Here is a 55,297-nt window from a genome sequence, read left to right as displayed (position 1 = left end):
GGCAAACGCCTGCTTATCCTTCTCCCCATGGGGCGGTGGTCCGCCGCCCATCTGGCCCTGTTCACGCAAGTCGGTGAACAGGTTGCGCACCGCCAACCGCTCGCTCATGTTCGCCGGGCTGAACTCCTTGCCTCGCGGGTCCAGCGCGGTGACACCCTTTTTCACCAAGCGATCGGCCAGTGGCACGTCGCTGCAGATCACCAACTCGCCGGGCACCGCGTGCTCAACCAGGTAGTCATCGGCGGCGTCCGGGCCGCTGGGTACCACGATCAGCTTCACGCAGGCAAAAGCCGGTTTGATCTGGCTCTGCCCGGCCACCAGCACCACCTCGAACTGGCGCTTGAGGGCGAACTTCACCACCAGGTCCTTGGCCGCGCGCGGGCAGGCGTCGGCATCGATCCAGACGCGCACGGTTATACCGCCACTCGGCGCTTCTCGGCCAAACGACTGCGGCCGTACAGCACCACAATCGCCAGGATCGCCACCACCTGCGCACTCAGCGAGTAAGCGTCGGCGTGGATGCCCAGCCAGTCGAAGTCAAAGAACGCCACCGGCCGTGTACCGAATACACCCGCCTCCTGCAATGCCTTGACACCATGCCCAGCGAACACCACCGACAGCGCGCACAGCAGCGCCGCGTTAATACCGAAGAACAGCGCCAGCGGCAGCTTCGCCGAGCCGCGCAGGATCACCCAGGCCAGCCCCACCAGCAGCACCAGCGCGGTGGCGCCCCCCGCCAACACTGCGTTATGCCCAGCCGGGCCGGCTTGCAGCCACAAGGTTTCGTAGAACAGGATCACTTCGAACAGCTCGCGGTATACCGAGAAAAACGCCAGCACCGCGAAACCGAAGCGTCCACCGCCGCCCACCAGGCTGCTCTTGATGTAGTCCTGCCAGGCCGCCGCGTGGCGCCGGTCGTGCATCCACACTCCCAGCCACAGCACCATCACGCTGGCGAACAACGCCGTGCACCCTTCCAGCAATTCACGCTGGGCACCGCTGACATCAATCACATACGCCGCCAACGCCCAGGTAGCCAGGCCGGCCAACAGCGCCAAACCCCAGCCGGCGTTGACGCTACGCACCGCCGATTGCTGGCCGGTGTTACGCAGGAACGCCAGGATCGCCGCCAGCACCAGGATCGCTTCCAGGCCCTCACGCAGCAGGATCAGCAAACCGGAGATGTAACTCAACGACCAGCTCAGGCCATCGCCACCGAGCAAACCGGCCGATGCGGCGAGCTTGGCTTTGGCCACGTCCAGGCGTTGTTGCACCTGCTTGATCGGCAACCCGTCCTGCAACGACTGCCGATAGGCCATCAGGGCCTTTTCGGTGTCTTTGCGCACGTTGGCGTCGACGTTGTCCAGGGAGCTTTCCACCAGCTCGAAGCCTTCCAGGTACGCCGCTACCGACAGGTCATAGGCTTGTTCGTGATCGCCATTGCGGTACGCAGCCAGGCTCTTGTCCAAGGTGCTCGCGGTGTAGTCGAGCAACTGTGCCGGGCCGCGCTTGACCTGCGGCGGCTGCGCGCGCTGGGCGCGGAAGGCCGCGGCAGCTGCGGCGCCGTCAGCGGCCAGCACTTCATTGGGGGTACGACGGGCCAGGTCGGCGAGGTTGAACGGCTGCTCGCTCTTGGCGGCCGCCGGGTCGGCGGTAAATTCGGCGATGTAGGTGGCCAGGTCCCAACGCTGGCGGTCATCCAATTGATCGGCGAACGCCGGCATGTCGGTGCCTTCGACGCCCAGGCCCAAAGTGTTGTAGATCGCGTAGAGACTCAGGCGATCCAGCCGCGCGGCGTCCCGCAGATTCGCCGGCGGCGGCGTAAGGCCCACACCCGCCGGGCCATCGCCAGCGCCGGCTGTGCCGTGACATACCGAGCAATGCTGGGCGTAGAGGGGTGCGCCGCGCGTTGGGTCGGGCGTGATGGCCGGGGCCTGGCTCACTTCATAAGCCACCGCCAACTTGGCGCCCAACTGCCGAGCCTGGCGGGCAACGGTGGCACCGTCCTGACGAGCGGTCACCGCTGTGCGCAGTTCTTCGACGCCTGTTACCAGTTCGTCGCGTTCCGGCTTGGCCGGCAAGTCCGCTACCAAACCTTGCAACACCCCAAGGAACTCAACTTGTTCACGGTATTCCGAAGGGTCCACCACCTTGCCCGCGTCTACCGTCGGCGGGTAATCAGCACCGATGTAATCCAGTAAATGCAGGGCTTGGGGCGCGCCCTCGGCCGTCGCGGCCAACAGGTTGAAGCTGCACGACATCAACGCCGGCAACACCAGCCAGGCGAGAAAACGGTGGGGGGCAGTCATGAATGAATCTCAAAGGGAAATACGAAGTAACACATTGTTTAACGTTAAAGGCTTTGACTCAAGCCGTTCGTGATTTAGCACACCTGAGCGCAACCGTTTAATCCGTCAGTAGTGGCATTTTTGTTAATCGCATCACAGCAAAAAGCCATTGTTTTGCCAGTTATGGCGCCTATAATGCCGCGCCCTGTTAGTGCGAAAGGGAATGTCATTCCGGATTTTTATGCGAAATGACCACATTGGCTGACAACTTTCAGGGAAGAAATCTGCATGGCATTTCGCGCTTTAACCCCGCTCACGCTCGCGGCGGTAACCTTGCTGTCCGGTTGTTCGATGTTCCGCAGCTACGACACCGAGCTGCAAGCCACTAACCAGCAACTGGCCACCGGCAACGTCGATGCCGCCCTGACCCTGCTGGAAAAGAACAACACCGGCGAAGACAAAGACCTGCTCTATTTCTTCGAAAAAGGTGAATTGCTGCGCGCCAAAGGCGACCTCACCGGCAGCCAGACCGCCTGGCGCAGCGCGGACCTGCAAGTCTTCAAGTGGGAAGAATCGGTCAAGTTCGATAGCGCGAAGTACCTCGCCCAGTTCGGCAGCTTCGTGGCCAACGACAAGGTTCGGCGCTACGAAGGCTACGACTACGAAAAAGTCATGCTGACCACCCAGATGGCCCTGAACCTGCTGGCCGTGAACGACTTCGACGGCGCCCGCACCGAGATCAAGAAAACCCACGAACGCGAAGCGGTGATCGCCGAGCTGCGCGATAAGGAATACCTCAAGCGCGAGGGCGAAGCCGAGCGAGAAGGCGTGACCACCCAGTTGAAAGACCTCAACGGTTACCCGGTGGAAGCCCTGAACGCCCCGGAGGTGGTCGGCCTGAAAAACAGTTACCAGAGCGCGTTCAGCCATTATCTTGCCGGCTTCGTCTATGAAGCCCTGGGCGAAAAAGACCTGGCCGCCCCTGGCTATCGCAAGGCAGCCGAATTGCGCCCTAACACTCCGCTGCTGGAACAGGCCTTGCGGGACCTGGACAAGTCCAAGGTCGGCGCCAATGAAACCGACGTGCTGATTGTGGTGCAGAGCGGCCTTGCGCCGGCCCGCGACTCGATCCGCCTGCCGTTGCCGATCCCCATCAACGGCAACCTGGTGATTACCCCGCTGTCGTTCCCGGTGATCAAAGCCGACACCTCCACCGCCACCTTCGCCCAGATCGGGGTGGACGGTCAGCAACAGAACCTCACCGCGCTCAACAGCACCACTGCCATGTCCCGCCGCGCCCTGCGTGACGACATGCCGGGGATCATCCTGCGCACTACCGTACGCGCAGTCAGCCGTGGTGTGGCGCAGAACAACCTGAACAAGACCAACCCCATGGCCGGCCTGGTGCTGGGCATCGCCTCGGCCGTGACCGAAGGCGCCGACACACGCACTTGGCGCACCTTGCCGGACATGACCCAAGTGACGCGCCTGCGCCTCAAGCACGGCGAGCACCAGGTCAGCCTGCCCAACGCATTGGGCGGCACGCTGGTGACGGTCAAGGCCGATCAGCGCTACCAGGTGATCACCCTGCGCGTGGTGGGCAATCAGGTGTTCGCCGGCGGCCTCGCGGCCCATGTGGTGCCGAGCAGCACGCCCCAGGCGATCGCCACCCTCAAACAACCTTAAGGAGCACGCTATGCGTCATTTCATCCTCGGCGCTTTGGCGCTGGTCCTGCTCGCCGGCTGCGCCACCCCGCCGCCACCGGCACCCGGCAGCGCCGCCAGCAAAATCGTAGTGATGGGCAAATTCAAGGGCATCGCCGTCGGCGCTATCCGCGTCGCGCGGGAGAACGGCTTCCTGACCGCCAAAGTGCAACTGAGCAACATCACCAGCAGCAACCAGACGATGTATTACCGCTTCGCCTGGCTGGGCGCCGACGGCTTCCCGGTAGGCGACGAAGAGACTTGGAAAGTGCTCAACCTGTATGCCAACCAGGCCACTTTCCTGCCGGCCATCGCCAACCTGCCCCAGGCGGCGGATTTCCGTCTTGAAGTGAAAACCCCTTGAGCCGCTCATCCTTTCTGAGAGATTTCCCCATGTTTGCACGCTTCTCGATGCTCGCCGTGGTCGCCGTTCTGGCCAGCGGTTGCGCCAATACCTCGCCAGTACTCGGCAGCAAGAACATCAACTACGGCGATACCAAGGCCGTGGAAACAGTCACCAACGAGTTCGGCTCCACCGACTTGCAGATGATCGCCGAAAGCATGACCCGCTCCCTGGCCCAGTCCGGCGTGCTGCGAGGCCGCCCGGTGGTGCAGGTGTATGACGTGAAGAACAAGACCAGCGAGTACATCGATACCCGCGAGATCACCACGTCGATCAAGACTCAGTTGATGAAGACTGGCACCGCGCGCTTCGCCAGCGACAACACCGACATGCAGAGCCAGGTCGACCAGCTCAAGCTGCAAAACCAGAGCGGCCTGTACAAGAAGTCCACGGTCAGCAAGACCGGCAACATGATCGCCGCGCAGTACCGTCTGGAAGGCTCCATCAGCTCCATTGTCAAACGCAGCGCGGACTACAAGGACGTGTTTTACAAGTTCAGCCTGCAACTGATCGACGTCGAAAGCGGCGTGGCCGAATGGATGGACGAAAAAGAAATCCGCAAAACCACGGAGCGCTAAGCAATGCGTGTATGGATCGGCATGATCGGCCTGCTGTGCGCCTTTGGCGCCTCGGCCGCGCCTAAGATCGCGGTGACCGACCTGGCCTACGAGGCACGGGTCGAGGAATACATCCACCAGGTCTCGGCCAGCGACACCTTCCAGGCCAGCGCTTATCACGCCAGTGGCGCCTCCAATTACAGCGAGTACGAAAGCCGTACCAGCTATATCGAGCAGACCGAGCTGCGTAAATTCAGCGGTGATATCAAGGGCGAGATCCTCAAGTCACGGCAGTTCCAGCTGGTGCAGGGCACGCCCTACACCGCCGATGCTAAGGGTGACGTCTACGACGTGATCAAACGCATCAAGGCCGGCCACTTCAAGGGTGCCGATTATGTGCTGTTCGGCACGTTGTCGGACATCGACTTCACCCAGGACATCAACGCCCTGGACAACACCAACAGTTACTCCGCGGTGCTGGGCCTGACATTGGTGGCGGACTTCAGCCTGATCAACACCCGTACCTACGAGATCACCTCGGCGTTTACCGCCATGGGCGAAGGCCAGGACACCAAACTGGTCAACAGCCGTGACATCCGCGTGAGCTTGAACCGGCCACGGGTGGTGAAGGAAGTGTCGAAAGCGCTGGGTGAGGATGTGGCCAGGCAGTTGGCAGAGCAGTTGGGCGGTGGCTATCAGGAACCTGGCCAACCGGCACCGCGTAACAACCTGCCAAGGGATGAAGCGCCGAAGATTCTGCGCTGAGCGGTAATCCCCCAGGCAACACAAAACCAATGTGGGAGGGGGCTTGCCCCCGATGGCGGTGCCTCAGCTACAGCTAAGCTGACTGACACGCTGCTATCGGGGGCAAGCCCCCTCTCACACGTTTAGCGACCGAGCTTTACGCCGTTGCGCGATGCAAGCTGGCCAGGAAACCCGCTGCCCCCACGAACAATCCGGCAAACGTTCGGTTTACCCGCTTTTGCTGCGTGGGCGTGCGCAACAGGCGTAGGACTTTGGACGCCAACCCCGTATAGCCCGCCATCACGATCATATCGACGCTGATCATCGTCGCGCCGATGATCAAATACTGAGCCAGCAACGGCGCCTGCGGGTTCACGAATTGCGGCAACACCGCGAGCATGAACACCAAGGCCTTGGGGTTGCTGGCGTTGACCAGGAAGCCACGGAACATCATCGCCATCGGCTTGCCGATGGGGCGTACGGCCGCGTCATCGGTCATGTCCAGCGGCAAGGCACGCCATTGCTTGATGGCCAGGTACACGAGGTACGCCACACCAAACCATTTGATCGCATAGAACGCGGTGGACGACGCAGCCAGGATGGCACCCAGGCCACCCGCCACCACGGCAATCTGCATCGCCAGGCCCAGTTGCAGGCCGATGGCGTTCCAGTAACCGCGTAAAAAACCGTATTGCAGGCCGCTGGACATCGACGCAATGGCGCCGGCGCCCGGGGAAAGGGAGATGATCCAACTGGCCAGGAAAAAGGCCAGCCATGTATCGAGAGCCATGACATACCTCGCGTGAGAATAAGCGGTGGAGCCTTAAGCTAACTCCGCCGACCAGAGGCTGGCTATCGGTTTTTATCACCGTGCAGGCTAGCGATCGCCCGGAAACACGTGGGTACCTGGCCAACGCCGTACCGAACGCTGGAAAAACAGACTGTTAGGCACCTGCACGATCGCGCTGTCGGTACCGGCGGCCTCCACTTCAACCAGTGTGGTGTAGAGCAAATTGATTGCCACCACCCGCCCCTTGACGCCCGGTTTGTCGACGGTATCCACCAACTCAACAATGTCGCCGAGGCGAAATGGGCCGACGGTAAAGATCAGAACCGCGCAAAGCAGGTTGGACAATACCGACCACATGGCGAAGAACGCCACGGCGGCGACCGCCACGAAGCCCGACAGTGCCGTCCACAACACGGTGGCGGACACACCCAGGCGCTCCAGAACAAAAATCAGCGCACTCCCCATGATCAGCCAGCGCAGGCCGCCGCGTAGTGGCATCAGCAGCTGCGGTGGGAATGGGTAGCGCTCGCCCAGGCGCGTAAGGACTTTGCTCACAAAGCGCTGCGCCAGGTAACCGGCCAGCAGGATCAACAGGATCTGCACGCCAATCCACACGGGCTCGATCCACTGTGCCGGCAACTGCAACGCTTCCATCAGGACAGCGCCTCCAGCTCCGCTTGCAGGGTTTCGAGCAGTTCGAGGGCTTCCATCCAGGCTTCCTCCAATTGCCCTTCGCGCACCTTGAGCTTGGCCTGTTCGGCGAGCAGGTCACGCAGTTCGTCCTTGCGCGCGGCTTCGTACACGGCGCTGTCGCCGAGGCTGGCTTCGATCTTGGCCAAGCGCTCATGCACCTTGCCCAGCTCAGCTTCCAGCTTGTCGGCTTCGCGCTTGTGCGGCGCCAGCTGCTGACGCAATGCAGCGGCGGCCTGGCGCTGGGCCTTCTTATCGGTTTTGTCCGGATTCACCGGGGTGTTGCTCACCGGCGCATTGCGCAGGCGGTAATCGGTCAGCCAACGGGCGTAGTCGTCGAGGTCGCCGTCGAACTCTTCGACTTTGCCATCGGCCACCAGCAGGAAGTTATCCGTGGTGCTCTTGAGCAAGTGCCGATCGTGGGACACCACCAATACCGCACCACTGAACTCTTGCAACGCCATGGTCAGCGCCAGGCGCATTTCCAGATCCAGGTGGTTGGTCGGTTCGTCGAGCAGCAACAGGTTCGGACGATCCCAGGCGATCAGGGCCAAGGCCAGACGGGCTTTCTCGCCGCCGGAAAAATTCAGCACCGGCTCATCGATGCGCGCGCCACGGAAGTCGAAGCCACCGAGGAAGTCACGCAGGGTCTGCTCGCGCTCGGTCGGCGCCAGGCGTTGCAGGTGCAGCAATGGGCTGGCCTTGGCGTCTAGGGAGTCCAACTGATGCTGGGCGAAGTAACCCACCACGGTGTTCTCGCCACGGGTCAAGCGACCGGCCAGAGGTTCCAGCTCACCCGAGAGGTTCTTGATCAGGGTCGATTTACCCGCGCCGTTAGGCCCCAGCAAACCGATACGCGCCCCCGGCGTGAGTTGCAGCTTGACCTTCTCCAGGATGGTTTTGTCGCCATAACCCAGGCGCGCATCCGAAAGATCCAGCAGTGGGCTCGAAATCTTCACCGACTCGCGGAACACGAAGTCGAACGGCGAATCGACGTGAGCTGCCGACAATTCTTCCATGCGCTCCAGCGCCTTGATCCGGCTCTGGGCCTGGCGGGCCTTGGTGGCCTGAGCCTTGAACCGGGCAATGTAACTTTCCATATGCGCACGTTGCGCCTGCTGCTTCTCGTAAGCCTGTTGTTGCTGGGCCAGGCGTTCGGCACGCGCACGCTCGAACGCGGTGTAGCCGCCGCGGTAGAGGGTGATTTTTTTCTGCTCGACATGGGCGATGTTATCGACCACGGCGTCGAGGAAATCCCGGTCGTGAGAGATCAGCAGCAAAGTGCCCTGATAGCTCTTGAGGAAGTCTTCCAGCCACAGGATCGCATCGAGGTCCAAGTGGTTGGTCGGTTCGTCGAGCAGCAACAGGTCCGAGGGGCACATCAGCGCCTGGGCCAAGTTCAGGCGCATCCGCCAGCCGCCGGAGAAGTCGGCGACCGGGCGGTCCATCTGTTCGTTGGTAAACCCAAGGCCGGCGAGCATCTTGCGAGCGCGGGCGTCGGCGGTGTAGCCGTCGGCGCTGTCGAGCTCCGAGTGCAGGCGCGCCAGAGCTGCGCCATCCTGGGCCTTCTCGGCTTCGGCCAGGTCGTATTGCACCTGGCGCAAGCGCAGGTCGCCATCGAGCACGTAGTCGATCGCGATGCGGTCCAGGGTGTCGATCTCCTGGCGCATATGAGCGATGCGCCAGTCGGCCGGCAGCAGGCAGTCGCCGGAGTCCGGGGTCAGTTCACCCAGCAACAGGGCGAACAGCGTGGATTTGCCGGCGCCGTTGGCACCGATCAGGCCGGCTTTGTGACCGGCGTGCAGGGTCAGCTCGGCGTCTTCGAGAAGACGTTGCGGGCCACGCTGTAATGTTAGGCTTTGAAGTCGGATCATAATGGCGGCGGAGTCTACCAGCTTCGTTGGCCGCTGGCTTGGGTGTGACTATGTGCGCTGACCTGTGGAGCTTTGCTCTCTCGATTTACGCCCGTCCGGGTATGGAAGCCGCCTGCCTGCGGTTGCAGGCGCAAGGGGCCGATGTGTGCCTGATGCTGTGCGGCGTCTGGCTGGAACAGCGCGGCGTTATTCTGACCGACGAGCGAGTGCAGGCACTCAAGCACATCGCCGGGCCTTGGCAGACGCAGGTGATCGAGCCGTTGCGCCAATTGCGCGTGCAATGGCGAGCGAGCGCGCAGCACGACCAGCCGCTGGCGGCCTTAAGGGAACGGATCAAGTCGATGGAGCTGGAAGCCGAACGGCACTTGTTGATGCGTCTTGAAGGGCTGGCCGAGACATGGCCATCGGGCAAGCGGGCAGATCAACAACGATGGTTGGAAAGACTGGCGGCCGAGGATGCCGCCAACCTTGACCACGACGCGCTGCAGCAGCTGCGCGTCGCGGCCACCGGCGCTTAGGAAGCGCTGGTTGGGGTAGTGCTTGGCGCTGCCGGTGCAGGGGTGCTGCTTGCCGGTGCGGTTGGAGCGGTGGCGGCTGCCGGGGTCGCTGCCGGAGTGGCCGGCGTAGGCTTCGCAGCGGCCGGCTTGGCGGCAGCAGGTTTGGCTACTGGCTTAGCGGCGGCGGGCTTAGCTGCTGGTTTGGCTGCTGGCTTAGCGGCAGCGGTTTTAGCCACTGGCTTGGCTGCTGGCTTAGCGGCGGCGGCTTTAGCTGCTGGTTTGGCTGCTGGCTTGGCGGCAACGGTTTTAGCTGCTGGCTTGGCGGCTGGCTTAGCGGCGGCGGTTTTAGCTGCTGGTTTGGCTGCTGGCTTGGCGGCAACGGTTTTAGCTGCTGGCTTGGCGGCTGGCTTGGCGGCAGCGGTTTTAGCTGCTGGTTTGGCGGCTGGCTTAGCGGCAGCGGTTTTAGCTGCTGGCTTGGCGGCTGGCTTAGCGGCAGCGGTTTTAGCTGCTGGCTTGACTGCTGGCTTAGCGGCAGCGGTTTTAGCTGCTGGTTTGGCGGCTGGCTTAGCGGCAGCGGTTTTAGCTGCTGGTTTGGCTGCTGGCTTAGCGGCAGCGGTTTTAGCTGCTGGTTTGGCTGCTGGTTTAGCGGCAGCAGTTTTAGCTGCTGGTTTGGCCGCTGGTTGAGCGGCAGCGGTTTTAGCTGCTGACTTGGCTGCTGGCTTAACGGCAGCGGTTTTAGCCGCTGGTTTGGCCGAAGGCTTCTTCGCCGCGCTTGCTGCAACAGCTTTTACCGGTGTACGAGCACCCAGCACTTTAGCCACGGCTTCTTTTACACGCCCAACGCCCTGGGCCAGTTTCAGGCTTTCCTGAGCATCTTTTTTGAGTTGAGAAATGTAGGCGCGGGTTTCAGCTTGGCGATCCTTGAGAGCGTCCAGCAAGTCCTCAAGTTCTTTAACAGCGTCTTTGGCTTTGGCTTGTGCCTTGGCCTTGCCGGCGGTGGCGGCATCTTGCAATTTGGTGCGGGATTTGTGCAGCTTTTCTTGCGCCTTACCGCGCTGTTTTTCCAACTTGGCGAGCAGTTTTTCTGCATCGGCCAACGCTTGGGAACAGGCGCTTTCCAGATGTTCGAGCAAGCTGCCCGACAGTTGTTGGAGTAAGTGCAACGGGGTATTAACAGGCTTCTGTTTGGCCGACATGGTTTACCTCCTGGCTGACGTGGGTGCGGCTCATACTAGCCCTCTGCTCTTACCGCCGCTAGCGCATGTTGACAGTATCGATTGCCTCGCGTTGCACCGTACGAAAATTCTTATCGTGAGAACGAAAATGGGCGGCACTTTTTACGTTTCCACACTGGCATAATCCATCGCACTTTCGGCCGGAGAATGTCCATGTCGCGTTACCTTTTTCTTGTGCTTGGCCTGGCGATTTCGGTAGCCAATGCGAGCGCGCCGTCGCCGTCTAAAACCATCGAGCCGGATCGGCATGACCTCGCCTACAGCCTGGGCGCCAGCCTCGGTGAGCGCCTGCGCCAGGAGGTTCCAGACCTGCAGATCCAGGCCCTGATCGACGGCCTCAAACAAGCCTATCAAGGCAAGCCACTGGCCTTGGATAACGCGCGTATCGAGCAGATCCTCGCGCAGCACGAAGCGCAGAGCGAAGCGGACGCCCAAGCGCCCCTGAGTGAAAAAGCACTCGCTGCCGAACAACAATTCCTGACCCAGGAAAAAACCATGAAAGGCGTTCGTGAATTGGCGGATGGAATTCTGCTCACGGAACTCACGCCAGGTACCGGCCCCACGCCGAAAGCCAATGGTCAGGTTCAAGTGAAATATGTCGGTCGGCTGCCCGACGGAACGGTTTTCGACAAGAGCACACAGCCTCAGTGGTTTCGCCTGGACAGCGTGATCAGCGGCTGGAGCAGTGCTCTACAACAGATGCCCGTGGGTGCGAAGTGGCGCCTGGTGATTCCATCGGCGCAGGCTTATGGCGCCGACGGTGCCGGCGAATTGATCCCGCCGTACACGCCCTTGGTTTTCGAGATCGAATTGCTCGATACCCGTTCTTGACCCAATAAAAAACGGTGCGACCTGCGCACCTTTTTTTTTATCGCGTATCCCGAAGTCAGGCCTGAGCGACAGTGTTTTCTTTGTGAGCGTTGTGCAGCACTTCAATCAGGCAGTCTTCCAGCTCGAAACGCTCGTGGAGCAGCGCACCCAATTCTTTGAATTTCTCGGCGACACACTTGCCTTGATCGCACAGATCGGTGAATGCCAGCAGCTTCTCGGTGATCACATCGATGCGTGGGTAAAGGGTCTTGGCAAAATCCAGACCGCGCTGGTCTTTGAAGGCTTCCGCCTCCTTGGTGAGCTGGGTGTAGATGCTCAAATGCCCTGCGGACACGTAATCCACCAACACCACGCAGAAATCCTGCAACGGTTCACGCTTCTCGGCCAACGCCTCGGGCTCGGCACCGAGCGCATCAAAAGCCCGAATCAATTCGTGACGTGCCTTCAACCAGCTGTCGATCAGCTTGTGCACCCCGCCCCAGCGTTCGCGAGCATTCTTGCAACGTTCCAACATGATGATCTCTCTTCCCTATTAGGGGCGCTGCCGCCTGATGCCCGCGCAACACTTCAAGGATAAAGCAGCAGCGGGACAGGGCTGCATCAGACAACTGGTTTGAATAACGCGTGCGGGCCAGATTATGCCCGCATGACTATGGCTTCAAGGTACGCAGGACAGAAAGTTCATACAAGTGTTTAATCCCGTCCTACAAACCTCAGCCTGCTTTTATGGCCTCGTCGGGTACAGGCGACGGCGAAGTAACGGTCGTGAAAACTGCGTGATGCCCAGAATCAGCATCCCCACGAAAAACAGCAGACTCCACTCCGGCAGGCTTAAATCGAACAACGTCCAGTTGATTTCCACGCAGTCGACAGTGCCTTCGACGGCCTGTTGCAGCGCCTGCCAAAGCGAAAGATTTTCGAGCATATGGTTGAGGCTGGGCCAGCAATCGGCGGTTTGGTCGGGTGCGGCATTTTGCAGCAGTATCTGGCGTACCGCCGTGATAGCGCCCAGCGTTGCGCACGCCACGCTGGCCAGCCCATATAGCGAGATGACGGGACGTTTGGGGTTATGGAGGGCAGCGATCAAATTGATCAGCGTGAAAGCAGCCAGAAAAACCCGCTGCAGTTGGCATAAGAAACACGGGCGTAACGAGACGCCGAACTCAAGGTAATAGGATGCGCCCAACGTCAGCGCACCGGCCAGGAACGCCAGAAAAAACAAGGAGCGAGAAGGGGCCAAAGACATGCTTTATCCGCATCGCGAAAAGTAGATCGCTACGGTAGAGGAAAGGCCTGAACGCTTTCAATATACGTTAGACCAGACGATTCCGTGAGAGCCTGCAGACATCCCGCCAGAGGATGGAAGACTTCAGGCGACGGCGCGTAGGAGTTTGCTGCCAGACACTGACCCTCCCTTTTCGCGTGCATCAAAGGGGTGAGGGTTTGACATATCTGAGTCAACCCTCCGCTCCTTCCTACATCAAACCCGGGCAGGGACTGGCAAAGGTGACGCCAATAAACGGCTATCCAACAACCCCAGGCCTTCCTGGAACAACTGGTTGCTGCGTTCGGTATCTCCCAACTGCGCCAACAGACGCGCCAGCTCGGCGCAAGCCTCAGGGTTGCGCTGCACCTGCAGGCTACTTTCCAGATAGTCGCGCGCCTTTCCCCACAAGCTGTTTTGCAGGCACAAGCGCCCCAAGGTCAGTAACAGGCTGGCATCACCGGGATGATCCTTGAGCCAACCTTCGGCGAACTTCAACTGCCGAGCCGAGTCGCTGCCGCGTAAAAGACCGTAGAGGCGAATGAGATGGCTGTCGTAACCGCGCTTGATCGCACCACGCAAGACCTCTTCGGCCTTGGCGTCGGCACCCAATTGGCGCAGTTGCTCGGCGTAAGCCAGCACTAACTGCGGCTCCTGACGTTGGGCAGAGGTAAGCTGCTGCCAAGCCCGCTCAAGGGACTGCTGGCCAGCTTCGTCCTGCTCCTCACGCTGAGCCGCAAGGCTGAGGTTTTCACCCCATGCGCGACGTTCCAGCTCGGCCAGTTCGCCGGCGGGCAGCACCTTGTCCTTACGCAGCTGCGGCAAAAGGTGAATCACCGACGACCAGTCACCGCGCTGTTGATGCAAACGCTGCAACTGACGTAGCACCTGCGCGTTATGCGGATGACGCTCGTGCATTGCCTGTAGCGTGACCAGCGCACCGTCCGTATCGCCACGGTCCAGTTGCAGTTGCGCATGACTCAAGGCGACCGCCAGCTCAGCCTGGGGCTGGCGCTCCAAAGCGCGCTCAAGCAAAGCATCGCACTCTTCGTAACGCCCCTGTTCATTGGCGGCTCGCGCCGCGCCCAGGTAGTACAACAACGGTTGGCGTTCGGCTTCGGCGGCACGCCGCAAATGGCGTTCGGCACTGGCCCAGCGCCCTTCGGCGAGGTCCATCTGGCCCTGTTCGATAGCGATCTGTGTACGGCGGCTGCGATTACGCCGCGACCAAGGGTTGACCACGCCGCCCGACGTGGTAACCAGGCTCAGCAAGACGCGGACCAGGTAGATCGCCAGAATGATGGCAAACACGGCGAACAGGGTCGCCCACAGGCTCGACTCGTAATGCAGCACATGTGGATAAGTAATCAGCACGTAGCCGGTGTGTTTCGAGATGCCCACAGCCAGTGCCAGGGCGATCGCGATCGCCAGCACCAGGATCACATAGAAACGCTTCATCGGCTCTACTCCTGGGACGCCGGCTTGGCAGCCGCCTTGGCTTCATCGGCAGACAGGTGGCGACGATCAAGATACGCCTGCACCGCGGCGAGGCTCGCGGCCAGGTCCGGTGTCACCACCGACACGGCTTTGGGCTCAAGCTCGGCAATGCGCGCCAGCATCGCTTTGCTCTGCGGGTTGTCCTGATTGAAGTTGTCCTGCAGCACGCTGCGCGCCTCACCCAGTGAGCGGCTATACACCGCCGACTCACCATTGAGCGCCGCCCATTGCGCCTGTTCGAGCGCCAGGCTCAGGGCCAGACGCACTTGGTTCAGCCCCTGACCGGCAAGCAACGGACGGATGTTGTCGTCTGGGTTGAAATCAATGCGGAAGTAGCGAGAAATCTGCTCCCACCACTGGCTCCAACGTCCCTCGGTATCGGTGGTGGGACGACCTTCAGCGGCAGGTTCAGTCAGTTGATACTCCGGCGCAATCGCCGCCAGCTGCACCACTTGATCGCGCAGGGCGGCCAATTGCAGGTACAGCCCGGTGCGGTCCGGCTGTTCGGTACTGCGCAGAGCGACCAGGCTCTTGGCCAATTGCTCACGGGCCGCATAGGCGCCCGGATCGCTTTGCTCGCGCAGAATCTCGTCAGCGCCCTGCACCAGCGCCTGGGCGCTATTGATGTCCTGCAAGGCCGACAGGCGCAGGCTCGCCAGGCGGATCAAATGCTCGGCCTCGGCCAGACGCCAGTCCTGACGGCTGGCACCCAGAACGGTTTCCAAGCGCTGGCTCAGGTGTTGCTGATCACCCTGCAATTGGGCCACCAGACGGCGACGCTCCTCCAGCTCATCCGCACCCGGCAGTTGAGCCAGTCGCGCGGCCAGTTGTTGCTGGGTTTGCTTGAGAGTTTGGGATTGCTCATCCAGGGTCTGCACCTGGCCCAGTTGCTGCTGGTGACTGGCTTGCAGGGCACGGACCTGCCAGATCCCCCAACCGCCGGCGGCCACTCCGGCAGCGCCGAGCAGCAAGGCGACGACCGCCAGGCCATTGCCACGGCGCGGCGCGGTGACCGGTGTCTCGACCGGCGCATCAAGTGCGGGTTGAGCTTCATCTTTAGGCAAGGCTGTTTCGCTCACGTATCCGTCCTTTGCGTATCAGAGAGTGGGGGCGGGATGTTTTTATAAGACATAGCCGCCTAACGCCACTAACAAAGCCGCGGCACTCGCGCCGCGACAATCCACCACTTTTTCTGCACCGGCAGCCCGCGCCATTTCCTGGACTCTTGGGCTGGGCACGAACAACGGCAGCTGTGCCACCTCCGGCCAATCGGCGCCGGCCAGGGCTTGCAGGTGCAAGAAACCCTGCCCACTGCTGACCACCACGCCGTTCAAGCGTTCCAACTGGATGCGCTGCATCAACTCACCGGCGTCGTAGGTCGGAAGGAACCGCCGGTACAACTCCAGATAGTCGACACTAGCACCTCTCTCGCGCAAACGCTCTGCCAGCAATTCGCGGCCGCCCTCACCCCGCAGGATCAGCACCCGTGCATCGGGGCGCGCAATAGCCTCGCGTAATGCCGGCAGTTCAAGCAAGGCCTCGCTGTCATCGCCGGTGTGCGGATAGTGAACCGTGTAGCCTTGATCGGCCAGCACCTGCGCAGTAGCTGCCCCCACACTGAACCAGGGCATCTCGGACCATTGGCGATCCAGCTGTTGCAAGGCCAGGCGCGCGGCGGGTTTGCTGACGACAATCACGGCACAGTAGCGGCCGAGGTCACGCAACAGCGCTTGCTGGTCAGGGGTGATCGGCAAAGGCTCGATATCCAGCAAGGGCAGGCTGCTGCTGTAGATCCCGACGTCAGACAACACCGTCGCCAGCGCCGCCGATTCCTCGGCGGGCCGCGTCAGCAGCACACGCCAGCCGGTCACTGCGGGCCGGCCTCGCCGTAGACTTTTTGCAGGATGGCGCCGGCGCCTTTCTCCAGCAGCTCTTGCGCCACTTGGATGCCCAAAGCCGTCGCTTCGCATTGCGGGCCACGCACCTCGGCGGTCAGCAAGGTGCCGCCTTCCGGATCGCCCACCAGACCGCGCAGCCACAAGTTATCGCCTTCAAGTACGGCGTAGCAGGCAATCGGCACTTGGCAGCCGCCATTGAGGTGCTTGTTCAAGGCACGCTCGGCGGTGACGCGAACTTCGGTATCACGATGGTCGAGTGGCTTGAGCAGAGTATGGATTTCACTGTCGGCGCTGCGACATTCGATACCCACGGCGCCCTGCCCACCGGCGGGCAGGCTATCTTCGACACTGATGGCCGAGGTGATGCGGTCTTCGAAGCCAAGGCGGATCAAACCGGCGGCGGCGAGGATGATCGCGTCATACTCACCGGCATCCAGCTTGGCCAAGCGCGTATTGACGTTGCCGCGCAGAAAGCGAATCTGCAGATCCGGACGGCGCGTCAACAGCTGGGCCTGACGGCGCAGGCTGGAGGTACCGACGATGCTGCCCAGGGGCAACTCGTCCAGTGAAGCGTAGGTATTGGAAACGAAAGCGTCGCGGGGGTCTTCGCGCTCGCAGATGCAAAACAGGCCCAGACCTTCAGGGAAGTCCATGGGCACGTCTTTCATCGAGTGCACGGCGATGTCGGCTTCGTTCTCCAGCAGCGCGGTTTCCAGTTCTTTGACGAACAGGCCCTTGCCGCCGATCTTCGACAACGGTGAGTCGAGCAGCTTGTCGCCGCGACTGACCATGGGCACCAGGGACACCTTGAGGCCGGGGTGGGCCAGCTCAAGGCGAGCTTTGACGTATTCGGCCTGCCATAGGGCCAAGGCGCTTTTACGGGTGGCGATGCGGATTTCGCGAGGGGACATGGATCAATCCGTACTGAATAGATACGGCAGATAATAACAGCTCAGGCAAATACGCCTTGATTTGAATCAGCAAGTGCGGGGCCTCCCTGGCCTCGTCGCACCGGGATAAGGAATGCAGTCCCGCTACAGCCCTCGGGCTAAAGCTGCTGCATCATTTTGCGCACGCCGGCGACATGCCGACGACTGACAATCAAGGCATCGCCGTTGAGCCCTTTGAGGAACAACTGAAAGTGCCCCAGCGGCGTACGTTGCAGACGCTCGATACGCTCACGGGCCACCAACGCATTGCGGTGGATACGCACGAAGCGGTCGCCGAACTCATCTTCAAGGGCCTTGAGCGGTTCATCCAACAAGACTTCACCCGCTTCGTGACGCAGCGTGACGTACTTGTGATCGGCGATGAAGTAGACCACTTGATTCAGAGGGATCAACTCGATGCCTTTGCGGGTACGTGCACTGATATGGCTGCGGGGGCCGTTGCCACTTTGGGCGGCGGGCTGGGTCAACGCGGCGAGCTGGGCGCGGCTGGGGCGCTCGGCCTTTTTCAGGGCTTTGAGCAACGCTTCGGCCGTCACCGGTTTGGTCACGAAGCTCACGCCACTGTCTTCCAGCGTCTGCGCGGGAAACTCGTCCTGAGCCGCACACAATACCAAGGCCGGTGGCGATTCGCGCTCACTCAGGCGGGCAGCAACCTGCAGACCATCCAGGCCCGGCATACGGATATCGAGCAACAGCACATCGGGCTTGAGGCTGTCGATCAGCGTCAACGCCTCCTCACCGGTGGTGGCGCTCGGTTCAAGAACGGTATAACCCTCGAGTTCACTGATTAAACGACTCAGTCGCTCGCGGGCTTGGGGTTCGTCATCAACGATCAGGACATTCATATTGCGCTGGATTCCTGCGTGAGTCTCGCACAAGGATAACGTAGACAGGTGCGGTGACTTGCGTCACAGCGATCCACGCTAAGACTCGTGCGAGCGGCAAAAAGTGCCCCGAAGGTGGCACCCATATTTACCCGGACCTGTTCATTAGCGCCCAAGACCCGCTGCCTTCGGGCATCGTCGTAGGGTTTGCTGATACACAATCCGAATACCCCCCTTGTTTAATGGTTAGTCTGGGCTCTGACCGCATTACCCGACTTTGGTGCATTCACACACTATCAGTCCAACTGTAGACGCTTGCCGAGACGACATTGCTCAATCGTCAAATATCGTTTCAATAAGTCTCTTTTTCCAGTCTCGTCCCGGACGCGATCGACGGCAAGGCACTTAGCCATCCTTTGCACAAATAAAAATGCCGACGACCCGCGCCACCGCCTCCGCGAGCAACCCTGTTATGATCGGCGCCACACTTCCACGCCTTTTTATTAAAGCAACTCACGAGCGAATCCATGAGCACCGACAAGACCAACCAGTCCTGGGGCGGCCGCTTCAGTGAACCCGTCGACGCCTTCGTCGCGCGCTTCACCGCCTCCGTCACCTTCGACCAGCGCCTGTACCGCCACGACATCATGGGCTCCATCGCCCACGCCACCATGCTGGCCAAGGTCGGCGTGCTGACCGAGGCCGAGCGCGACAGCATCATCGACGGCCTGACCACCATCCGCGGTGAGATCGAAGCCGGTACGTTCGACTGGCGCGTCGACCTGGAAGACGTGCACATGAATATCGAGGCCCGCCTCACCGATCGTATCGGTGTGACTGGCAAGAAATTGCACACTGGACGCAGCCGTAACGACCAAGTCGCTACCGATATTCGCCTATGGCTGCGTGACGAAATCGACCTGATCCTGTCCGAAATCACCCGCCTGCAAAAAGGCCTGCTTGAGCAAGCCGAGCGTGAATCGGACACCATCATGCCCGGCTTCACCCATCTGCAGACCGCACAGCCCGTGACCTTCGGCCACCACCTGTTGGCCTGGTTCGAAATGCTCAGCCGCGACTACGAGCGCCTGGTGGACTGCCGCAAGCGCGCCAATCGCATGCCTTTGGGCAGCGCCGCGCTGGCCGGTACGACCTACCCGATCGACCGCGAATACACCGCGCAACTGCTGGGTTTCGACGCCGTGGGCGGCAACTCTCTGGATGGCGTTTCGGACCGTGACTTCGCCATCGAATTCTGCGCCGCCGCCAGCATCGCGATGATGCACTTGTCGCGGTTCTCCGAAGAGCTGGTGCTGTGGACCAGTGCACAATTCCAGTTCATCGATTTGCCGGACCGTTTCTGCACCGGCAGCTCGATCATGCCGCAAAAGAAAAACCCCGACGTGCCAGAGCTGGTACGTGGCAAGAGCGGCCGTGTATTCGGCGCGCTGATGGGCCTGCTGACCTTGATGAAGGGCCAGCCATTGGCCTACAACAAGGACAATCAGGAAGACAAGGAACCGCTGTTCGACGCCGCCGACACCTTGCGCGATTCGTTGCGCGCGTTTGCCGACATGATCCCAGCGATCAAGCCCAAGCACGCCATCATGCGCGAAGCGGCTTTGCGCGGGTTCTCCACGGCGACTGACCTGGCGGACTACCTGGTGCGTCGTGGCCTGCCGTTCCGCGACTGCCACGAAATCGTCGGCCACGCCGTGAAATACGGCGTGGACACCGGCAAGGACCTGGCGGAAATGAGCCTGGAAGAACTGCGTCAGTTCAGCGATCAGATCGAGCAAGACGTGTTTGCCGTGCTGACCCTGGAAGGTTCGGTCAACGCCCGTAACCATGTGGGCGGCACCGCGCCGGCGCAGGTCAAGGCAGCGGTCGCGCGCGGCCAGGCCCTGCTCGCCAACCGCTGAGTACAGTAGTGGGAGGGGCTTGCCCCCTCCCACACTTGATCACTTTTTCGCCGCCACCATGGCCAGGAACGCCGGCATCGCGGCTTGCCTGTCCGCCTCCACTTTTTGCGCGTTGGGCATTGCGTTAAGGCGATCCAGCAACGCTTTGGCCGCCGGCAACTGCGCCAGCAAGTCCAGCCCGAACAACTTCTCGCCGACCCCGCAGGCCAGGTTCAAGCTGTACATGAAGTACAGATCCGCAATGGTGAAGCTCTCCCCCGCTACAAACGGCGCAAACTTGCCATGCCGCCCCAGCGAAGCGATGCCCAAGAGCAATTCCGCCTTGGATTTTTCCTTGATCGCCTCCGCAACCACTACGCCAAAAAATGCTTCGCCAAAGCAGGCGCGCGCGGGCAGTTCGATATAGAGCTCGATTTCCCGGCACAAGGCCAACACCTGGGCGCGCTCGAACGGGTCGGCCGGGAGCAGTGACGGCCCTTCCTGGGTTTGTTCGATATATTCCAAGATCACGCTGGTTTCATTGATAAAGCCCTGCTTCACCTCCAGCACCGGCACCTTGCCGCGCGGGCTGACCGCCAGTACGTCAGGGGCCTGCCCGGCATAAAACAGTACTTCTTCGAAGGGCAGGCCCTTCTCCAGCAGCGCCAGTTTCACCATGTTGTAGTAGTTGCTGACCGAAAATCCGTAAAGCTTGAGCATCGCAAAGCCTCCAGGCCGTGTGCGGGGTTGGCTGCAAGCGTTATAGACGCCCGGTGGCCGCTTGACCAGCAGCATCACCTGCTTGAATGGGGGTAGACTGGCGCCCTTTCCTTGAGGAGCACCGCCATGAGCGAGCCCACTGATATCGACAATGACGAAGAAGCTTTTGCCGAACATATGCTGATCGGAGCGATCGAAAACCAGATCGAAAGTGACAACCCACCCGCCGCCAAGGCCACATTCAACAAGCTGACGTTGGTGGGCTATGAGCGGGAAGAAATTCTAAACCTGATGGCTCATGTGCTGGCTTTCGAAATTGGCGCCATGCTGTACGAGGGTCGCGCGTTCGATACCCAATGGTACGAAACAGCGCTACGCGCACTGCCCGAGCTGCCGCCGGAAAAGGAATAGCTCCGAGACGCAGCAACACGCTGGACAGTTCGGCAAAGTGAGTTCACCTTATGGCCTGCTAGCCTCTAATAAATTTAGAAAGTCTGGAGTCCTTATGTCGTATACCCCTGAGTTGGTTGCCGAACTGGAAATCCTTGCACTCTTCCCCTTGGACAGCACCCAGGAAGGCCTGAAAGTCCATCAGACCGCCGCGCCCAGCGCTATCGCCGCAGTCAAACGTCTCTTCGATAAAAAACTGATCGACCAGCCGGATGGGGGCTATCTGACCAGCCTTGGCCGCGATGCTGCCGAGCAAGCGCAAACCCTGCTGACCATCTTGACCACTGCCACGAACAAAGAAGCCGCCTGATTCCGGATGCCGCCCATGGAGTCCGCCGCCGCGGATTCCGAGGGCGTCGCCTGAGCGACTGTAAAATTCTGACGCCAAAAAACCATTTCCCTCTAAACCTCCTACGTTTCTGACTGTAAACTCCTACACGGCCGCCCACGCCGGGCTCTGCGAGCCAACGAGTTCGACATGACCCGCACCCATGAAATCCGCCCCGACTTGGACGAAGGCATCGACCGCAAGGTGCTTGCACAGTTGCGCGCGCGTTTCATGGCGCTCAATGAAGGCCGCATGGCCCGCGCCGTCGAGGGGCTGACACCTCGCCAGCAAAGCGTACTGACCCTGTTGCCGCTGTTCTTTCACGTCAATCACCCGCTCTTGCCCGGTTATGTCTCGGGCAGCACGCCGGCGGGGCTGTCGAATTTCGAGCCTACCCCCCAAGCACTGATCGAAGCCCAGCGCCTGACCCGCTCGTTCGCCTATAAACCGCGCCATGGCAACCCGCCCCGACCGATCCATGGGCTGTTCCTGATGGGCAGCCTTGGCACGTTGGCCCAGGCCGACCAAAGCGACATGGATGTGTGGGTATGCCACGCGGCGGATCTGGGCGAAAACGAGCTGGCCGAACTGCGCAAAAAGTGCCAATTGCTGGAGGCCTGGGCCCAGAGCATGGGCGCCGAGGCGCACTTTTTTCTGATCGAACCGACGCGCTTCGTACTCGGCGAGCGCGACACCCAACTCAGCTCCGACGACTGCGGCACGACCCAGCACTATTTGCTGCTCGATGAGTTCTATCGCACCGCCATCTGGCTGGCCGGGCGTACACCGATCTGGTGGCTGGTGCCGGTATATGAAGAAACCCGCTACGCCGAATTCACCCATACGCTGCTGTCCAAGCGCTTTATTCGCGCCGATGAAACCCTGGACCTTGGCCATCTGGCGCGCATCCCACCGGGCGAATTCATGGGCGCCGGGCTGTGGCAGTTGTTCAAAGGCATCGAGTCGCCTTACAAGTCGGTGCTCAAGCTGTTGCTGACCGAGGTGTACGCCAGCGAACACCCGCAGGTGCAATGCCTGAGCCTGCGCTTCAAACAGGCCGTGTACGCCAATCAAGTGGACTTGGACGAGCTGGACCCCTACGTTGTGGTCTACCGCCATATCGAGGGCTACCTCAAGCAGCGTAACGAGCCGGAACGGCTGGAGCTGGTGCGGCGCAGTCTGTACCTGAAGGTCAACCGCAAGCTCAGCGCCGGGCAGCGCGCCAGCAGTTGGCAACACCTGTTGCTCGAACGACTGGCCCAGGAGTGGGGTTGGGACCCGCGTCAACTGGCGTTACTGGATAGCCGAAGCCAGTGGAAGGTGCGCCAAGTGGCTTCCGAACGCCGCGCCCTGGTCAACGAGCTCAACCACAGCTACCGCTTCCTGACCCAATTCGCCCGCACCGAACAGACCGTCAGTTTGATCAACAAGCGCGACCTCAATGTGCTGGGCCGGCGCCTGTACGCCGCGTTCGAGCGCAAAGCCGGCAAAGTCGAATTCATCAACCCGGGTATCGCCCCGGACTTGGCCGAAGACACCCTCACCCTGCTTCAATCGCCTAACCGCAAAGAGCCGGGCCAGCATCACTGGAGTTTATATAACGGCAATCTCACTGCTCTGGAGTGCGAACACTTCGCGCCGATCAAGCGCAGCCGCGATCTGCTGGAAATGCTCACCTGGTGCCATCGCAACGGCGTCATCGACAGCAGCACACGGCTGGCCCTGCACCCCGGTGTCAGCGACATGACCGAATTCGAGCTGTTCAATCTGTTGGGCAGCCTGCAACAGACCATCGCTCTGCCCCTGGCCAGCGTCGATGAGGAGCGCCTGCTGCGTTCGGCGGTGCCCGAGGAGGTGCTGTTGCTGATCAATGTCGGCGTCGACCCGCTCAAGCATCACCGCGAGCTGAACATTCTGATGACCACCGAGCGCACCGATTCCCTGAGTTACGCCGGGGTGCGCGATAACCTGGTGCTGACCCTCGACCAAGTGACCCTCAACAGCTGGAACGAGGTGATGGTCAGCCGCTACGACGGCCCCCATGCGTTGCTCGATTGCTTACGGGATTACCTCAACCAACTGCCACCGGACCATCTGCCGCGCCTGCGGGTGCGCTGCTTCTGTCACAACCGTGCGCAATTTATCGCGCAGCGTGTTGAGGAAGTCTTCGATACCGCGCAACACCTGCTGCTGGGTCAGTCCAACCATCGCTATCTGCTGCAAGTGCAGCAGCACTACCATGTGATGGAATTGATGCCCGGCCAGGCCACCCACGTTTCGTTGGCCACCCAGGACGCGCTGATCGCCTACCTCAGCGAAGAATTGGCCAGCTATAGCCCCCTGCACCTGGACGCCATGGCCCTGGAAGATCACGACCTGGCGCTCTTGCTGCCCATGGGCATGGCGGCCTGCGTGCAGGTGTTCTACCGGGTCAATGAAGATTACGCCGAGTTGTACGTGCTGGATGAGTTCAACTCGCTCTGGAAACAGCGCTTGCCCTTCCATGATGAACAGAGCCTGTTGGTGCCGTTGCAGCGCTTTTTGCAATCGATCATCTATCGCCGCGAAGCGCTGTCACCGCTGGACCCGCAGCAACCCATGAGTGCCGTGCAAACGCTGTATTACCAGTTGTTGCCATCAGGCAGCGGCCGCGCCCGTGGCGTCGAACCTCGGCCAGCGCCTTTGACCCCGGCGAACAAACCGTTCTATGACGTGCAGGCGATTATCGGCAAGGCGGCACCGGGCCAAGTGAGCATCACCCTGTACTGCAATCAGCGGGAGTTTTCCGAGCTGGAATTCGGCGATCAACTCTTCACCGTGGTCGCCCAGGAAATTGTCGGGCAGCGCCGGGAACCCGAGCGCTACCGCTGCTACATCACCGACCTGGACCTGTCAGGCCTGCTCGGTGATGTACAAAGCCCAAGCAACCTGTATCTGCGCTATAAGGCCGAACTGGAACGGTCGCTCAACGAAGCGCTGAGCCAGATTTAGAGAGGAAAGGCGCCACCATCTTTTGGCTGGCCTTCGACACTGAGCAGTTCCAGTTTGAGGGTCTTGCCACCCGGAGCCGGCCAGTCGATATGCTGGCCCACCTGCAGGCCGAGCAGCGCGCTGCCGACAGGCGCCAGGATCGAGATCTTGCCGGCGTCGGCGTTGGCGTCTTTGGGGTAGACCAGAGTCAGGTGGTAGTCCTTACCGCTGCCTTGCTCGCGGCAATGCACGCTGGAATTCATGGTCACGACACCCGCAGGCACTTCATCGTGGCCGACCACATCTTCGGCGCGGTCGAGTTCGGCTTGCAACGCTTCGACGCCGGGAGACTCGTCGCCCAAGCGATCGATCAGTTGCTCCAGACGCTGCACGTCAAGGCGGGTGAGGATGATGGACGGTGCGGTGGTCATGATTCAGGCAGACTCCTTTTTTCTGCACAAAAAAGCAAAACCCCGCCAGAAAAAGGCGGGGTTCTCACGGGCCTCGATGAGTTGAGGCGTAGCCGGACACTAACACAGCGTCACAAATAAACAAGACGGCCTCAGGCGCGGGCCCTGCGCTGCTCGGCTTCGGCGCGGATCACCCGACGCCGATCATCGTCGGCGGAGCGCCATTCGCGAATGTCTTCGACATGCCGGAAGCAGCCAAGGCAGACTTTGTGCTCATCCAGACGACACAAACTGATACAAGGTGACGGCACCGCCGGGCTGACATTGCTGAACAGCGGCTTGGGCGGGCGTACGGGTGCAGGCTGGGTCACGGTCAGATCTCGTCGAAGTCCAGCTCGGCGCCGGTATATTCCTCGACCAGGCGCGCGAGCATTTCGCCCAACAACTCTTCACTCTTGTCGCACTGCCATTTGCCGCTTTCTTCGTCGTAATCGAAGTGAACGCCACCAGAGCGAGCGGCCAGCCACAACTGACGCAGCGGTTCCTGGCGACTGAAGATCAGCTGCTGACCACTCTCGAATTTGACGGTCAGCACGCCTGCCGAGTTTTCCAGGTCCACGTCCAGGCCGCTGTCATCAAAAATATCCTCCAGCGCCTGCTGGGTCGCATCCACCAAGTCGTGAAAACGGGCTTCGGTCAAACTCATTGTGGCAACCTCGAAAGTGTCTGGTTTTGCTCAAGCGCCGCACGATACGGGCGAGCTTCGCCGATTGCAAAGGATACCGATTTCATTACCAATCTCGGTATGAAATATCCCAAGCCAGCGTAGTCTGCTTCGCGCTTAAGACGGCAAACCCCCGCCGGACGGGTATTCCAGCGCATAGGCAAGCTGGCGGGTGGTGGGTATACTCGGGCGCAATTAATGCATATTCAAGGATTTCGCCATGAAGCGCCTGATCTCTTCCCTTGCTGCGCTCGTCGCGGTCGCTTGCCTCGTTAGTGCCTGTGGTCAAAAAGGCCCACTGTACCTGCCCGATGACAGCAAAGACCCGAACGAACAGGCGCAATCGTCGCAAAAGCCAGCAAAAGCGCATAAGCACGACACCTTCGAATAAGGGAACCCCATGGACGCTTTTAACTACCGGGACGGCGAGCTGTTCGCGGAAGGCGTGGCGCTGTCCGCGATTGCCGAACGCTTTGGCACCCCGACGTACGTGTACTCCCGTGCGCACATCGAAGCGCAATACCGCTCGTTTACCGATTCGTTGAATGGCGTGCCGCACCTGGTGTGCTACGCGGTCAAGGCCAACTCGAACCTGGGTGTGCTCAATGTCCTGGCGCGCCTGGGCGCCGGTTTCGACATTGTGTCCCGTGGCGAGCTGGAACGTGTTTTGGCCGCCGGCGGCCAGGCCGACAAAATCGTGTTCTCCGGCGTCGGCAAGAGCCGCGAAGATATGCGCCGCGCACTGGAAGTCGGCGTGCATTGCTTTAACGTCGAGTCCAGCGAAGAGCTGGAGCGCCTCCAGGTGGTGGCCGCCGAGATGGGTGTTCGTGCGCCGATCTCCCTGCGCGTCAACCCGGATGTCGATGCCGGCACCCACCCGTACATTTCCACCGGTCTCAAAGAGAACAAGTTCGGCATCGCAATTGCCGACGCCGAGGACGTGTACATCCGCGCCGCCCAACTGCCGAACCTGGAAGTGCTGGGTGTCGACTGCCATATCGGCTCGCAATTGACCACGCTGCCACCGTTCCTGGATGCGCTCGACCGCCTGCTGGCACTGATCGACCGCCTGGGCGACTGTGGCATTTACCTGCGCCACATCGATCTGGGCGGTGGCGTCGGCGTGCGTTATCGCGATGAAGAGCCGCCGCTGATTGCCGATTACATCCAGGCCCTGCGCGAGCGCATCGAGGGCCGCGATCTGGCGCTGATGTTCGAACCGGGCCGCTATATCGTCGCTAACGCGGGCGTACTGCTGACCCAGGTCGAGTACCTCAAGCACACCGAGCATAAGGATTTCGCCATCGTCGACGCGGCGATGAACGATCTGATCCGCCCGGCGCTGTACCAGGCCTGGATGAATGTCACCGCCGTAACGCCGCGCAACAGTGAAGCGCGCGCCTATGACATCGTCGGCCCGATCTGCGAGACCGGTGACTTCCTGGCCAAGGATCGTCAGCTCGCCCTGGAAGAAGGCGATCTGCTGGCCGTGCATTCGGCCGGTGCCTACGGGTTTGTCATGAGTTCCAACTACAACACCCGCGGCCGTACCGCCGAGGTGCTGGTGGACGGTGATCAAGCGTTTGAAGTGCGTCGCCGCGAGACGGTAGCCGAGTTGTATGCTGGCGAAAGCCTGCTGCCGGAGTAAGCCATGCTGCTGCGTTTTACCAAGATGCACGGGCTGGGCAATGATTTCATGGTTCTCGACCTGGTCAGCCAGCACGCGCATATCCTGCCCAAGCACGCCAAACAGTGGGGCGACCGGCATACCGGCGTCGGCTTCGACCAGTTACTGATCGTTGAGGCGCCCACTAACCCGGAGGTGGATTTCCGTTACCGGATCTTCAACTCCGACGGTTCCGAAGTGGAACAGTGCGGCAACGGTGCGCGCTGCTTTGCGCGCTTCGTGCTGGACAAACGCCTGACCGCCAAGCGCCAGATTCGCGTCGAGACCAAGAGCGGCGTGATCGAGCTGGATATCCGCAACGACGGCCAGATCAGCGTCAACATGGGCGCGCCACGTCTGGTGCCGGCGGATATTCCGTTCCAGGCCAGCGAGCAGGCGACCAGTTATGCCGTAGAGGTCGACGGCAAAGTGGTCGACCTGGCGGCCGTGTCCATGGGCAACCCCCACGCCGTGCTGCGCGTCACCGATATCAATAACGCCCCCGTGCATGAACTGGGGCCGAAAATCGAAAACCACCCGCGCTTTCCGGCGCGGGTCAATGTGGGCTTTTTGCAGGTGATCGACCGTCACCGCGCGCAATTGCGCGTGTGGGAACGGGGCGCCGGCGAAACCCAGGCCTGCGGTACCGGCGCCTGCGCCGCTGCCGTCGCCGCGATCACCCAGGGGTGGATGGATTCGCCGCTGCTGATCGACCTGCCCGGTGGGCGCTTGTCCATCGAATGGGCGGGCCCGGGCCACCCGGTGATGATGACCGGGCCGGCCACGCGCGTATACGAAGGACAGGTCCGTCTATGAGTGAGCCAATCCAATGACCGATAAGCCTCAAGTACCCGCACAAGCATCCTCGAGCGAAACTCTGGAGGCCGCTGCCGTCGCGGCGTACCTTGAGGCTCATCCGGATTTCTTCGTCGAACATGACGAACTGCTGCCGGCCTTGCGCATCCCCCACCAGCGCGGCGATACCGTGTCGTTGGTGGAACGACAAATGAAGATCCTGCGCGAGCGCAATATCGAAATGCGCCATCGGCTCTCGCACCTGATGGACGTGGCCCGCGACAACGATCGCCTGTTCGACAAAACCCGCCGCCTGATACTGACCCTGCTGGACGCCACCAGCCTGGAAGAAACGGTGATGGCCGTGGAAGACAGCCTGCGCCAGGACTTCCAGGTGCCTTTTGTCAGCCTCATTCTGTTCAGCGACAACCCGATGCCGGTGGGCCGATGGGTCAGTGGCAGCGAAGCTCAAACCGCAATCGGCGGGCTGCTGTGCGAAGGCAAGACCGTCAGCGGCACCTTGCGCGAACATGAACTGGACTTCCTGTTCGGCGCCGAACAGCGCAAACAGATCGGCTCCACCGCCGTGGTCGCCCTCAGCCATCAAGGCCTGCACGGCGTATTGGCTATTGGCAGCCGCGACCCTGCGCACTACAAAAGCTCGGTGGGCACACTGTTCCTGACCTATATCGCCGAAGTGCTCGGCCGCGTCCTGCCGCGCTTCACCACTTCCCTGCGCGCGGTGCGCTAGTTATGGAACGGCAACTGGACGCTTACTGCGCGCACCTGCGCAACGAGCGCCAGGTGTCACCCCACACGCTGGAAGCCTACCGGCGGGACTTGAACAAGGTTCTGGCCTACTGCGAAAAGCAGCAGATCGGCAGCTGGAAGGCGCTGGATATCCAAAGCCTGCGCAGTTTGATCGCACGCCTGCATCAGCAGGGGCAATCCTCGCGCAGCCTGTCTCGTCTACTGTCGGCGGTGCGCGGGCTCTATCACCACCTCAATCGCGAAGGCCTGTGCGACCACGACCCGGCCAATGGCCTGTCACCACCCAAGGGCGAACGGCGCCTGCCCAAGACCTTGGATACCGATCGCGCCCTGCAATTGCTTGAAGGCGCAGTAGAAGATGATTTCCTCGCCCACCGCGACCAGGCAATCCTTGAGCTGTTCTATTCCTCAGGCCTGCGCTTGTCGGAGCTGACCAGCTTGAATCTCGACCAACTGGACCTGGCGGACGGCTTGGTGCAAGTGCTCGGTAAAGGCAGCAAGACCCGCGTACTGCCCGTGGGCAGCAAGGCCCGCGAAGCGTTGCAGCATTGGTTGGCGCTGCGGGCGTTGGCTAACCCGGCGGACGACGCCGTCTTCATCAGCCAGAAGGGCCGACGCCTCGGGCCACGGGCGATTCAGGTCCGGGTCAAGGCCGCGGGCGAGCGCGAATTGGGGCAAAACCTGCACCCGCATATGCTGCGGCACTCCTTTGCCAGTCATCTGCTGGAATCGTCCCAAGACCTGCGCGCCGTACAGGAACTGCTCGGGCACTCCGATATCAAGACCACACAGATCTACACCCACCTGGATTTTCAACACCTGGCAACGGTGTACGACAGCGCCCATCCAAGGGCCAAACGCATCAAGGGCGGCGACTCATGACTATCAAGCTGATCACTTTCGACCTGGACGACACGCTCTGGGACAACGTACCGGTCATCATCAGCGCCGAAGCGTCGATGCGCGAATGGCTGGCGACCCATGCGTCCAAAGTCGGAGACCTGCCTCTGGAGCATTTCGCTAGATTGCGCCAACAGGTGCTGGAACGTCACCCGGAACTCAAGCACCGCATCAGCCTGTTGCGCCATCGGGTACTGACGCACGCATTCGAAGAGGCTGGTTACCCACAGCCCGAGGCCACCGAAATGGCGGATGTGTGCTTTGAAGCGTTCATCCATGCACGTCATCAACTGACGGTCTTCCCCGAAGCCGAACCCATGCTGCAGGCGCTACGTCGCCAATACCTGCTGGGGGTCATCACCAACGGTAACGCTGACGTACAGCGGGTCGGCCTGGCGGACTACTTTCACTTCGCCCTGCGGGCCGAGGATGTCGGCATTGCCAAACCGGATGCACGGTTGTTTCAGGAAGCCTTGCAGCGTGGCGGCGTGAATGCGGACGCGGCAGTGCATGTGGGTGATCATCCAGGGGACGACATTGCCGGCGCACAGCAGGCGGGGCTGCGTGCGGTGTGGTTCAACCCGACGGGCAAGGCTTGGGAGGCGGATAAGCGCCCGGATGCGGAGATTCGCAGCCTGACGGAGTTGCCGGAACTGCTCCGCAGCTGGCAATAATCCTGGAAATCCAGCGGTGGGAGAAGGCTTGCCTCCGACTACAATAGGTCAGCCAGCAATTGAGGGACTGATCCCCTGCTATCGGGGGGGTAAACCTCCTCCCACATTTGAATCGCATAAGACTAAAAACATCAGGCATGAAAAAGCCCGCAGCGACGGCGGGCTTTTTCTTACAAGCGGGTGACTGACCTCAGATAGGTCGGCTGCCGTACTTGTTATCCGGCTTCTTGGGCGGATCGGCTACCACGTTGGGCTCGACTTCGACCACTTTGCCGCCTTTAGCGAGGAACTCTTCCATCGCGCGGGCCAGGGCATCACGCTCTTTGTTCTTGGCTTCAACGCTCGGCAACTCATCGACCGAAACCGCGGCCTTGGCTTTGCCTTTGGCTTTAGGAGCTGCGTCATCGCCGACACTGTCATCGGCCTCGCCAGTAACGTCGTCGTCAACAGCTGCCGCGTCGAGACTATCATCAGCCTCGTCGTCGTCACCTACTTCAAGTTCGTCGTTTTCCAGATCATCGTCGCTCATGTTCTACCTCATGACTTGCGAAAAGCAGATTAGTTATAGCCCAGCTTGATCCTCTGTCGAGGCGGCTGGAAAAAAATCAACGTCCACCGGTTAACCAGTGGCCTATGCCCCATCACCATGCAAAGTGGCGAGGACTTTACGAGCACCGCCATGATCACGGTGCTCGCCCAGATAAACACCTTGCCATGTCCCCATCGCCAAGCGGCCGGCCTTCACCGGCAAACTCAGCTGGCAGCCCAGGAGACTGGCCTTGAAGTGCGCCGGCAGATCGTCCGGACCTTCGTCGTTGTGTTCGAACCCTGCACGGCCTTGTGGTACCAGCGAGTTGAAAAAACGTTCGAAGTCACGGCGAACCGCCGGGTCGGCGTTCTCGTTGATAGTCAACGAGGCCGAAGTGTGCTGCAGCCACAGGTGCAACAGTCCTACACGACATGCCTTCAATTCAGGCAAGCCGGCAAGCAATTCGTCGGTCACCAGGTGAAAGCCCCGGGGCCTGGCCCGCAGGGTAATCAGGGTCTGTTGCCACATACAGTTCTCCGCCCATCGGCGCGCATTCTAGCGCGCTCTGGGAAAAAACAAAGTGTCGAATACGCCTACATGCCTGTAAGACATTCGCACGCTGAAAAATGCCGTGTGCGCCCCATCACAATCGCTGCACAAAAATGGCCTGGCGCCCTATGACTGACAAACGCCAGACAAAAAAATGCCCGGCAAGCCGGGCATCTTTTTTTCGCGTACTTACAAGTTGTAGCCGCGCTCGTTGTGTTGCGCCAGATCGAGGCCAACCGCCTCTTCCTCTTCGGTGACACGCAGGCCCATGACCATGTCCAGCACCTTAAGGATGACGTAGGTGACGATCGCCGTGTAGATCACGGTGAAGCCCACACCTTTGCACTGGATCCAGACCTGTGCCGCTACGTCCGTCACGGTGCCGAAGCCGCCCAGCGCAGGGGCTGCGAAAACACCGGTGAGGATCGCACCGACGATACCGCCGATACCGTGCACACCGAAGGCGTCCAGGGAGTCGTCATAGCCCAGCTTGCGCTTGAGGCTGGTGGCGCAGAAGAAGCAGATCACACCGGCCACCAGGCCAATCACCAGGGCGCCCATCGGGCCTACGGTGCCGGCAGCTGGCGTAACGGCAACCAGGCCAGCGACCACACCCGAAGCGATGCCCAGTGCGCTTGGCTTACCGTGGGTAATCCACTCGGCGAACATCCAGCCCAGCGCCGCAGCAGCGGTGGCGATCTGAGTCACCAGCATCGCCATGCCGGCGGTGCCATTGGCGGCCGCCGCGGAACCGGCGTTGAAACCAAACCAGCCGATCCACAGCATGGCCGCGCCGATCAGGGTGTAACCCAGGTTGTGCGGCGCCATCGGCGTGGTCGGGTAGCCTTTACGCTTGCCGAGCACAATGCACGCCACCAGGCCCGCGACACCGGCGTTGATGTGCACCACGGTGCCGCCGGCGAAGTCCAGCACGCCCCAGTCCCACAACAGGCCGCCGTTGCCGCTCCACACCATGTGTGCGATCGGTGCATAGACCAGGGTGAACCAGATGGCCATGAAAATCAGCATGGCGGAGAACTTCATGCGCTCGGCAAAGGCGCCGACGATGAGTGCCGGAGTGATGATCGCGAAGGTCATCTGGAAAGTGATGAACACCGCTTCGGGGAACAACGCCGCCGGCCCGGTGATGCTGGCCGGGGTGACACCCGCCAGGAACGCCTTGCCCATGCCGCCGAAGAAGGAATTGAAGTTGACCACGCCCTGTTCCATACCAGTGGTATCGAACGCGATGCTGTAGCCGTAAATAACCCACAGGATGCTGATCAGGCCCGTGATGGCAAAGCACTGCATCATCACCGACAGAATATTTTTGGAGCGAACCATGCCGCCGTAGAACAGCGCCAGGCCAGGGATGGTCATGAACAGCACCAGCGCAGTGGATGTCAGCATCCACGCGGTGTCGCCGGAGTTGAGGACTGGAGCAGCCACTTCGTCTGCCGCCATGGCCAGGCTTGGCATTACGATGGACAACAGGGCTCCGAGCCCTGCGAATTTACGCAGAGTCATATTGTTTTCTCCTGGGGCGTTGGGGTTTGGCGGCTTAGATTGCGTCGGTATCGGTTTCGCCGGTACGGATGCGAATAGCCTGTTCCAGATTGACCACGAAGATCTTGCCGTCACCGATCTTGCCGGTGTTGGCGGCCTTGGTTATCGCCTCGATAACCCGGTCAAGATCCTTGTCGTCAATGGCGACATCAATCTTCACCTTCGGCAGGAAATCCACTACGTATTCCGCGCCGCGATACAGCTCGGTGTGACCCTTCTGCCGACCGAAGCCTTTGACCTCAGTAACGGTAATGCCCTGCACGCCGATCTCGGACAACGACTCGCGTACATCGTCCAACTTGAACGGCTTGATGATGGCAGTGACTAGCTTCATGAAAACTCTCTCCCGAATTGGTGGACTTGCCCCAGGAAAACAAACCCGTCTCAAGTCTAAGCGCAGTGCCTGGCTTTGTAACGCGTCGTCGCCTCGGCTATGCCGTTGCGACGACAGCTAACCACTGGTGACAAACCTGTACCCCTGATCCATCGGCGCACTGCATTCGTCACAGCGACTGCATCAGTGCATGGGTCATGATCGTCTAAGCAGAAACCTTGCCAGCTCCGTAAAAACCACTGAAATCAATCCTTTGCCCACTTATGTCCACCTGCGGGTCGTTTTGGTGAGCGTAATGCGCACAAAAACGGTGCGTGGCCCGCCGCCCCTCTGCGCGAAAAGCGTGCGCACAAGGCCGTGAAAAAGACTATAGACGGTGCGTGATACACTGACCGCCAACAGTTTTTCCGGAATATTTCCCATGCTCGCGCCCAAAGATTTCCTCGACGCCCTGAGCGGCCACGCCTCTCGCCTGTTCAGCGGAGAAACTCCGTTGCCCCGCAATGAAATCGAAAGCCAGTTCAAGGCCTTGCTGCAAAGCGGTTTCAGCAAGCTCGACCTGGTCAGCCGTGAAGAATTCGACAGCCAGATGGTCGTGCTGGCCCGCACGCGTGCGCGGCTGGAGAGCCTGGAGGCGAAGGTGGCGGAGTTGGAAGCGCGGCTGACGCCTGATCAGAAATAGCCCATACCTCTGTTGAGACGAGCCTGTTCGCGCAGATCTTCGCGAACAGGCTCACGCTCCACCTACCCAAGATACGTTCAGTAAAACCTCCCCGCCCCGCTCTTACCCACCTCGTCTACCCTTGAAAAACCGCAGGAAGCGGCCCTCACTTTTCAAGGAACGAGCATGTCCCTCGCCATCGTCCACAGCCGCGCCCAGATCGGCGTCGAAGCGCCCGCCGTCACCGTCGAAGTGCATATGGCCAACGGCCTGCCGTCCCTGACGCTGGTGGGGCTGCCCGAAACCGCAGTCAAGGAAAGCAAAGACCGCGTGCGCAGCGCCATTCTCAACTCCGCGCTGCAATACCCTGCCCGTCGCATCACCCTCAATCTCGCGCCCGCTGACCTGCCTAAGGACGGCGGGCGTTTTGACCTGGCGATTGCCTTGGGCATCCTGGCGGCGAGTGTGCAAGTGCCGGCACTGATGCTCGATGACGTGGAGTGCCTGGGCGAACTGGCCCTGTCCGGCGAGGTACGCGCGGTGAAAGGTGTACTGCCGGCGGCACTGGCTGCGCGCAAGGCGGGACGCACGGTGATAGTGCCGCGTGCGAACGCCGAAGAAGCCTGCCTGGCATCGGGCTTGAAGGTGATTGCAGTGGATCACTTGCTACAGGTGGTGGCGCACTTGACCGGCCAGGTGCCGATCGAGCCATACAGGTCCGATGGCTTGCTGTATCTGAACAAGCCCTATCCGGACTTGAGTGAAGTGCAGGGCCAATTGGCGGCCAAGCGCGCGCTGCTGCTTGCTGCGGCTGGCGCACATAACCTGCTGTTCAGCGGCCCGCCCGGCACCGGCAAAACCTTGCTCGCCAGCCGCTTGCCCGGTCTGCTGCCGCCCTTGACCGAACACGAAGCCCTGGAAGTCGCGGCCATCCAGTCGGTGGTCAGCCTGGCACCTCTGAGCCATTGGCCCCATCGGCCGTTTCGCCAACCCCACCACTCCGCGTCCGGGCCGGCCTTGGTGGGCGGTGGCTCGAAACCCCAGCCGGGGGAAATCACCCTGGCCCATCACGGTGTGCTGTTTCTGGATGAATTACCGGAATTCGATCGCAAGGTGCTGGAGGTACTGCGCGAGCCGCTGGAGTCAGGGCATATCGTGATTTCCCGCGCGCGCGACCGCGTAAGGTTCCCGGCGCGTTTCCAACTAGTGGCCGCAATGAACCCCTGCCCCTGCGGTTATCTGGGTGACACCACCGGGCGCTGTCGCTGCACGCCGGAGCAGATCCAGCGCTATCGCAACAAACTGTCCGGGCCGTTGCTGGACCGGATCGACTTGCACCTGACGGTTGCACGGGAAACCACGGCGCTGAACCCGGCACTGGCAGCCGGGGATAACACAGCAACGGCGGCCGCACAGGTTGCCAACGCGCGGGAGCAGCAGGAAAAACGCCAGGGCTGTGCCAATGCGTTTCTGGACCTGCCGGGGTTGCGCGAGCATTGCAGGCTGGCGAAGGCCGACGAGAGCTGGCTGGAGAGCGCCTGCGAGCGGCTGACACTCTCCTTGCGCGCGGCTCACCGCTTACTCAAGGTGGCCCGCACGTTAGCCGATCTGGAGCAGGAGGCTACGATCACTCGCGAGCATCTGAAGGAGGCGCTGCAATACCGTCCGGCGGCTATCACGTGAGCCTCCCTCCCTGATCAACAGCGCTTCATCGGAAGCGATCCACCTCATGCCGCAAGCCCGACGCCAGCGTCTCCAACTCCTTGGCGGTGATCGCCAGGTTCGAGACGACTTCGCGCTGTTCACTGTTGGCCAGCGCAATGCTTTGCAGGTTGCTGCTGAGCAAAGTCGCGGTGCTGCTCTGTTCCTGGGTAGCCGTGGTAATCGCAGCGAACTGCTGACCGGCCGAGCGGCTTTGTTCGTCGATCCGCGCCAGGGCCGACGCCACGTCGGCGTTGCGCGACAAGCCTTCCTGCATCAGCACATTGCCTTGCTCCATGGTGCTGATGGCGTTGCCGGTTTCTTTCTGAATGCTTTGGATCATCCCGGAAATTTCATCGGTGGCTTCACGTGTACGCGAGGCCAGATTGCGCACTTCATCCGCCACTACAGCGAAACCACGGCCTTGCTCACCGGCCCGCGCAGCCTCAATGGCGGCGTTGAGCGCCAGCAGGTTGGTCTGTTCGGCAATGGCGGTGATCACACCGACGATGCCGCCGATCTCCTGGGAACGCTGACCCAACGTGTTGATCACCGTTGCGGTGCTGTTCAGTGCCGTAGCGATATGCTCCAGGGACGACGAGGCTTCCTGCATCGAGTTGCGTCCGATCCGGGTCTGTTGGGCGTTCTCTTGAGCCAGACGTTCGGTGTTGCCCATGTTGTCGGCGATGTTCAGCGATGTGGCGCTGAACTCTTCCACCGCGCCGGCCATGCTAGTAATTTCACCGGACTGCTGCTCCATGCCCTCATAGGCGCCCCCGGACAACCCGGACAGCGCCTGAGCACGACCGTTGACCTCTTCGGCCGCCTTGCGAATATGCGACACCATGGTCGACAGCGCTTCGCCCATCTGGTTGAAGGCGCGCGCCAGTTGGCCGATCTCGTCATGGCTGGAGACGCTCAGGCGAGCACTCAAATCCCCAGCCCCCAGGGCTTCGGCCTGACGCACCAAGTCACCCAACGGCGCCAGTTTGCTGCGCAACAACCAGACCGTCGCACCCACCGCCAGCAACATCGCCAACACACTGCCGATCACCAGACGCAGGCCGACGGCCCAGGTGACCGCGCGGATTTCCGCCTTTGGCATGCTGGCGACCACTGCCCACGGTCCGCCGTCGAACGGTACCGATACGCTGTAGAAGTCTTCGCTCTTATCGCTCCAGAAACGCCCCTTGCCTGGGGTTTTGGCCAGATCCAGCATCACCGGCACCGCTTGCTCCGGGGCCTGCACACCCGCCGGCGACACCAGCCAGTGTTTCTGTTCATCCAGCAAGGCCAGAGAACCGGTCTGGCCGATGCGGAAGCGTTTGAGGTTCTCGAACTGGGCGTTCTGCGCATCGGTGTAGTCGAAACCGATAAACAGCACCGCGATGACTTTGCCGCTGGCGTCACGCACCGGGCTGTACTGAGTCATATAGGAGCGATCGAACAACACCGCCCGACCAATATAGGGCTGCCCGCTGAACACCCGCGCATACGCCGGGCTCTGGCGGTCCAGCACAGTACCGATGGCGCGGCTGCCGTCCTGCTTGGTCAGGGAGGTGCTGACCCGGATAAAGTCGTCGCCACTGCGCACGAACACCGTGGCTACGCCGCCGGACATCTGCTTGAACACATCCACTTCGGTGAAGTTGTTGTTCAGCACCTCGCTGCCCAGATACAGGCTCGGGGTCTGCACACCGGCGACCGCGATGGGCTGGTCCGCGCGCACGCTCAAGCCCGCGCTGAAGCGCTTCTCGAACAGCCCCGTCAGGCGCTGAGTGCTTTCACGCAGCGTGCTATGGAACGTATTCAGCTGGTCGGCGAGCAGGCGCGCCTCGCTGGCCAAATGTTCCTCGCGGGTGTCGAGGTTGGCGGCATCCAGGGAACGCAGGGCAAAAACAGTACTGCCGCCAATGGCGACAGCCAGGATCACGGCAAGGGCCATACCGAGTTGGGAGGCAATCCGGGCACGAGGTTGAGACATGACAGCTCCTGGCCGAGGCCAGGATCATCCTGATCTCATAGCGCTGCTCGGCAAATTATCTAAGTGGGCAAACATTGGTGCACGATGGTTCCAACACACCTACTTCGGCGGGTGATTGCAATACTTGAGCGAATCGCAGGGGTATCGCGCAAACGGTTGCGCACCAGCGTTATAAGCACTTCAATCGAAGCGTTCCACCGCAGGCAACACCATCGCTTGCACTTCGCTCTGCAGGAAATCCGCGAGGCGTCGCAGGCGCTCGCCACCCGGACGGGTTTTCGGCCAGACCAGATAATAGTGCTCGCCACTGGCCACAGCGCTGGGCCATGGCAGGCTCAGCCTCCCCTGAGCCACGTCTTCGGCCACCATCAGCAGGTCGCCCATGGACACGCCGTACCCCCGCGCCGCCGCGATCATGCCTAGTTCCAGGGTATCGAAGACTTGCCCCCCCTTGAGCGACACTTGGGACGACAGCCCCATGCGCTCCAGCCAGTAGCGCCAATCGCGCCGATCCGGCGTCGGGTGCAGCAACTCAGCCGTGGCCAGTCGCGCCGCGTCCCAGGGGCCGTCGTCGAGCAGGTTGGGGGCGCCGACGGGAATCAGCATCTCGGGAAACAGGCGACACGCCTCCCAATCCGTGGGGAAATGGCCATTGCTGAGTAGGACGGCACAGTCGAACGGCTCTTGGTTGAAGTCCACTTCGTCAACGCTCATCCACGCGCTGGTCAGTTGCACCTCATTGCCCGGCTGCAAATGCCGAAAACGACTGAGCCGCGCCAGCAGCCAACGCATGGTCAGGGTGGAGGGGGCCTTCATGCGCAGGATGTCGTCCTCGCTATTGAGGGTGTGGCAGGCCCGCTCCAACGCGGCGAACCCCTCGCGCACGCCGGGCAACAGCAGCCGTGCGGCCTCGGTAAGTTGCAGGTGGCGACCGCTACGCTGGAACAGGCGACAGGCGAAATGCTCTTCGAGGGTGCGGATATGCCGGCTCACCGCACTTTGGGTGATGGACAGTTCTTCGGCGGCGCGAGTGAAAGAGTTGTGCCGGGAAGCGGCCTCAAAGGCACGCAGGGCATAAAGCGGTGGAAGACGACGAGACATTGGGAAAGCTCCGACAACTCAATACGAGAACCCTACCAGACTCGATAGGAGCATGAGTTTTAATCATGCGAACGATCGCATTTATCCCTTTGTGCAATGGGCTGAGAGCGCCGAGAATCAACCCTCCCCCAATTCTATGACTTTCAGAGCGTGATGATTATGCAGCATCCGGCACGTACCGAACTCTGGGCCATTCTGCGGCTTTCCGGGCCGCTGATCGCCTCGCAGTTGGCCCACATGCTCATGGTGCTGACCGACACTTTGATGATGGCGCGCCTGAGTCCCGAAGCCTTGGCCGGCGGTGGCCTGGGCGCGGCGAGCTATTCGTTCGTGTCGATCTTCTGCATCGGCGTGATCGCCGCCGTGGGTACGCTGGTGGCCATCCGTCATGGCGCGGGCGACATCGAAGGCGCCACGCGTCTGACCCAGGCAGGGCTTTGGCTCGCTTGGTTGATGGCCCTGGCGGCCGGCCTGCTGCTATGGAACCTCAAACCGGTGTTACTGCTGTTCGGCCAGACCGAAACCAACGTGCAGTCGGCGGGGCAATTTCTGACGATCCTGCCGTTCGCCCTGCCTGGCTACCTGAGCTTCATGGCCCTGCGTGGCTTCACCAGCGCCATAGGTAAAGCCACGCCGGTGATGGTGATCAGCCTCGGCGGCACGGTGCTCAACTACCTGCTCAACCACGCACTGATCGAAGGTATGTTCGGCCTGCCGAAACTCGGCCTGATGGGCATTGGCCTGGTCACGGCGATCGTCGCCAATGGCATGGCGCTGACGTTGATGTGGTACATCCGCAGCAATCGTGCGTATGCCGCCTACCCGCTGAGCAGCGGCCTGCTGCGCCTCAATACCCACTATCTGCGCGAACTGTGGCGGCTGGGGCTGCCGATTGGCGGCACCTATGCGGTGGAAGTCGGGCTGTTTGCCTTCGCGGCGCTGTGCATGGGCACCATGGGCAGCACGCAACTGGCTGCGCATCAGATCGCTCTGCAGATCGTCTCGGTGGCGTTCATGGTGCCGGCGGGGATGTCCTACGCAGTGACCATGCGCATCGGCCAGCACTACGGCGCCGGGCAGTTGCTGCGGGCCCGTCTGGCAGGACGCGTCGGAATCGGTTTCGGCGCCTTGGTGATGTTGGGGTTTGCCGCCGTGCTGTGGCTGTATTCCGACCCGCTGATCGGACTGTTCCTCGACCATAACGACCCGGCGTTCCATGACGTCATCGTCCTGGCCGTCAGCCTGTTGGCCGTGGCGGCCTGGTTCGAACTGTTCGATGGCGTGCAAACCATCGCCATGGGCTGCATTCGTGGGCTCAAGGACGCCAAAACCACCTTCCTGGTCGGTTTGGGTTGCTACTGGCTGATCGGTGCGCCGTCGGCCTGGCTGATGGCGTTCACCCTGGGTTGGGGCCCCACCGGTGTATGGTGGGGATTGGCACTGGGGCTGGCCTGCGCGGCAGTGAGCCTGACCTGGGCGTTTGAAGCGAAGATCAAACGCATGATTCACCAGGAACCTGCGGACCAAGTAGCGTTTCAGACTGCGCAAACGGACTAGAAGCCTATTGCGTTGCTTCGCCGCGCTAGTTGGCCGCGCCCGGCATGGCTTGCCGGCCATTGCCGATAGTCAGGTAATCCACCAGCTCAGGCAATGGCAACGGCTTGCTGATCAGGTAACCCTGGCCCTGGTCGCAACCGAACAAACGCAACAGCGCCAATTGCTCTGGGGTTTCGACGCCTTCGGCCACCACTTCCAGGTTGAGGTTGTGAGCCAGATTGATCATGGCGTGCACCAACTTGCGGTTCTCTTCGCGCTCCTCCATGCCGCCCACGAAGCTCTTATCGATTTTCAGCAGGGCAATCGGCAGGCTGTTGAGGTGCACGAACGATGAGAAACCGGTACCAAAGTCATCCAGGGAAAACCGCACGCCCAGGCGACCAAGGGCATCCATGGTTTGTTTGACCAAGTCACTGCGGCGCATCACGGCGGTTTCGGTCAGTTCGAACTCCAACCATTGCGCCTCCACCCCACGCTCAGCAATCAGGCGGCTGAGGGTAGAGAGCAATTGGCTGTCCTGAAACTGACGGAACGACAGGTTGACCGCCATGTGCAGCGGCGGCAGGCCGCGTTCGCGCAAATCCTGCATGTCGCGCAGGGCACGGGAGATCACCCAATAGCCCAGCGGCACGATCAAGCCGCTTTGCTCGGCCAGGGGCACGAACTCGCTGGGCGGGAGCAGGCCGCGCTCACCGTGGCGCCAGCGCACCAAGGCTTCGAGACCGACGATATGGCCGTCATCCAGGTCCAGGCGCGGCTGGTAATGCAGCTCCAGCTCATCGCGTCGCAGGGCACGACGCAGTTCGCTCTCCAGATCGGCCAGACTGCGGGCGTTGCGGTTGATGCGTTCGTTGAAGATATGAAAGGTGCAACCCTGAGTGCTTTTAGCTTGCTGCATAGCGATATGGGCGTGCCACATCAGCGGGTCGGCGCCGGCGCGAGCGCGGGCATGGGCCACGCCCAGGCTGCAGCCGATCAGCAGGCTTTCGCCATCCACCCAGTAGGGTTCGGCCATGGCTTCGATGATGCGTTCGGCCATCCATTCAGCACGCTGCGGCGCACGGCGGGTGTCGATCAGCAGGGCGAATTCGTCGCTGCCCAGGCGGGCGAGCTGGTCGCCGATTTCGAGCTGGCTCTTGAGCCGCGACACGACCTGCAGAATCAGGCGATCGCCGGCCTGGTGGCCGAGGGCATCGTTGGCATGGCGGAAATTGTCCAGGTCCAGATGGCCGAGGGCCAGGCCGCGACCATCATTCTCGGCCAGCCTCGCAGCCAGCAAGGTCTGGAAGCCCTGGCGGTTGGCGATACCGGTGAGCGGATCCTGCTCGGCCAGGCGTTGCAGGGTCGTCTCCAGTACACCGCGCTCGCGCACATGACGCAGGCAGCGGCGTAGCGTGTCGACAGCTATTGCATCACGCACCAGCCAATCGCTGACGCCAAGGGGCGCAACCAGCGGCTCCTGCTCAAGCAGCAGCACGCAGGGCAAGCTGCAACGGCCGGGGGCAGGTTGCAGGGCAGGTGTGGTCAACAGCACCGCGCTCTGGTCGTCATCGAACAGACGACTCACGGAATCCCAACTTGGCGCGCTGATCAGCACAGCCCCATCGCCCATCGGCGCCAGGCACTCGCGCAACAACGCTGCCCACTCAGGCGTATCGGCCAGAAGCAGCAAACGCAAGGGTTCGACAGGCGTAGACAAGCTAGCTCCCTAGACTCTGCAAGATTTCATTGGCGGCGGGCATTATGACGCGCGGCCTGATAATCACCAATGATAAGAGTTATCAAACACGCCGGTTGTAATCATTTGTCAGTGCTTCAACCACAAGAAGCCCCGACATCCTGCGGCAAAGTAGCAAAACCGGCAAATTTAGATCGAGTGGTACGTCACACCGTCGATCCAGGGCAGCAGAATCTTGCCAGCCTGTTAAAATGCCCGCCCTTTTGACCAACGACCCCAAAAAATCCGTATGTCCCGACTCAACCCCCGGCAGCAAGAAGCCGTGAACTACGTCGGCGGCCCTCTATTGGTGCTCGCCGGCGCAGGCTCCGGCAAGACCAGCGTGATCACCCGCAAGATCGCGCACCTGATCCAGAACTGTGGCATCCGCGCTCAGTACATTGTCGCCATGACCTTTACCAACAAGGCCGCGCGCGAAATGAAAGAGCGCGTCGGCACCCTGCTCAAGGGTGGCGAGGGCCGTGGCCTCACCGTGTGTACCTTCCACAACCTGGGGCTGAACATCATCCGCAAGGAGCATGTGCGGCTGGGCTACAAACCGGGCTTTTCGATCTTTGACGAGACCGATGTCAAAGCCCTGATGACCGACATCATGCAAAAGGAATACGCGGGCGACGACGGCGTCGATGAGATCAAGAACATGATCGGCGCCTGGAAAAACGACCTGATCCTGCCCGCCGAAGCCCTGGAAAACGCGCGCAACCCCAAGGAGCAGACCGCCGCCATCGTCTACACCCACTACCAGCGCACGCTCAAGGCGTTCAACGCGGTGGACTTCGACGACCTTATCCTGCTGCCGGTCAAGCTGTTCCAGGAACACAAAGACATCCTGGAAAAATGGCAGAACAAGGTGCGCTACCTGCTGGTGGATGAATACCAGGACACCAACGCCAGCCAATACCTGCTGGTAAAGCTGCTGATCGGGACGCGCAACCAGTTCACCGTGGTAGGCGACGATGACCAGTCGATCTACGCCTGGCGCGGTGCCCGCCCGGAAAACCTGATGCTGCTCAAGGAGGACTACCCGTCCTTGAAGGTGGTGATGCTGGAGCAGAACTACCGCTCCACCAGCCGAATCCTGCGTTGCGCCAACGTGCTGATCTCCAACAACCCCCACGAGTTCGAAAAGCAACTGTGGAGCGAGATGGGCCATGGCGACGAGATCCGCGTGATCCGCTGCCGCAACGAAGACGCCGAAGCCGAGCGCGTGGCCGTCGAGATCCTCAGCTTGCACCTGCGCACTGACCGGCCTTACAGCGATTTCGCGATCCTGTACCGGGGTAACTACCAGGCCAAGCTGATCGAGCTGAAATTGCAACACCACCAGGTGCCGTATCGTCTGTCAGGCGGTAACAGCTTTTTCGGACGTCAGGAAGTCAAAGACCTGATGGCTTATTTCCGTCTGATCGTGAATCCAGACGACGACAACGCCTTCCTGCGCGTAATCAACGTACCGCGTCGGGAAATCGGCTCCACCACCCTGGAAAAACTCGGCAACTACGCCACCGAGCGCAAGATCTCGATGTACGCCGCTACCGACGAAATCGGCCTGGGCGAACATTTGGACACGCGCTTCACCGATCGGCTGTCGCGCTTCAAGCGCTTTATGGACAAAGTGCGCGAGCAATGTGCCGGCGAAGACCCGATCAGCGCCCTGCGCAGCATGGTCATGGATATCGACTATGAAAACTGGCTGCGCACCAACAGCTCCAGCGACAAGGCCGCGGATTACCGCATGGGCAACGTCTGGTTCCTGATCGAAGCACTGAAGAACACCCTGGAAAAAGACGAAGACGGCGAGATGACCGTCGAAGACGCCATCGGCAAGCTGGTACTGCGCGATATGCTCGAACGCCAGCAGGAAGAAGAAGATGGCGCCGAAGGTGTACAGATGATGACCTTGCATGCCTCCAAGGGCCTGGAATTCCCCTACGTGTTCATCATGGGCATGGAAGAGGAAATCCTCCCGCACCGCTCCAGCATCGAAGCCGACACTATCGAGGAAGAACGGCGCCTGGCCTACGTGGGCATTACCCGCGCGCGTCAGACCCTGGCCTTCACCTTCGCCGCCAAGCGTAAGCAATACGGCGAAATCATCGACTGTGCCCCCAGCCGGTTTCTCGACGAGTTACCGCCGGACGATCTGGCCTGGGAAGGCAATGACGACACCCCGACCGAGGTGAAGGCCGTGCGCGGCAACACCGCCTTGGCGGATATACGCGCGATGTTAAAGCGCTAGAATCGACTACTTTTTAATCTACTTTCGGCGCACAACGCGCCATTAGAGGAAGCTTTCCGTGGAAGCACTGCACAAGAAAATTCGCGAAGAAGGCATCGTGCTTTCCGATCAGGTACTCAAGGTCGATGCGTTTCTGAACCACCAGATCGACCCGGCGCTGATGAAACTGATCGGCGACGAATTCGCTGCACTGTTCAAGGATTCGGGCATTACCAAGATCGTCACCATTGAGGCTTCAGGCATCGCCCCGGCGATCATGACCGGCCTGAACCTGGGCGTACCGGTGATCTTCGCGCGCAAGCAGCAATCCCTGACCCTGACCGAAAACCTGCTGTCGGCGACGGTGTATTCCTTCACCAAGAAAACCGAAAGCACCGTGGCCATCTCGCCGCGCCACCTGACCAGCAGCGATCGCGTGCTGGTGATCGATGACTTCCTGGCCAACGGCAAGGCGTCCCAGGCACTGATTTCGATCATCAAGCAAGCCGGCGCCACCGTGGCCGGTTTGGGGATCGTCATCGAGAAGTCGTTCCAGGGTGGCCGTGCGGAGCTGGATGCCCAGGGCTATCGGGTCGAGTCGCTGGCGCGGGTGAAGTCGCTGGCCGGTGGCGTCGTCACCTTCATCGAGTAATTTGCTACGAGGTGAACACGGATCAAAATGTGGGAGGGGGCAAGCCCCCTCCCACATTTGGCTTTGTGTTGGTTTTTAGTGTGCGGTTGCTTGTAAGCCAGCGAGCAATAGGCGCTGGTAGAGGTCCTCCTTCAAACCCTCCGGCGTATCCAACCGCATCCGCCTCAGATGCGCTGGAAACGCCTGCGGCTCCGGTGCATCCAGCGCCGCCTTGCCCAACTCCAGAATCTCCGTCAGCTTGAATTTGCTCTTGAGCCAGTTCAAGGCGCGCAACAAATCCCGCTCTTCGTCCGTGAAATCGCTGCCCAGCGGATACTCCGGGAACAAACGCCGATGCCGCGCCTGGATACCCTGGAGCCGCTCCGGCGTGTTGTCGCTGAAGCGCGGATCGAGCTGGAAATCCTTGGGCAACTTGCCGGCCTTTTGCGCCTGCTCGATCAAGTCGGCCTGGAAGCGCGAGTCGGTGATGTTGAGCAACGCCTCGATCACCTTCGCGTCCGTCTGGCCGCGTAAATCCGCGATGCCGTATTCGGTGATGACGATGTCCCGCAGATGCCGTGGAATGGTGCAGTGCCCGTAATCCCAAACGATATTGGAACTGACCTCCCCGGCCGATTCGCGCCAGCTGCGCAGAATCAGGATCGACCGCGCCCCCTCTAACGCGTGGCCCTGAGCCACAAAGTTGTATTGCCCGCCCACGCCGCTAAGCACGTGGCCGTCTTCCAATTGATCAGCCACACCCGCGCCCAGCAACGTCACCACGATCGCACTGTTGATAAACCGCGCGTCCTGACGCTGCAGGCGCTTGAGCGCCTCCTGACCGTACAGCTCGTTGATGTAGCTGATACGGGTCATGTTGAATTCAAGGCGCTTGGAATGGGTCATTTCCTGCAAGCGCTGGTAAAAACTGCGCGGGCCAAGAAAGAAACCGCCGTGGATCGATACACCATCGGGCTGCGCCGCATCGTCGAGCAAGCCGGCATTTGCCTGCTCCTGAGTGGCCGCATCCGGGTACACCTTGCGCCGCACAATGCCGGCGTCGGCCAGCACCAGTAGGCCATTGACGAACATTTCGCTGCAGCCGTAAAGGCCACGGGCGAAGGGCGCGACGCCGCCTTCACGGCTGATCAACGGCGCCCAGCGGTACACATCCAGGTCCGTCATCAGCAAGCGATAGGCTTCGTTGTCTGCCTGGCGCGCCAGTAATGCGGCGGTCAGCGCGTCGCCCATGGAGCCGATGCCGATCTGCAAGGTGCCGCCATCGCGCACCAAGGTGCTGGCATGCAGGCCAATAAAGTGATCCTGGAAACCCACCGGCATATTGGGCGTGGAAAACAGCGTGGTGCTGTCCTTCTCATCGAGCAGGTAATCGAATACGTCCATGCCCAGCTCAGAATCACCGGGCATGTAGGGCAAATCGGTGTGGACCTGGCCGACGATCAGGATGGTCTCACCCGCCTCCCGGCGCTTGGCGATCATCGGCAGTAGGTCGAGGGTAATGTCGGGGTTGCAGCTCAGGCTCAGGCGGTCGGGGTGTTCGGCACTGCTGGCGACCAGTTGCGCCACCAGGTTCAGGCCGGCGGCGTTGATGTCGCGGGCTGCATGGCTGTAGTTGCTGCTGACGTAGTCCTGCTGTGCTGAAACGCTGTGCAGCAGGCTGCCGGGCTGCATGAAGAATTGCTGCACGTGGATATTGGGCGGTAGGCTGTCTTTATGCAGGTCGGCGAGAAAGTCCAATTCGGGGTAATCACCGAACACGCGCTCGATAAAGGGTTCGAGGAAACGCTTCTGCAAACCGTCGCCCAATGTCGGGCGGCCCAGGCTTAGAGCGGTATAAATGGTCAGCGCTCGCTCCGGTAGCTTGGCAATACGCCGATACAACGCGTTGACGAACAGATTGGGTTTACCCAAACCCAGGGGCAGGCCCATGTGGATATGCGCCGGCAACCGCGCCAGTACGTCGTCAACTGCTTGCTCGATTGAACACAACTGCACCATCCGACCCTCCTGACATTCCATGATTGGGTTGGACCGAGCTTGCAGGCTCTTTGCTGCAATAACCAGTCTTCAGGATGAATCCCAGGCACAAAAAAGCCGCTCGTAAGCGGCATTTTTGACGAAGATCGGCTGATTAAAGACCGGACATCTTCTTGATCGCGCCCTTGAGGTCATCATCGGAGCAATCGGCGCAAGTGCCTTTAGGCGGCATGGCGTTGATGCCAGTGATAGCCTTGGCCAGGATGCCATCGAGGCCGCCCTGGTGGTCAGCGCGCTCTTTCCAGGCCGCGGTGTCGCCAATTTTCGGCGCGCCAAGCAAACCCGAGCCGTGACATGCGTTGCAGTGCTTGGCGATGATGTCATCTGCCGTTTTCGCTCCACCACCGCCGGCAGCCACGGCCACTTCCATGCCTTTGCATTCCTGACCTTGAACACACACCTGCCCCACAGGCTCCAGGCGCTTAGCGATCTCATCATTGGTGGCAGCTTGAGCGCTGACAGCCCATAGAGCCAGTACGGTTGCTGGTGCAGCCAGCATTTTCATAATTAGGTTCACGCGTTCACCCTCAATGGTGGCTATTCACGCCTGCGGCCACGGTTTCGCAGGCGGCGAAAGTATAACGGTTAGCCCGCCTGGCTGAAACAACCCTATTAACCAAAGGGAGATTCAGTCTGGCGGAATGCAGCTACGGGCGGCTCTGCAATGCTGGCAGGACGCCTCTTCTGTTAAAAGTTCGCGGGTGTGGCTGCGCTGATTAGTCGCGCCGGCACGTCGAACGGATTGCGAAAACGGTGGGGCTTGGTGCTTTCAAAGTAGTAGCTATCGCCCGCTTCGAGCACAAAAGTTTCAAGACCGACCACCAACTCCAACCGGCCTTCCAGCAGAATCCCGGTTTCCTCGCCCTCGTGGGTGAGCATTTCTTCACCTGTGTCGGCGCCCGGCGGGTAGATCTCGTTGAGAAACGCGATGGCCCGGCTTGGATGCGCGCGGCCCACCAGTTTCATCGTGACGGCGCCGTCGGAGATGTCGATCAGCTCATTGGCTTTATAGACGATCTGCGTCGGTATTTCCTGAAGGATCTCTTCAGAGAAGAACTCGACCATGGACATGGGAATGCCACCCAGCACCTTGCGCAAGGAGCTGATCGAAGGGCTGACACTGTTTTTTTCGATCATCGAAATGGTGCTGTTGGTGACACCCGCGCGCTTGGCGAGCTCACGCTGGGAAAGACCTTTGAGTTTACGGATGGATTGCAGTCGTTCGCCGACGTCCAATGCAGGTGCCTCCTAGGATTCAGGCTTTGTTGTAATTGAGCGTTATCATGGCGACAGCGTTCAGTATTTACAACACTTTGGCCTAAATCCCGACCAGCTCCATTCGTGACGGCCTGTCAGGCCTCGGAGTAGAGCCTTGGCACCCGTCGCAGGTTGCAGAAGATCTGGTAGGGGATGGTCTCGGCGGCGACGGCCACGTCACTGGCCAGAATGTTCTTGCCCCACAGCTCCACCGTAGAGCCCAGACCGGCCTGAGGCACGTCCGTCAGGTCGATGCACAGCATGTCCATGGACACACGCCCCAGCAACTGACTGCGCTGCCCGGCCACCAGCACCGGCGTACCCGTGGGAGCATGGCGCGGGTAACCGTCGGCGTAACCCATGGCCACTACCCCGATTCGCATCGGCTTGGGCGTGATGAACCTGGCACCGTAGCCTACGGGCTCACCCGCCGGCAGTTCACGCACGCAGATCACTTTCGATTCCAGGGTCATCACCGGCTGCAAACGTGCGGCCACAGACTGCGCTTCGCCGAAAGGCGTAGCACCATAGAGCATGATGCCGGGCCGGACCCAGTCGCTGGACACATTCGGCCAGCCCATCACCGATGGCGAATTGCGCAAGCTGACCTCTGCGCTCAGGCCTTGGCGCGCCGCATCAAACACGGCCACCTGCTCATCACTGCTCACGCAATCGAGCTCATCGGCGCGGGCGAAGTGGCTCATCAGCACAATCTTGGCAACGCTGCCGGTGGCCAGTAGGCGCTGGTAAGCCTCGTGATAATCCTTAGGGTGCAAGCCCACGCGGTGCATACCCGAATCCAGCTTGAGCCAGACGGTCAGCGGCTTGCTCAAGCGCGCCTGTTCGATCGCCTCCAGTTGCCACAGCGAGTGCACCACGCACCAGAAATCATGCTCGATGATCAGTGGCAGCTCGTCGGCTTCAAAAAAGCCTTCCAGCAACAGCACCGGCGCACGAATGCCAGCGGCGCGCAGCTCCAGTGCTTCTTCGATACAGGCCACGGCAAAGCCGTCGGCCTCGGCTTCCAGCGCCTGGGCCACACGTACGGCACCGTGGCCATAGGCATCGGCCTTGATCACGGCAAGTGCCTTGGCTCCCGTGACTTCACGGGCCAATTGGTAGTTGTGGCGCAGAGCTTGGAGGTCGATCAGGGCACGGGCTGGACGCATGACGGCAGACTTCTAGGCGGCAGAGTGAAGAAAAACCGGCGCTGATCAACAAACCTCAGCGCCGGGAGAGGGATCTGTATTACGGCAGAGCAGCCACGACGGACAGTTCTACCAGGATTTGCGGCTCGCACAGCTTGGCCTCAACCGTGGCGCGGGCCGGGGCAACCCCTTTGGGCAACCAGGCGTCCCACACCGCGTTCATACCGGCGAAATCGGCGTCGATGTCTTTCAAATAAATCGTCACCGACAGCAATCGGGTCTTGTCGGTACCGGCCAGGTCCAGCAAACGCTCGATATTGGCCAAGGTTTCACGGGTCTGCTGTTCAATCCCGGCGCCCATGTCGTCGCCGACTTGCCCAGCCAGGTACACGGTACCGCTGTGGACAACGATCTGGCTCATGCGCTCATTGGTGAGCTGGCGCTGGATTGACATGTTTTGCGGACTCCTGGTGGTTGCCATAACGGGAAATATCGAGGCCTGCGGCGCTGATTTGCGGGGTTTTCTTGGCCATCAGGTCGGCCAGCAAACGGCCCGAGCCGCAGGCCATGGTCCAACCGAGCGTGCCGTGGCCGGTATTCAGGAACAGGTTCTTGAACGGCGTGGCACCGACAATCGGCGTGCCGTCAGGTGTAGTCGGACGCAGGCCGGTCCAGAACGAAGCCTGGGCCAAATCACCGCCCTGAGGATAAAGGTCGTTGACGATCATCTCCAGGGTTTCCCGGCGACGCGGGTTCAGCGACAGGTCAAAACCGGCTATTTCAGCCATGCCGCCGACGCGGATGCGGTTGTCGAAACGGGTGATAGCGACCTTGTAGGTCTCGTCGAGAATGGTCGACGTGGGCGCCATCGCCGGGTTGGTGATCGGCACAGTCAGCGAGTACCCCTTGAGTGGGTACACCGGGGCCTTGATACCCAGCGGCTTGAGCAACTTCGGCGAATAACTGCCCAAGGCGAGCACGTAGCGATCGGCCGTTTCCAGCTTGCCATCGATCCATACGCCGTTGATGCGGTCGCCCGCGTGATCGAGGCGCTGGATGTCTTGTTCGAAGCGGAACTCAACGCCCAATTGCGTGCACATCTCGGCCAGGCGCGTGGTGAACATCTGGCAGTCGCCGGTCTGATCGTTGGGCAAGCGCAGGGCACCGGCCAGAATATCGGTGACGCTGGCCAGGGCAGGCTCGACGCGAGCAATGCCGGCACGGTCAAGCAGTTCGAAAGGCACGCCGGACTCTTTGAGCACCGCGATGTCCTTGGCCGCGCCATCCAACTGCGCCTGGGTACGGAACAGTTGGGTAGTACCGAGGCTGCGGCCTTCGTAGGCAATACCGGTCTCGGCGCGCAGCTCATCAAGGCAGTCGCGGCTGTATTCGGACAAACGCACCATGCGCTCTTTGTTAACTGCATACCGGCTGGCGGTGCAGTTGCGCAGCATCTGCGCCATCCACAGGTATTGATCGATATCGGCGGTGGCCTTGATGGCCAGCGGCGCGTGGCGTTGCAGCAGCCATTTCATGGCCTTGAGCGGCACACCCGGTGCGGCCCAGGGCGAGGCGTAACCGGGGGACACCTGACCGGCGTTGGCGAAACTGGTTTCCATGGCTGCGGCGGGTTGACGGTCGACGACCACCACTTCGAAACCGGCCCGCGCCAAATAGTACGCACTGGTGACACCAATGACGCCGCTACCCAAGACCAGAACGCGCATTTTTATATCCTCATCGCGGCGTGGCCGCCGACGTGTGTTATTCGAGCAATGATGGGCGCAGTATAAAAAGCAATCACCAGTGCATTTCACTATATAAATGCCTATATTTGGCGACAATTCTCGGCAAAAACCGTTTTTACAGAGGCGTATCCCCTATGCGTACCAACACCCAGACCAAACGGGAGCTGGACAAGATCGATCGCAATATCCTGCGCATTCTACAAACCGACGGGCGCATCTCGTTCACTGAGCTGGGGGAAAAAGTCGGCCTCTCGACCACGCCCTGCACCGAGCGCGTGCGGCGCCTGGAGCGCGAGGGGATCATCATGGGCTACAACGCACGGCTGAACCCGCAGCATTTGAAGGGGAGTTTGCTGGTATTTGTCGAGATCAGCCTGGATTACAAGTCGGGAGACACCTTCGAAGAGTTCCGCCGCGCCGTGCTGAAACTGCCCCATGTGCTGGAATGCCACCTGGTGTCCGGGGACTTCGACTACCTGGTGAAAGCGCGGATTTCCGAGATGGCCTCGTACCGCAAACTGCTGGGCGACATCCTGCTCAAGCTGCCCCACGTGCGTGAGTCCAAGAGCTATATCGTGATGGAAGAGGTAAAGGAGAGCCTGAACCTGCCGATCCCGGACTAAACCAATACCTGCCGGGTGCTGGCCATATATTCGTGGATCTGTTTTTCCACTCGTGGATGAATCAACTCCACCGGCCGGCGCCCGTTGGGGCATGGCAAGGTTTGGGTGGTGCCGAACAACCGACAGATCAGCGGTCGCTCGTCATACACCGTGCAGCCAGTGGGGCCCAGGTGGACGCAGTTCAGCTCGTCCATGGCGGCTTCCTGCTCGGCAGCGGTCTTGCGCGGCAGACGCGACATTTCCTCGGGGGACGTGGTCACCGGCCCACAGCAGTCGTGGCAGCCCGGAACACACTCGAACGAAGGAATCTGACGGCGCAATGCGCTGATCTTCTGACGGTTGCAACTCATCGAACAGGTACTCAACGGCGAACAGGGGTGGATTCTGCCGCAAATTGCCCTGCGCAGACAGCATCGTCCGACCGCTGTATCCTGCGTCAAATTTTCCAAACAGGGATGCGCCCATGACCGCCAGCGCCCGGCACGCCGATTCCTACTACGCCGCCAGCAGCCTACCTCTGCCTGATTACCCAGCGTTGACAGGGGAAGTCACGGCCGACGTGTGCGTGGTCGGCGGCGGTTTTTCCGGGCTCAACACCGCACTGGAACTGGCCGACCGGGGTTTCAGCGTAGTGCTGCTGGAAGCCCGCAAAGTCGCCTGGGGCGCCAGCGGACGTAATGGCGGCCAGCTGATTCGCGGCGTCGGCCATGGGCTCGACCAGTTCGCCAACGTCATCGGCACCGACGGCGTGCGCCAGATGAAGCAGATGGGCCTGGAAGCTGTGGAGATCGTGCGCGAGCGCGTCGAGCGCTTCCAGATCCCTTGCGACCTGACCTGGGGCTATTGCGACCTCGCCAACAAACCTCGCGATCTGCAGGGCCTGGCCGAAGATGCCGAAGAACTGCGCAGCCTTGGTTATCGTCATGAAGTGCGCTTGCTGCAAGCCAACGAAATGAGCAGCGTGATCGGCTCCGAGCGCTACGTCGGAGGCATGATAGACATGGGTTCCGGCCACCTGCACCCGCTGAACCTGGCCCTTGGCGAAGCTGCCGCCGCCGAGCGGCTGGGCGTGAGGCTGTTCGAACAGTCAGAAGTGACCCGCATCGACTACGGCTCCGAGGTCCGAGTCCACAGCGCCCAGGGTATGGTGCGCGCAAAGACGCTGGTGCTGGCCTGCAACGCTTATCTCAACGGTCTCAACCCTCACCTGAGCGGCAAGGTATTACCCGCCGGCAGCTATATCATCGCCACCGAACCCTTGAGTGAAGCCAAGGCCACGCAATTACTACCGCAGAACATGGCGGTGTGTGATCAGCGAGTCACCGTGGATTACTTCCGGCTGTCCGCCGATCGTCGCCTGCTGTTCGGTGGTGCTTGTCATTATTCCGGACGCGACCCCAAGGACATCGGCGCTTATATGCGTCCGAAAATGCTGCAAGTGTTCCCGCAGCTGGCCGACGTGAAGATCGATTACCAATGGGGCGGCATGATCGGCATCGGCGCCAATCGCCTGCCGCAGATCGGTCGCCTGGCCGATCAACCCAATGTGTATTACGCCCAGGCTTACGCCGGCCATGGCCTCAACGCCACGCATCTGGCGGGCCGGCTGCTGGCCGAAGCGATCAGCGGCCAACAGCAGGGGCGTTTCGATCTGTTCGCCCAAGTGCCGCATATGACCTTCCCCGGTGGCAAGCATTTGCGCTCGCCGCTGCTGGCGCTAGGCATGCTTTGGCACCGTCTCAAAGAGCTGCTCTGATCAATCGCGCCAGAACGGTTTCAGACCTTCCTCCCGCGCCTGTCGGGCACTCAAGCCGATGTCGCGCAGTTGCTCGCCGGTCATGCTCAGCAAAGCCTTGCGCGTGTGGCGACGGCGCCAGAACAGCCCCCAACGACTGATATCGCCCGGCGTTGCGGCCCGTGCGTGGTCAGCCTCCAGTTCCTGACTGTGTAACCTCAGGCGCACATCGCTTATGCCGTTCATTTTGTTGCCCCTCATTTGCCGGTTGCCATGAGCGACTAGAATGAGCGAGCGAGCAAAACCATTACAGATTCAACCTTTATCTATTAAATCCATACAGATACTGCCACTGGGTGGCTGAATCCTGTATTTTCCCAGGATCTGTACTGGTCCCGGGAGCGACCGCCATGACCCTCTACGTCAACCTCGCCGAACTGCTGGGCACTCGCATCGAACAAGGCTTCTATCGCCCCGGCGACCGGTTGCCCTCCGTCCGTGCGTTGAGTGTGGAGCACGGGGTCAGCCTGAGCACCGTGCAACAGGCCTATCGCTTGCTGGAAGACAACGGCCTGGCAACCCCCAAACCCAAGTCCGGGTACTTCGTACCCGTGGGCCGTGAGCTGCCCGCCCTGCCGGAAATAGGCCGTCCGGCCCAGCGCCCAGTGGAGATTTCCCAATGGGATCAGGTGCTGGAACTTATTCGCGCCCTACCGCGTAAAGACGTCATACAGATGGGCCGCGGCATGCCCGATGTGTTGTCACCCACCCTCAAACCCCTGCTGCGCAGCCTGGCCCGCGTCAGTCGACGCCAGGATCTTCCCGGCCTGTATTACGACAACATTCTCGGCTGTATGGAGTTGCGCGAGCAGATTGCTCGACTGTCATTGGATTCCGGCTGCCAACTGGGCGCCGAAGACATCGTGATCACCACCGGCTGCCACGAGGCACTCTCCGCCAGCATCCACGCCATCTGTGAGCCCGGCGATATCGTCGCGGTAGACTCGCCGAGCTTCCATGGCGCCATGCAGACCCTCAAAGGCCTGGGCATGAAGGCCCTGGAAATTCCTACCGACCCGCTCACCGGCATCAGCCTCGAAGCGCTGGAGCTGGCCTTAGAGCAGTGGCCGATCAAGGTCATCCAGTTGACCCCCAACTGTAACAACCCGCTGGGCTATATCATGCCCGAGGCACGCAAGCGTGCGCTGCTGAACCTGGCCCAGCGCTTCGATGTGGCAATTATCGAAGACGATGTATACGGCGAATTGGCCTACAGCTACCCACGCCCGCGCACGATCAAATCCTTCGATGAAGACGGCCGCGTACTGTTGTGCAGTTCATTCTCCAAAACCCTCGCCCCAGGCCTGCGTATTGGCTGGGTTGCACCGGGGCGCTATTTGGAGCGAGTGCTGCACATGAAATACATCAGCACCGGTTCTACCGCCACACAGCCGCAGATCGCGATCGCCGAATTCCTCAAGGGCGGTCATTTCGAACCACATTTGCGACGGATGCGTACCCAATACCAGCGCAATCGTGACCTGATGCTCGATTGGGTCAGCCGGTATTTTCCCGCTGGCACCCGCGCCAGCCGGCCTCAGGGCAGCTTCATGCTGTGGGTAGAACTACCGGAGGGCTTCGACACCCTCAAACTCAACCGTGTGCTGGTAGAACAAGGCGTACAGGTGGCTGTAGGAAGCATCTTTTCTGCATCCGGCAAGTACCGCAATTGCCTGCGCATGAACTACGCTGCCAAGCCAACCCCGCAGATCGAAGAGGCAGTGCGCAAGGTCGGCATCGCCGC

56 protein-coding genes and 2 pseudogenes (2 of these 58 cut by a window edge) are annotated in these 55,297 nt (G+C 60.9%); 24 read left to right on the top strand and 34 right to left on the bottom strand.

The annotated features are described in order from the left end of the window. Nucleotides 1–411, bottom strand: the 5' portion of a protein-coding gene (locus tag ACFZPT_RS01825) for a YaiI/YqxD family protein (RefSeq protein WP_034101415.1). Its footprint begins 45 nt before the window's first position; the window shows 411 of its 456 coding nt (coding positions 1–411); it begins with the start codon at nt 409–411; its stop codon lies beyond the left edge, outside the window. A 2-nt stretch (nt 412–413) separates the two neighbouring features. Next, entirely contained in the window at nt 414–2,309 is a 1,896-nt protein-coding gene (locus ACFZPT_RS01820) for an FTR1 family protein (protein WP_099312902.1), read from the bottom strand. Between the two features lie 267 nt (nt 2,310–2,576). On the opposite strand from ACFZPT_RS01820, the gene ACFZPT_RS01815 reads away from it, so the two are divergent. Genes ACFZPT_RS01815 through ACFZPT_RS01800 form a run of 4 tightly spaced genes read left to right on the top strand, consistent with a single transcriptional unit; the run spans nt 2,577 to nt 5,717 of the window. Continuing rightward, nucleotides 2,577–3,974, top strand: coding sequence for a COG3014 family protein (locus ACFZPT_RS01815; protein WP_034115433.1), 1,398 nt, complete (start codon nt 2,577–2,579; stop codon nt 3,972–3,974). 10 nt (nt 3,975–3,984) lie between these two features. Then, a complete protein-coding gene (locus ACFZPT_RS01810; protein ID WP_034101418.1) occupies nt 3,985–4,356 on the top strand; it encodes a YcfL family protein in 372 nt (123 codons plus the stop codon). Nucleotides 4,357–4,385: 29 nt separating this feature from the next. Beyond that, nucleotides 4,386–4,973, top strand: a complete 588-nt coding sequence (lpoB, locus tag ACFZPT_RS01805; protein ID WP_034101419.1) for a penicillin-binding protein activator LpoB — start codon at nt 4,386–4,388, stop codon at nt 4,971–4,973. A gap of 3 nt (nt 4,974–4,976) precedes the next feature. Continuing rightward, nucleotides 4,977–5,717: a hypothetical protein gene (locus ACFZPT_RS01800; RefSeq protein ID WP_034101420.1), complete on the top strand. Its 741-nt coding sequence runs from the start codon at nt 4,977–4,979 to the stop codon at nt 5,715–5,717. A gap of 136 nt (nt 5,718–5,853) precedes the next feature. On the opposite strand, the gene ACFZPT_RS01795 is transcribed toward ACFZPT_RS01800, so the two are convergent. From ACFZPT_RS01795 to ACFZPT_RS01785, 3 genes are all read right to left on the bottom strand, one after another. After that, a complete protein-coding gene (locus tag ACFZPT_RS01795; RefSeq protein WP_034101421.1) occupies nt 5,854–6,486 on the bottom strand; it encodes a LysE family transporter in 633 nt (210 codons plus the stop codon). 87 nt (nt 6,487–6,573) lie between these two features. Then, nucleotides 6,574–7,140, bottom strand: a complete 567-nt coding sequence (locus ACFZPT_RS01790) for a mechanosensitive ion channel family protein (RefSeq protein ID WP_034101422.1) — start codon at nt 7,138–7,140, stop codon at nt 6,574–6,576. Continuing rightward, nucleotides 7,140–9,050, bottom strand: a complete 1,911-nt coding sequence (locus ACFZPT_RS01785; protein WP_099312903.1) for an ATP-binding cassette domain-containing protein — start codon at nt 9,048–9,050, stop codon at nt 7,140–7,142. Before ACFZPT_RS01785 ends, ACFZPT_RS01790 begins: the two co-directional genes overlap by 1 nt. Nucleotides 9,051–9,100: 50 nt before the next feature. Between ACFZPT_RS01785 and ACFZPT_RS01780 the strand changes: the two genes are divergently transcribed. Continuing rightward, nucleotides 9,101–9,568: a TIGR02444 family protein gene (locus ACFZPT_RS01780; RefSeq protein WP_034101424.1), complete on the top strand. Its 468-nt coding sequence runs from the start codon at nt 9,101–9,103 to the stop codon at nt 9,566–9,568. On the opposite strand, the gene ACFZPT_RS01775 is transcribed toward ACFZPT_RS01780, so the two are convergent. Then, nucleotides 9,565–10,743 (bottom strand): AlgP family protein, encoded by a 1,179-nt coding sequence (locus ACFZPT_RS01775; RefSeq protein ID WP_099312904.1) that lies wholly within the window; start codon nt 10,741–10,743, stop codon nt 9,565–9,567. The two genes, ACFZPT_RS01780 and ACFZPT_RS01775, sit on opposite strands and share 4 nt — an antisense overlap. 192 nt (nt 10,744–10,935) lie before the next feature. On the opposite strand from ACFZPT_RS01775, the gene ACFZPT_RS01770 reads away from it, so the two are divergent. Then, a complete protein-coding gene (locus ACFZPT_RS01770; protein WP_034101428.1) occupies nt 10,936–11,613 on the top strand; it encodes an FKBP-type peptidyl-prolyl cis-trans isomerase in 678 nt (225 codons plus the stop codon). A gap of 55 nt (nt 11,614–11,668) precedes the next feature. Here ACFZPT_RS01770 and ACFZPT_RS01765 read toward each other — a convergent pair whose 3' ends face one another. The 8 genes and pseudogenes from ACFZPT_RS01765 to ACFZPT_RS01730 form a co-directional block, all read right to left on the bottom strand. Beyond that, nucleotides 11,669–12,127, bottom strand: a complete 459-nt coding sequence (locus ACFZPT_RS01765; protein ID WP_034115436.1) for an Rsd/AlgQ family anti-sigma factor — start codon at nt 12,125–12,127, stop codon at nt 11,669–11,671. A 210-nt stretch (nt 12,128–12,337) separates the two neighbouring features. Beyond that, on the bottom strand, nt 12,338–12,859 hold the full coding sequence (locus tag ACFZPT_RS01760; protein ID WP_047881760.1) for a disulfide bond formation protein B: 522 nt from the start codon (nt 12,857–12,859) through the stop codon (nt 12,338–12,340). Between the two features lie 234 nt (nt 12,860–13,093). Continuing rightward, on the bottom strand, nt 13,094–14,335 hold the full coding sequence (locus ACFZPT_RS01755) for a heme biosynthesis protein HemY (protein ID WP_099312905.1): 1,242 nt from the start codon (nt 14,333–14,335) through the stop codon (nt 13,094–13,096). Nucleotides 14,336–14,340: 5 nt separating this feature from the next. Further along, nucleotides 14,341–15,453, bottom strand: coding sequence for a uroporphyrinogen-III C-methyltransferase (locus ACFZPT_RS01750; RefSeq protein ID WP_034101432.1), 1,113 nt, complete (start codon nt 15,451–15,453; stop codon nt 14,341–14,343). A 42-nt stretch (nt 15,454–15,495) separates the two neighbouring features. Next, on the bottom strand, nt 15,496–16,245 hold the full coding sequence (locus ACFZPT_RS01745; RefSeq protein WP_167416989.1) for a uroporphyrinogen-III synthase: 750 nt from the start codon (nt 16,243–16,245) through the stop codon (nt 15,496–15,498). Further along, the gene (gene hemC, locus ACFZPT_RS01740) at nt 16,242–17,183 is read right to left on the bottom strand and encodes a hydroxymethylbilane synthase (RefSeq protein ID WP_034101434.1); all 942 of its coding nucleotides are present in this window, start codon (nt 17,181–17,183) and stop codon (nt 16,242–16,244) included. The genes ACFZPT_RS01745 and hemC overlap by 4 nt, the downstream gene beginning before the upstream one ends. A 137-nt stretch (nt 17,184–17,320) precedes the next feature. After that, on the bottom strand, nt 17,321–18,067 hold the full coding sequence (locus tag ACFZPT_RS01735; RefSeq protein WP_099312906.1) for a LytTR family DNA-binding domain-containing protein: 747 nt from the start codon (nt 18,065–18,067) through the stop codon (nt 17,321–17,323). Next, a pseudogene (locus ACFZPT_RS01730) lies at nt 18,064–18,180 on the bottom strand (sensor histidine kinase); the annotation flags it as partial. The pseudogene ACFZPT_RS01730 and the gene ACFZPT_RS01735, both read right to left, overlap by 4 nt. Before the next feature lie 393 nt (nt 18,181–18,573). Between ACFZPT_RS01730 and argH the strand changes: the two are divergent. Continuing rightward, the gene (argH, locus tag ACFZPT_RS01725; protein WP_047881761.1) at nt 18,574–19,968 is read left to right on the top strand and encodes an argininosuccinate lyase; all 1,395 of its coding nucleotides are present in this window, start codon (nt 18,574–18,576) and stop codon (nt 19,966–19,968) included. A 39-nt stretch (nt 19,969–20,007) separates the two neighbouring features. Here argH and ACFZPT_RS01720 read toward each other — a convergent pair whose 3' ends face one another. Continuing rightward, nucleotides 20,008–20,667, bottom strand: coding sequence for a glutathione S-transferase family protein (locus tag ACFZPT_RS01720; RefSeq protein ID WP_034101437.1), 660 nt, complete (start codon nt 20,665–20,667; stop codon nt 20,008–20,010). 126 nt (nt 20,668–20,793) lie between these two features. On the opposite strand from ACFZPT_RS01720, the gene ACFZPT_RS01715 reads away from it, so the two are divergent. The 3 genes from ACFZPT_RS01715 to ACFZPT_RS01705 all read left to right on the top strand — a co-directional run bounded on the left by ACFZPT_RS01715 (nt 20,794) and on the right by ACFZPT_RS01705 (nt 24,436). Continuing rightward, a complete protein-coding gene (locus ACFZPT_RS01715; protein WP_034101438.1) occupies nt 20,794–21,078 on the top strand; it encodes a hypothetical protein in 285 nt (94 codons plus the stop codon). A 94-nt stretch (nt 21,079–21,172) separates the two neighbouring features. Further along, entirely contained in the window at nt 21,173–21,427 is a 255-nt protein-coding gene (locus ACFZPT_RS01710) for a TIGR02647 family protein (protein WP_034101439.1), read from the top strand. Between the two features lie 168 nt (nt 21,428–21,595). Next, on the top strand, nt 21,596–24,436 hold the full coding sequence (locus tag ACFZPT_RS01705; protein ID WP_379554923.1) for a class I adenylate cyclase: 2,841 nt from the start codon (nt 21,596–21,598) through the stop codon (nt 24,434–24,436). Here the strand turns inward: ACFZPT_RS01705 and rnk are convergent. The 3 genes from rnk to cyaY all read right to left on the bottom strand — a co-directional run bounded on the left by rnk (nt 24,433) and on the right by cyaY (nt 25,531). Further along, a complete protein-coding gene (gene rnk, locus ACFZPT_RS01700; protein WP_034101441.1) occupies nt 24,433–24,846 on the bottom strand; it encodes a nucleoside diphosphate kinase regulator in 414 nt (137 codons plus the stop codon). The two genes, ACFZPT_RS01705 and rnk, sit on opposite strands and share 4 nt — an antisense overlap. Before the next feature lie 131 nt (nt 24,847–24,977). Continuing rightward, a complete protein-coding gene (locus ACFZPT_RS01695) occupies nt 24,978–25,196 on the bottom strand; it encodes a DUF1289 domain-containing protein (protein WP_034101442.1) in 219 nt (72 codons plus the stop codon). Nucleotides 25,197–25,198: 2 nt separating this feature from the next. After that, nucleotides 25,199–25,531: an iron donor protein CyaY gene (gene cyaY / locus ACFZPT_RS01690; protein ID WP_034101443.1), complete on the bottom strand. Its 333-nt coding sequence runs from the start codon at nt 25,529–25,531 to the stop codon at nt 25,199–25,201. Nucleotides 25,532–25,769: 238 nt separating this feature from the next. On the opposite strand from cyaY, the gene ACFZPT_RS01685 reads away from it, so the two are divergent. Genes ACFZPT_RS01685 through ACFZPT_RS01660 form a run of 6 tightly spaced genes read left to right on the top strand, consistent with a single transcriptional unit; the run spans nt 25,770 to nt 30,355 of the window. Continuing rightward, on the top strand, nt 25,770–25,940 hold the full coding sequence (locus ACFZPT_RS01685) for a lipoprotein (protein WP_034101444.1): 171 nt from the start codon (nt 25,770–25,772) through the stop codon (nt 25,938–25,940). Between the two features lie 9 nt (nt 25,941–25,949). Next, entirely contained in the window at nt 25,950–27,197 is a 1,248-nt protein-coding gene (lysA, locus tag ACFZPT_RS01680) for a diaminopimelate decarboxylase (protein ID WP_099312908.1), read from the top strand. A gap of 3 nt (nt 27,198–27,200) precedes the next feature. Beyond that, a complete protein-coding gene (gene dapF, locus ACFZPT_RS01675) occupies nt 27,201–28,031 on the top strand; it encodes a diaminopimelate epimerase (RefSeq protein ID WP_034101446.1) in 831 nt (276 codons plus the stop codon). A gap of 13 nt (nt 28,032–28,044) precedes the next feature. Next, nucleotides 28,045–28,761, top strand: a complete 717-nt coding sequence (locus ACFZPT_RS01670; protein WP_047881764.1) for a DUF484 family protein — start codon at nt 28,045–28,047, stop codon at nt 28,759–28,761. Between the two features lie 2 nt (nt 28,762–28,763). Continuing rightward, on the top strand, nt 28,764–29,663 hold the full coding sequence (xerC, locus tag ACFZPT_RS01665; RefSeq protein WP_379554924.1) for a tyrosine recombinase XerC: 900 nt from the start codon (nt 28,764–28,766) through the stop codon (nt 29,661–29,663). Continuing rightward, nucleotides 29,660–30,355, top strand: a complete 696-nt coding sequence (locus tag ACFZPT_RS01660) for an HAD family hydrolase (protein ID WP_034115442.1) — start codon at nt 29,660–29,662, stop codon at nt 30,353–30,355. Before xerC ends, ACFZPT_RS01660 begins: the two co-directional genes overlap by 4 nt. A gap of 190 nt (nt 30,356–30,545) precedes the next feature. On the opposite strand, the gene sutA is transcribed toward ACFZPT_RS01660, so the two are convergent. The 4 genes from sutA to glnK all read right to left on the bottom strand — a co-directional run bounded on the left by sutA (nt 30,546) and on the right by glnK (nt 33,333). Continuing rightward, nucleotides 30,546–30,884 (bottom strand): transcriptional regulator SutA, encoded by a 339-nt coding sequence (gene sutA, locus ACFZPT_RS01655; RefSeq protein WP_034101450.1) that lies wholly within the window; start codon nt 30,882–30,884, stop codon nt 30,546–30,548. Nucleotides 30,885–30,986: 102 nt separating this feature from the next. Further along, nucleotides 30,987–31,412, bottom strand: coding sequence for a secondary thiamine-phosphate synthase enzyme YjbQ (locus ACFZPT_RS01650; protein ID WP_034101451.1), 426 nt, complete (start codon nt 31,410–31,412; stop codon nt 30,987–30,989). Nucleotides 31,413–31,622: 210 nt separating this feature from the next. Continuing rightward, nucleotides 31,623–32,960, bottom strand: a complete 1,338-nt coding sequence (locus ACFZPT_RS01645; protein ID WP_034101452.1) for an ammonium transporter — start codon at nt 32,958–32,960, stop codon at nt 31,623–31,625. Between the two features lie 34 nt (nt 32,961–32,994). Then, nucleotides 32,995–33,333, bottom strand: coding sequence for a P-II family nitrogen regulator (glnK, locus tag ACFZPT_RS01640; protein WP_002555808.1), 339 nt, complete (start codon nt 33,331–33,333; stop codon nt 32,995–32,997). Between the two features lie 421 nt (nt 33,334–33,754). On the opposite strand from glnK, the gene ACFZPT_RS01635 reads away from it, so the two are divergent. Continuing rightward, the gene (locus ACFZPT_RS01635; protein WP_034101453.1) at nt 33,755–34,015 is read left to right on the top strand and encodes an accessory factor UbiK family protein; all 261 of its coding nucleotides are present in this window, start codon (nt 33,755–33,757) and stop codon (nt 34,013–34,015) included. Nucleotides 34,016–34,180: 165 nt separating this feature from the next. Continuing rightward, nucleotides 34,181–35,677 carry a YifB family Mg chelatase-like AAA ATPase gene (locus ACFZPT_RS01630; protein WP_034115444.1) on the top strand — a complete coding sequence of 499 codons (1,497 nt, stop codon included), beginning with the start codon at nt 34,181–34,183 and terminating at the stop codon, nt 35,675–35,677. Nucleotides 35,678–35,702: 25 nt separating this feature from the next. Here ACFZPT_RS01630 and ACFZPT_RS01625 read toward each other — a convergent pair whose 3' ends face one another. From ACFZPT_RS01625 to ACFZPT_RS01615, 3 genes and pseudogenes are all read right to left on the bottom strand, one after another. Next, entirely contained in the window at nt 35,703–36,425 is a 723-nt protein-coding gene (locus tag ACFZPT_RS01625) for a methyl-accepting chemotaxis protein (RefSeq protein ID WP_376697625.1), read from the bottom strand. Nucleotides 36,426–36,605: 180 nt separating this feature from the next. Next, a pseudogene (locus ACFZPT_RS01620) lies at nt 36,606–37,640 on the bottom strand (Cache 3/Cache 2 fusion domain-containing protein); the annotation flags it as partial. Nucleotides 37,641–37,859: 219 nt separating this feature from the next. Then, nucleotides 37,860–38,780: a LysR substrate-binding domain-containing protein gene (locus tag ACFZPT_RS01615; protein ID WP_034101456.1), complete on the bottom strand. Its 921-nt coding sequence runs from the start codon at nt 38,778–38,780 to the stop codon at nt 37,860–37,862. Nucleotides 38,781–38,933: 153 nt separating this feature from the next. On the opposite strand from ACFZPT_RS01615, the gene ACFZPT_RS01610 reads away from it, so the two are divergent. Further along, nucleotides 38,934–40,337, top strand: coding sequence for a NorM family multidrug efflux MATE transporter (locus tag ACFZPT_RS01610; protein WP_099312914.1), 1,404 nt, complete (start codon nt 38,934–38,936; stop codon nt 40,335–40,337). 25 nt (nt 40,338–40,362) lie between these two features. Here ACFZPT_RS01610 and ACFZPT_RS01605 read toward each other — a convergent pair whose 3' ends face one another. Further along, entirely contained in the window at nt 40,363–42,036 is a 1,674-nt protein-coding gene (locus tag ACFZPT_RS01605; RefSeq protein ID WP_379554925.1) for a putative bifunctional diguanylate cyclase/phosphodiesterase, read from the bottom strand. 268 nt (nt 42,037–42,304) lie between these two features. On the opposite strand from ACFZPT_RS01605, the gene rep reads away from it, so the two are divergent. Then, nucleotides 42,305–44,314, top strand: a complete 2,010-nt coding sequence (rep, locus tag ACFZPT_RS01600) for a DNA helicase Rep (protein WP_034101459.1) — start codon at nt 42,305–42,307, stop codon at nt 44,312–44,314. 58 nt (nt 44,315–44,372) lie between these two features. Then, on the top strand, nt 44,373–44,945 hold the full coding sequence (locus tag ACFZPT_RS01595) for a xanthine phosphoribosyltransferase (protein ID WP_003195447.1): 573 nt from the start codon (nt 44,373–44,375) through the stop codon (nt 44,943–44,945). A 75-nt stretch (nt 44,946–45,020) separates the two neighbouring features. On the opposite strand, the gene ACFZPT_RS01590 is transcribed toward ACFZPT_RS01595, so the two are convergent. The 6 genes from ACFZPT_RS01590 to dadA all read right to left on the bottom strand — a co-directional run bounded on the left by ACFZPT_RS01590 (nt 45,021) and on the right by dadA (nt 51,114). Continuing rightward, nucleotides 45,021–46,943, bottom strand: coding sequence for an acetyl-CoA hydrolase/transferase C-terminal domain-containing protein (locus ACFZPT_RS01590; protein WP_099312915.1), 1,923 nt, complete (start codon nt 46,941–46,943; stop codon nt 45,021–45,023). 133 nt (nt 46,944–47,076) lie between these two features. Then, entirely contained in the window at nt 47,077–47,487 is a 411-nt protein-coding gene (locus ACFZPT_RS01585) for a cytochrome c5 family protein (RefSeq protein ID WP_099312916.1), read from the bottom strand. A 182-nt stretch (nt 47,488–47,669) separates the two neighbouring features. Continuing rightward, nucleotides 47,670–48,218 carry a cupin domain-containing protein gene (locus tag ACFZPT_RS01580; RefSeq protein WP_005792468.1) on the bottom strand — a complete coding sequence of 183 codons (549 nt, stop codon included), beginning with the start codon at nt 48,216–48,218 and terminating at the stop codon, nt 47,670–47,672. A 116-nt stretch (nt 48,219–48,334) separates the two neighbouring features. Further along, nucleotides 48,335–49,408, bottom strand: coding sequence for an alanine racemase (gene alr, locus ACFZPT_RS01575; protein ID WP_034115451.1), 1,074 nt, complete (start codon nt 49,406–49,408; stop codon nt 48,335–48,337). A gap of 79 nt (nt 49,409–49,487) precedes the next feature. Then, the gene (locus ACFZPT_RS01570) at nt 49,488–49,841 is read right to left on the bottom strand and encodes a RidA family protein (protein ID WP_034101463.1); all 354 of its coding nucleotides are present in this window, start codon (nt 49,839–49,841) and stop codon (nt 49,488–49,490) included. Next, nucleotides 49,813–51,114, bottom strand: coding sequence for a D-amino acid dehydrogenase (gene dadA, locus ACFZPT_RS01565; protein WP_034101464.1), 1,302 nt, complete (start codon nt 51,112–51,114; stop codon nt 49,813–49,815). The genes ACFZPT_RS01570 and dadA overlap by 29 nt, the downstream gene beginning before the upstream one ends. A 155-nt stretch (nt 51,115–51,269) precedes the next feature. Here dadA and ACFZPT_RS01560 point away from each other — a divergent pair, with 155 nt between their 5' ends. Further along, nucleotides 51,270–51,758, top strand: a complete 489-nt coding sequence (locus ACFZPT_RS01560) for an Lrp/AsnC ligand binding domain-containing protein (protein WP_003176896.1) — start codon at nt 51,270–51,272, stop codon at nt 51,756–51,758. Here ACFZPT_RS01560 and ACFZPT_RS01555 read toward each other — a convergent pair. Next, nucleotides 51,755–52,108, bottom strand: a complete 354-nt coding sequence (locus tag ACFZPT_RS01555) for a YkgJ family cysteine cluster protein (protein WP_034115453.1) — start codon at nt 52,106–52,108, stop codon at nt 51,755–51,757. The two genes, ACFZPT_RS01560 and ACFZPT_RS01555, sit on opposite strands and share 4 nt — an antisense overlap. Nucleotides 52,109–52,221: 113 nt before the next feature. Between ACFZPT_RS01555 and ACFZPT_RS01550 the strand changes: the two genes are divergently transcribed. Continuing rightward, nucleotides 52,222–53,514 carry an FAD-binding oxidoreductase gene (locus ACFZPT_RS01550; protein ID WP_099312918.1) on the top strand — a complete coding sequence of 431 codons (1,293 nt, stop codon included), beginning with the start codon at nt 52,222–52,224 and terminating at the stop codon, nt 53,512–53,514. Here the strand turns inward: ACFZPT_RS01550 and ACFZPT_RS01545 are convergent, their stop codons facing one another. After that, complete coding sequence (locus ACFZPT_RS01545) at nt 53,515–53,739, bottom strand: DUF1127 domain-containing protein (RefSeq protein WP_099312919.1); 225 nt, start codon at nt 53,737–53,739, stop codon at nt 53,515–53,517. A 164-nt stretch (nt 53,740–53,903) separates the two neighbouring features. On the opposite strand from ACFZPT_RS01545, the gene ACFZPT_RS01540 reads away from it, so the two are divergent. After that, nucleotides 53,904–55,297: the 5' portion of a PLP-dependent aminotransferase family protein gene (locus tag ACFZPT_RS01540; RefSeq protein ID WP_099312920.1), read on the top strand. It continues 31 nt past the right edge of the window; the window shows 1,394 of its 1,425 coding nt (coding positions 1–1,394); the start codon lies at nt 53,904–53,906; its stop codon lies beyond the right edge, outside the window.

This window comes from Pseudomonas sp. MD330_10, assembly GCF_042610415.1.
Taxonomy (GTDB): Bacteria; Pseudomonadota; Gammaproteobacteria; order Pseudomonadales; family Pseudomonadaceae; genus Aquipseudomonas; species Aquipseudomonas rhodesiae.
This window is presented reverse-complemented; position numbering and strand designations above follow the sequence as displayed.

Coding starts and splice junctions, on each gene's coding strand:
- hemC (WP_034101434.1), bottom strand. CDS start 17,183: ATGTCCCCTCGCGAAATCCGCATCGCCACCCGTAAAAGCGCCTTGGCC.
- ACFZPT_RS01705 (WP_379554923.1), top strand. CDS start 21,596: ATGACCCGCACCCATGAAATCCGCCCCGACTTGGACGAAGGCATCGAC.
- ACFZPT_RS01650 (WP_034101451.1), bottom strand. CDS start 31,412: ATGTGGCAACAGACCCTGATTACCCTGCGGGCCAGGCCCCGGGGCTTT.
- ACFZPT_RS01735 (WP_099312906.1), bottom strand. CDS start 18,067: ATGAATGTCCTGATCGTTGATGACGAACCCCAAGCCCGCGAGCGACTG.
- ACFZPT_RS01760 (WP_047881760.1), bottom strand. CDS start 12,859: ATGTCTTTGGCCCCTTCTCGCTCCTTGTTTTTTCTGGCGTTCCTGGCC.
- ACFZPT_RS01545 (WP_099312919.1), bottom strand. CDS start 53,739: ATGAACGGCATAAGCGATGTGCGCCTGAGGTTACACAGTCAGGAACTG.
- ACFZPT_RS01610 (WP_099312914.1), top strand. CDS start 38,934: ATGATTATGCAGCATCCGGCACGTACCGAACTCTGGGCCATTCTGCGG.
- lpoB (WP_034101419.1), top strand. CDS start 4,386: ATGTTTGCACGCTTCTCGATGCTCGCCGTGGTCGCCGTTCTGGCCAGC.
- ACFZPT_RS01765 (WP_034115436.1), bottom strand. CDS start 12,127: ATGTTGGAACGTTGCAAGAATGCTCGCGAACGCTGGGGCGGGGTGCAC.
- ACFZPT_RS01670 (WP_047881764.1), top strand. CDS start 28,045: ATGACCGATAAGCCTCAAGTACCCGCACAAGCATCCTCGAGCGAAACT.
- ACFZPT_RS01630 (WP_034115444.1), top strand. CDS start 34,181: ATGTCCCTCGCCATCGTCCACAGCCGCGCCCAGATCGGCGTCGAAGCG.
- ACFZPT_RS01660 (WP_034115442.1), top strand. CDS start 29,660: ATGACTATCAAGCTGATCACTTTCGACCTGGACGACACGCTCTGGGAC.
- ACFZPT_RS01615 (WP_034101456.1), bottom strand. CDS start 38,780: ATGTCTCGTCGTCTTCCACCGCTTTATGCCCTGCGTGCCTTTGAGGCC.
- sutA (WP_034101450.1), bottom strand. CDS start 30,884: ATGAGCGACGATGATCTGGAAAACGACGAACTTGAAGTAGGTGACGAC.
- ACFZPT_RS01810 (WP_034101418.1), top strand. CDS start 3,985: ATGCGTCATTTCATCCTCGGCGCTTTGGCGCTGGTCCTGCTCGCCGGC.
- ACFZPT_RS01570 (WP_034101463.1), bottom strand. CDS start 49,841: ATGTCAATCCAGCGCCAGCTCACCAATGAGCGCATGAGCCAGATCGTT.
- ACFZPT_RS01820 (WP_099312902.1), bottom strand. CDS start 2,309: ATGACTGCCCCCCACCGTTTTCTCGCCTGGCTGGTGTTGCCGGCGTTG.
- ACFZPT_RS01715 (WP_034101438.1), top strand. CDS start 20,794: ATGAGCGAGCCCACTGATATCGACAATGACGAAGAAGCTTTTGCCGAA.
- ACFZPT_RS01800 (WP_034101420.1), top strand. CDS start 4,977: ATGCGTGTATGGATCGGCATGATCGGCCTGCTGTGCGCCTTTGGCGCC.
- xerC (WP_379554924.1), top strand. CDS start 28,764: ATGGAACGGCAACTGGACGCTTACTGCGCGCACCTGCGCAACGAGCGC.
- lysA (WP_099312908.1), top strand. CDS start 25,950: ATGGACGCTTTTAACTACCGGGACGGCGAGCTGTTCGCGGAAGGCGTG.
- cyaY (WP_034101443.1), bottom strand. CDS start 25,531: ATGAGTTTGACCGAAGCCCGTTTTCACGACTTGGTGGATGCGACCCAG.
- rnk (WP_034101441.1), bottom strand. CDS start 24,846: ATGACCACCGCACCGTCCATCATCCTCACCCGCCTTGACGTGCAGCGT.
- dadA (WP_034101464.1), bottom strand. CDS start 51,114: ATGCGCGTTCTGGTCTTGGGTAGCGGCGTCATTGGTGTCACCAGTGCG.
- ACFZPT_RS01755 (WP_099312905.1), bottom strand. CDS start 14,335: ATGAAGCGTTTCTATGTGATCCTGGTGCTGGCGATCGCGATCGCCCTG.
- ACFZPT_RS01790 (WP_034101422.1), bottom strand. CDS start 7,140: ATGGAAGCGTTGCAGTTGCCGGCACAGTGGATCGAGCCCGTGTGGATT.
- alr (WP_034115451.1), bottom strand. CDS start 49,408: ATGCGTCCAGCCCGTGCCCTGATCGACCTCCAAGCTCTGCGCCACAAC.
- rep (WP_034101459.1), top strand. CDS start 42,305: ATGTCCCGACTCAACCCCCGGCAGCAAGAAGCCGTGAACTACGTCGGC.
- ACFZPT_RS01635 (WP_034101453.1), top strand. CDS start 33,755: ATGCTCGCGCCCAAAGATTTCCTCGACGCCCTGAGCGGCCACGCCTCT.
- ACFZPT_RS01710 (WP_034101439.1), top strand. CDS start 21,173: ATGTCGTATACCCCTGAGTTGGTTGCCGAACTGGAAATCCTTGCACTC.
- ACFZPT_RS01585 (WP_099312916.1), bottom strand. CDS start 47,487: ATGAAAATGCTGGCTGCACCAGCAACCGTACTGGCTCTATGGGCTGTC.
- ACFZPT_RS01560 (WP_003176896.1), top strand. CDS start 51,270: ATGCGTACCAACACCCAGACCAAACGGGAGCTGGACAAGATCGATCGC.
- ACFZPT_RS01625 (WP_376697625.1), bottom strand. CDS start 36,425: ATGGCCGGCGCGGTGGAAGAGTTCAGCGCCACATCGCTGAACATCGCC.
- glnK (WP_002555808.1), bottom strand. CDS start 33,333: ATGAAGCTAGTCACTGCCATCATCAAGCCGTTCAAGTTGGACGATGTA.
- ACFZPT_RS01645 (WP_034101452.1), bottom strand. CDS start 32,960: ATGACTCTGCGTAAATTCGCAGGGCTCGGAGCCCTGTTGTCCATCGTA.
- ACFZPT_RS01555 (WP_034115453.1), bottom strand. CDS start 52,108: ATGAGTTGCAACCGTCAGAAGATCAGCGCATTGCGCCGTCAGATTCCT.
- ACFZPT_RS01550 (WP_099312918.1), top strand. CDS start 52,222: ATGACCGCCAGCGCCCGGCACGCCGATTCCTACTACGCCGCCAGCAGC.
- ACFZPT_RS01785 (WP_099312903.1), bottom strand. CDS start 9,050: ATGATCCGACTTCAAAGCCTAACATTACAGCGTGGCCCGCAACGTCTT.
- ACFZPT_RS01815 (WP_034115433.1), top strand. CDS start 2,577: ATGGCATTTCGCGCTTTAACCCCGCTCACGCTCGCGGCGGTAACCTTG.
- ACFZPT_RS01720 (WP_034101437.1), bottom strand. CDS start 20,667: ATGCTCAAGCTTTACGGATTTTCGGTCAGCAACTACTACAACATGGTG.
- ACFZPT_RS01590 (WP_099312915.1), bottom strand. CDS start 46,943: ATGGTGCAGTTGTGTTCAATCGAGCAAGCAGTTGACGACGTACTGGCG.
- ACFZPT_RS01685 (WP_034101444.1), top strand. CDS start 25,770: ATGAAGCGCCTGATCTCTTCCCTTGCTGCGCTCGTCGCGGTCGCTTGC.
- argH (WP_047881761.1), top strand. CDS start 18,574: ATGAGCACCGACAAGACCAACCAGTCCTGGGGCGGCCGCTTCAGTGAA.
- ACFZPT_RS01780 (WP_034101424.1), top strand. CDS start 9,101: ATGTGCGCTGACCTGTGGAGCTTTGCTCTCTCGATTTACGCCCGTCCG.
- ACFZPT_RS01770 (WP_034101428.1), top strand. CDS start 10,936: ATGTCGCGTTACCTTTTTCTTGTGCTTGGCCTGGCGATTTCGGTAGCC.
- ACFZPT_RS01795 (WP_034101421.1), bottom strand. CDS start 6,486: ATGGCTCTCGATACATGGCTGGCCTTTTTCCTGGCCAGTTGGATCATC.
- ACFZPT_RS01775 (WP_099312904.1), bottom strand. CDS start 10,743: ATGTCGGCCAAACAGAAGCCTGTTAATACCCCGTTGCACTTACTCCAA.
- dapF (WP_034101446.1), top strand. CDS start 27,201: ATGCTGCTGCGTTTTACCAAGATGCACGGGCTGGGCAATGATTTCATG.